The sequence below is a fragment of the Mesorhizobium sp. B2-4-19 genome (genome assembly GCF_006441315.1).
In the GTDB taxonomy this organism is placed as follows: Bacteria; Pseudomonadota; Alphaproteobacteria; order Rhizobiales; family Rhizobiaceae; genus Mesorhizobium.
In genome coordinates this window covers 57672-110878 of record NZ_VFUV01000017.1, presented here as the reverse complement: position 1 = coordinate 110878, position 53207 = coordinate 57672, and the positions used below count along the sequence as shown (strand labels likewise).

The 53207-nt window shown below is 64.5% G+C and carries 61 protein-coding genes (1 of these 61 only partly in view); 33 read left to right on the top strand and 28 right to left on the bottom strand.

Annotated elements, in window-relative coordinates:
• Both ccmB and ccmA read right to left on the bottom strand, forming a co-directional pair.
• Positions 1-481 carry the 5' portion of a heme exporter protein CcmB gene (gene ccmB / locus FJ546_RS24565; protein WP_019862060.1) on the bottom strand. 185 nt of this gene lie to the left of the window's left edge, so 481 of the gene's 666 nt are visible here — the first part of the coding sequence; the start codon lies at positions 479-481; the stop codon falls past the left edge of the window.
• 208 nt (positions 482-689) lie between these two features.
• Entirely contained in the window at positions 690-1298 is a 609-nt protein-coding gene (ccmA, locus tag FJ546_RS24555; RefSeq protein ID WP_140891676.1) for a heme ABC exporter ATP-binding protein CcmA, read from the bottom strand.
• A gap of 285 nt (positions 1299-1583) precedes the next feature.
• Between ccmA and acnA the strand changes: the two genes are divergently transcribed.
• Positions 1584-4274 (top strand): aconitate hydratase AcnA, encoded by a 2691-nt coding sequence (gene acnA, locus FJ546_RS24550; RefSeq protein WP_140891675.1) that lies wholly within the window; start codon positions 1584-1586, stop codon positions 4272-4274.
• Positions 4275-4323: 49 nt separating this feature from the next.
• On the opposite strand, the gene FJ546_RS24545 is transcribed toward acnA, so the two are convergent.
• Complete coding sequence (locus tag FJ546_RS24545; protein ID WP_140891674.1) at positions 4324-4995, bottom strand: ceramidase domain-containing protein; 672 nt, start codon at positions 4993-4995, stop codon at positions 4324-4326.
• A gap of 178 nt (positions 4996-5173) precedes the next feature.
• Here FJ546_RS24545 and FJ546_RS24540 point away from each other — a divergent pair, with 178 nt between their 5' ends.
• Entirely contained in the window at positions 5174-5959 is a 786-nt protein-coding gene (locus FJ546_RS24540) for a thioredoxin family protein (protein ID WP_140891673.1), read from the top strand.
• A 629-nt stretch (positions 5960-6588) separates the two neighbouring features.
• Complete coding sequence (locus FJ546_RS24535; RefSeq protein ID WP_140891672.1) at positions 6589-6975, top strand: DUF2794 domain-containing protein; 387 nt, start codon at positions 6589-6591, stop codon at positions 6973-6975.
• Positions 6976-7073: 98 nt separating this feature from the next.
• Here FJ546_RS24535 and FJ546_RS24530 read toward each other — a convergent pair whose 3' ends face one another.
• From FJ546_RS24530 to FJ546_RS24515, 4 genes are all read right to left on the bottom strand, one after another.
• Complete coding sequence (locus FJ546_RS24530) at positions 7074-7658, bottom strand: GNAT family N-acetyltransferase (protein WP_140891671.1); 585 nt, start codon at positions 7656-7658, stop codon at positions 7074-7076.
• Between the two features lie 119 nt (positions 7659-7777).
• Positions 7778-8551, bottom strand: a complete 774-nt coding sequence (locus FJ546_RS24525) for a Bax inhibitor-1/YccA family protein (RefSeq protein ID WP_095774825.1) — start codon at positions 8549-8551, stop codon at positions 7778-7780.
• Positions 8552-8794: 243 nt separating this feature from the next.
• Positions 8795-11344 (bottom strand): ABC transporter permease, encoded by a 2550-nt coding sequence (locus FJ546_RS24520; RefSeq protein WP_140891670.1) that lies wholly within the window; start codon positions 11342-11344, stop codon positions 8795-8797.
• Positions 11344-12039, bottom strand: coding sequence for an ABC transporter ATP-binding protein (locus FJ546_RS24515; protein ID WP_140891669.1), 696 nt, complete (start codon positions 12037-12039; stop codon positions 11344-11346). Before FJ546_RS24515 ends, FJ546_RS24520 begins: the two co-directional genes overlap by 1 nt.
• 82 nt (positions 12040-12121) lie before the next feature.
• Here FJ546_RS24515 and FJ546_RS24510 point away from each other — a divergent pair, with 82 nt between their 5' ends.
• Together FJ546_RS24510 and thpR are read left to right on the top strand one after the other, a co-directional pair.
• Complete coding sequence (locus FJ546_RS24510) at positions 12122-12766, top strand: arylesterase (protein WP_140891668.1); 645 nt, start codon at positions 12122-12124, stop codon at positions 12764-12766.
• A 128-nt stretch (positions 12767-12894) separates the two neighbouring features.
• On the top strand, positions 12895-13491 hold the full coding sequence (thpR, locus tag FJ546_RS24505; RefSeq protein WP_019862074.1) for an RNA 2',3'-cyclic phosphodiesterase: 597 nt from the start codon (positions 12895-12897) through the stop codon (positions 13489-13491).
• Here thpR and FJ546_RS24500 read toward each other — a convergent pair.
• A complete protein-coding gene (locus tag FJ546_RS24500) occupies positions 13395-13907 on the bottom strand; it encodes a low molecular weight protein-tyrosine-phosphatase (RefSeq protein ID WP_140891667.1) in 513 nt (170 codons plus the stop codon). The genes thpR and FJ546_RS24500 overlap by 97 nt on opposite strands.
• Before the next feature lie 104 nt (positions 13908-14011).
• Here FJ546_RS24500 and FJ546_RS24495 point away from each other — a divergent pair, with 104 nt between their 5' ends.
• The 3 genes from FJ546_RS24495 (at position 14012) to FJ546_RS24485 (ending at position 15577) form a co-directional block, all read left to right on the top strand.
• Positions 14012-14308, top strand: coding sequence for a 4a-hydroxytetrahydrobiopterin dehydratase (locus tag FJ546_RS24495; protein WP_140891666.1), 297 nt, complete (start codon positions 14012-14014; stop codon positions 14306-14308).
• A gap of 128 nt (positions 14309-14436) precedes the next feature.
• The gene (locus FJ546_RS24490; protein WP_140891665.1) at positions 14437-14799 is read left to right on the top strand and encodes a YkvA family protein; all 363 of its coding nucleotides are present in this window, start codon (positions 14437-14439) and stop codon (positions 14797-14799) included.
• Positions 14800-15073: 274 nt separating this feature from the next.
• Positions 15074-15577 (top strand): invasion associated locus B family protein, encoded by a 504-nt coding sequence (locus FJ546_RS24485; RefSeq protein WP_095774831.1) that lies wholly within the window; start codon positions 15074-15076, stop codon positions 15575-15577.
• A 57-nt stretch (positions 15578-15634) separates the two neighbouring features.
• Here FJ546_RS24485 and FJ546_RS24480 read toward each other — a convergent pair whose 3' ends face one another.
• Both FJ546_RS24480 and FJ546_RS24475 read right to left on the bottom strand, forming a co-directional pair.
• Positions 15635-16990, bottom strand: coding sequence for a chloride channel protein (locus FJ546_RS24480; protein ID WP_140891664.1), 1356 nt, complete (start codon positions 16988-16990; stop codon positions 15635-15637).
• Between the two features lie 112 nt (positions 16991-17102).
• Positions 17103-17402: a hypothetical protein gene (locus FJ546_RS24475; RefSeq protein ID WP_095774833.1), complete on the bottom strand. Its 300-nt coding sequence runs from the start codon at positions 17400-17402 to the stop codon at positions 17103-17105.
• 261 nt (positions 17403-17663) lie between these two features.
• Here FJ546_RS24475 and rlmN point away from each other — a divergent pair, with 261 nt between their 5' ends.
• The 3 genes from rlmN to FJ546_RS24460 are packed head-to-tail and all read left to right on the top strand — an operon-like array spanning position 17664 to position 19821.
• Positions 17664-18896, top strand: coding sequence for a 23S rRNA (adenine(2503)-C(2))-methyltransferase RlmN (gene rlmN, locus FJ546_RS24470; protein ID WP_140891663.1), 1233 nt, complete (start codon positions 17664-17666; stop codon positions 18894-18896).
• Entirely contained in the window at positions 18893-19342 is a 450-nt protein-coding gene (locus FJ546_RS24465) for a hypothetical protein (RefSeq protein ID WP_140891662.1), read from the top strand. The genes rlmN and FJ546_RS24465 overlap by 4 nt, the downstream gene beginning before the upstream one ends.
• Positions 19339-19821, top strand: coding sequence for a hypothetical protein (locus FJ546_RS24460; RefSeq protein WP_140891661.1), 483 nt, complete (start codon positions 19339-19341; stop codon positions 19819-19821). Before FJ546_RS24465 ends, FJ546_RS24460 begins: the two co-directional genes overlap by 4 nt.
• Here FJ546_RS24460 and FJ546_RS24455 read toward each other — a convergent pair.
• Positions 19793-20434, bottom strand: a complete 642-nt coding sequence (locus tag FJ546_RS24455; RefSeq protein WP_019862084.1) for a LysE family translocator — start codon at positions 20432-20434, stop codon at positions 19793-19795. The two genes, FJ546_RS24460 and FJ546_RS24455, sit on opposite strands and share 29 nt — an antisense overlap.
• Positions 20435-20824: 390 nt before the next feature.
• On the opposite strand from FJ546_RS24455, the gene FJ546_RS24450 reads away from it, so the two are divergent.
• The 3 genes from FJ546_RS24450 (at position 20825) to FJ546_RS24440 (ending at position 23356) form a co-directional block, all read left to right on the top strand.
• Positions 20825-22048 carry an argininosuccinate synthase gene (locus FJ546_RS24450; protein ID WP_140891660.1) on the top strand — a complete coding sequence of 408 codons (1224 nt, stop codon included), beginning with the start codon at positions 20825-20827 and terminating at the stop codon, positions 22046-22048.
• Between the two features lie 173 nt (positions 22049-22221).
• Positions 22222-22806: a hypothetical protein gene (locus tag FJ546_RS24445; protein WP_140891716.1), complete on the top strand. Its 585-nt coding sequence runs from the start codon at positions 22222-22224 to the stop codon at positions 22804-22806.
• Between the two features lie 61 nt (positions 22807-22867).
• Positions 22868-23356, top strand: a complete 489-nt coding sequence (locus tag FJ546_RS24440; RefSeq protein ID WP_246686945.1) for a hypothetical protein — start codon at positions 22868-22870, stop codon at positions 23354-23356.
• Positions 23357-23501: 145 nt separating this feature from the next.
• Here the strand turns inward: FJ546_RS24440 and FJ546_RS24435 are convergent, their stop codons facing one another.
• Positions 23502-24299, bottom strand: coding sequence for a lytic transglycosylase domain-containing protein (locus tag FJ546_RS24435; protein WP_140891659.1), 798 nt, complete (start codon positions 24297-24299; stop codon positions 23502-23504).
• 381 nt (positions 24300-24680) lie between these two features.
• Between FJ546_RS24435 and FJ546_RS24430 the strand changes: the two genes are divergently transcribed.
• From FJ546_RS24430 to FJ546_RS24405, 6 genes are all read left to right on the top strand, one after another.
• Positions 24681-25778, top strand: a complete 1098-nt coding sequence (locus tag FJ546_RS24430) for a putative zinc-binding metallopeptidase (protein ID WP_140891658.1) — start codon at positions 24681-24683, stop codon at positions 25776-25778.
• A 64-nt stretch (positions 25779-25842) separates the two neighbouring features.
• The gene (locus FJ546_RS24425) at positions 25843-26448 is read left to right on the top strand and encodes a DUF1236 domain-containing protein (protein ID WP_140891657.1); all 606 of its coding nucleotides are present in this window, start codon (positions 25843-25845) and stop codon (positions 26446-26448) included.
• Between the two features lie 427 nt (positions 26449-26875).
• Positions 26876-28468 (top strand): signal recognition particle protein, encoded by a 1593-nt coding sequence (gene ffh, locus FJ546_RS24420; protein ID WP_140891656.1) that lies wholly within the window; start codon positions 26876-26878, stop codon positions 28466-28468.
• An 8-nt stretch (positions 28469-28476) separates the two neighbouring features.
• Positions 28477-28803 carry a chorismate mutase gene (locus FJ546_RS24415; RefSeq protein ID WP_140891655.1) on the top strand — a complete coding sequence of 109 codons (327 nt, stop codon included), beginning with the start codon at positions 28477-28479 and terminating at the stop codon, positions 28801-28803.
• Positions 28804-28916: 113 nt separating this feature from the next.
• Positions 28917-29318 (top strand): 30S ribosomal protein S16, encoded by a 402-nt coding sequence (gene rpsP, locus FJ546_RS24410; protein WP_010912392.1) that lies wholly within the window; start codon positions 28917-28919, stop codon positions 29316-29318.
• A gap of 320 nt (positions 29319-29638) precedes the next feature.
• A complete protein-coding gene (locus FJ546_RS24405) occupies positions 29639-30409 on the top strand; it encodes an acyl-CoA thioester hydrolase/BAAT C-terminal domain-containing protein (RefSeq protein WP_246686944.1) in 771 nt (256 codons plus the stop codon).
• Between the two features lie 95 nt (positions 30410-30504).
• Here FJ546_RS24405 and FJ546_RS24400 read toward each other — a convergent pair whose 3' ends face one another.
• The 4 genes from FJ546_RS24400 to FJ546_RS24385 form a co-directional block, all read right to left on the bottom strand.
• Complete coding sequence (locus FJ546_RS24400) at positions 30505-30768, bottom strand: YMGG-like glycine zipper-containing protein (protein WP_140891714.1); 264 nt, start codon at positions 30766-30768, stop codon at positions 30505-30507.
• A gap of 130 nt (positions 30769-30898) precedes the next feature.
• The gene (locus FJ546_RS24395; RefSeq protein WP_140891653.1) at positions 30899-31450 is read right to left on the bottom strand and encodes an SRPBCC family protein; all 552 of its coding nucleotides are present in this window, start codon (positions 31448-31450) and stop codon (positions 30899-30901) included.
• A gap of 10 nt (positions 31451-31460) precedes the next feature.
• Positions 31461-31877 (bottom strand): DoxX family protein, encoded by a 417-nt coding sequence (locus FJ546_RS24390; RefSeq protein WP_140891652.1) that lies wholly within the window; start codon positions 31875-31877, stop codon positions 31461-31463.
• A gap of 160 nt (positions 31878-32037) precedes the next feature.
• Positions 32038-32943, bottom strand: coding sequence for a bestrophin family protein (locus FJ546_RS24385; protein ID WP_140891651.1), 906 nt, complete (start codon positions 32941-32943; stop codon positions 32038-32040).
• A 175-nt stretch (positions 32944-33118) separates the two neighbouring features.
• On the opposite strand from FJ546_RS24385, the gene FJ546_RS24380 reads away from it, so the two are divergent.
• Entirely contained in the window at positions 33119-33526 is a 408-nt protein-coding gene (locus tag FJ546_RS24380) for an ACT domain-containing protein (protein ID WP_140891650.1), read from the top strand.
• Between the two features lie 2 nt (positions 33527-33528).
• Here FJ546_RS24380 and FJ546_RS24375 read toward each other — a convergent pair whose 3' ends face one another.
• The 3 genes from FJ546_RS24375 to FJ546_RS31335 form a co-directional block, all read right to left on the bottom strand.
• Entirely contained in the window at positions 33529-33981 is a 453-nt protein-coding gene (locus tag FJ546_RS24375; RefSeq protein ID WP_140891649.1) for a GNAT family N-acetyltransferase, read from the bottom strand.
• A 167-nt stretch (positions 33982-34148) separates the two neighbouring features.
• Positions 34149-35183 (bottom strand): aspartate-semialdehyde dehydrogenase, encoded by a 1035-nt coding sequence (locus tag FJ546_RS24370; RefSeq protein ID WP_010912399.1) that lies wholly within the window; start codon positions 35181-35183, stop codon positions 34149-34151.
• A 105-nt stretch (positions 35184-35288) separates the two neighbouring features.
• On the bottom strand, positions 35289-35441 hold the full coding sequence (locus FJ546_RS31335) for a hypothetical protein (RefSeq protein ID WP_181168067.1): 153 nt from the start codon (positions 35439-35441) through the stop codon (positions 35289-35291).
• A gap of 218 nt (positions 35442-35659) precedes the next feature.
• Between FJ546_RS31335 and FJ546_RS24365 the strand changes: the two genes are divergently transcribed.
• The 6 genes from FJ546_RS24365 to FJ546_RS24340 all read left to right on the top strand — a co-directional run bounded on the left by FJ546_RS24365 (position 35660) and on the right by FJ546_RS24340 (position 40536).
• Positions 35660-35872 carry a hypothetical protein gene (locus FJ546_RS24365; RefSeq protein WP_140891648.1) on the top strand — a complete coding sequence of 71 codons (213 nt, stop codon included), beginning with the start codon at positions 35660-35662 and terminating at the stop codon, positions 35870-35872.
• A gap of 144 nt (positions 35873-36016) precedes the next feature.
• Complete coding sequence (locus tag FJ546_RS24360; protein WP_140891647.1) at positions 36017-37900, top strand: DEAD/DEAH box helicase; 1884 nt, start codon at positions 36017-36019, stop codon at positions 37898-37900.
• A gap of 172 nt (positions 37901-38072) precedes the next feature.
• Positions 38073-38777, top strand: coding sequence for a DUF805 domain-containing protein (locus FJ546_RS24355; protein ID WP_140891646.1), 705 nt, complete (start codon positions 38073-38075; stop codon positions 38775-38777).
• A 70-nt stretch (positions 38778-38847) separates the two neighbouring features.
• Positions 38848-39501 carry a DUF805 domain-containing protein gene (locus FJ546_RS24350; RefSeq protein WP_140891645.1) on the top strand — a complete coding sequence of 218 codons (654 nt, stop codon included), beginning with the start codon at positions 38848-38850 and terminating at the stop codon, positions 39499-39501.
• 158 nt (positions 39502-39659) lie between these two features.
• On the top strand, positions 39660-40088 hold the full coding sequence (locus FJ546_RS24345; protein ID WP_140891644.1) for a polyketide cyclase: 429 nt from the start codon (positions 39660-39662) through the stop codon (positions 40086-40088).
• On the top strand, positions 40081-40536 hold the full coding sequence (locus tag FJ546_RS24340) for a MarR family winged helix-turn-helix transcriptional regulator (protein WP_140891643.1): 456 nt from the start codon (positions 40081-40083) through the stop codon (positions 40534-40536). Before FJ546_RS24345 ends, FJ546_RS24340 begins: the two co-directional genes overlap by 8 nt.
• 110 nt (positions 40537-40646) lie before the next feature.
• Here FJ546_RS24340 and leuB read toward each other — a convergent pair whose 3' ends face one another.
• The 5 genes from leuB to leuD form a co-directional block, all read right to left on the bottom strand.
• Positions 40647-41750 (bottom strand): 3-isopropylmalate dehydrogenase, encoded by a 1104-nt coding sequence (gene leuB / locus FJ546_RS24335; protein WP_032932300.1) that lies wholly within the window; start codon positions 41748-41750, stop codon positions 40647-40649.
• An 85-nt stretch (positions 41751-41835) separates the two neighbouring features.
• The gene (locus tag FJ546_RS24330) at positions 41836-42186 is read right to left on the bottom strand and encodes a VOC family protein (RefSeq protein WP_140891642.1); all 351 of its coding nucleotides are present in this window, start codon (positions 42184-42186) and stop codon (positions 41836-41838) included.
• A 4-nt stretch (positions 42187-42190) separates the two neighbouring features.
• A complete protein-coding gene (locus FJ546_RS24325; RefSeq protein WP_140891641.1) occupies positions 42191-42583 on the bottom strand; it encodes a RidA family protein in 393 nt (130 codons plus the stop codon).
• A 195-nt stretch (positions 42584-42778) separates the two neighbouring features.
• Positions 42779-43714 carry a hypothetical protein gene (locus FJ546_RS24320; RefSeq protein ID WP_140891640.1) on the bottom strand — a complete coding sequence of 312 codons (936 nt, stop codon included), beginning with the start codon at positions 43712-43714 and terminating at the stop codon, positions 42779-42781.
• 71 nt (positions 43715-43785) lie between these two features.
• On the bottom strand, positions 43786-44391 hold the full coding sequence (leuD, locus tag FJ546_RS24315) for a 3-isopropylmalate dehydratase small subunit (protein WP_096451815.1): 606 nt from the start codon (positions 44389-44391) through the stop codon (positions 43786-43788).
• A 155-nt stretch (positions 44392-44546) separates the two neighbouring features.
• On the opposite strand from leuD, the gene FJ546_RS24310 reads away from it, so the two are divergent.
• From FJ546_RS24310 to FJ546_RS24295, 4 genes are all read left to right on the top strand, one after another.
• A complete protein-coding gene (locus FJ546_RS24310) occupies positions 44547-44972 on the top strand; it encodes a GNAT family N-acetyltransferase (protein WP_140891639.1) in 426 nt (141 codons plus the stop codon).
• Positions 44973-45063: 91 nt separating this feature from the next.
• Positions 45064-45375, top strand: coding sequence for a metalloregulator ArsR/SmtB family transcription factor (locus FJ546_RS24305; protein WP_210243121.1), 312 nt, complete (start codon positions 45064-45066; stop codon positions 45373-45375).
• A complete protein-coding gene (locus FJ546_RS24300) occupies positions 45375-45821 on the top strand; it encodes an SRPBCC family protein (RefSeq protein ID WP_140891637.1) in 447 nt (148 codons plus the stop codon). Before FJ546_RS24305 ends, FJ546_RS24300 begins: the two co-directional genes overlap by 1 nt.
• 38 nt (positions 45822-45859) lie before the next feature.
• A complete protein-coding gene (locus tag FJ546_RS24295; protein ID WP_140891636.1) occupies positions 45860-46351 on the top strand; it encodes an SRPBCC domain-containing protein in 492 nt (163 codons plus the stop codon).
• A gap of 44 nt (positions 46352-46395) precedes the next feature.
• Here the strand turns inward: FJ546_RS24295 and FJ546_RS24290 are convergent, their stop codons facing one another.
• From FJ546_RS24290 to FJ546_RS24275, 4 genes are all read right to left on the bottom strand, one after another.
• Positions 46396-47562 (bottom strand): FAD-binding oxidoreductase, encoded by a 1167-nt coding sequence (locus FJ546_RS24290; protein WP_140891635.1) that lies wholly within the window; start codon positions 47560-47562, stop codon positions 46396-46398.
• A 97-nt stretch (positions 47563-47659) separates the two neighbouring features.
• Positions 47660-49261 (bottom strand): ATP-binding protein, encoded by a 1602-nt coding sequence (locus tag FJ546_RS24285; RefSeq protein ID WP_140891634.1) that lies wholly within the window; start codon positions 49259-49261, stop codon positions 47660-47662.
• Positions 49252-49944, bottom strand: coding sequence for a response regulator transcription factor (locus FJ546_RS24280; RefSeq protein WP_140891633.1), 693 nt, complete (start codon positions 49942-49944; stop codon positions 49252-49254). The genes FJ546_RS24285 and FJ546_RS24280 overlap by 10 nt, the downstream gene beginning before the upstream one ends.
• Positions 49945-49947: 3 nt before the next feature.
• Complete coding sequence (locus FJ546_RS24275) at positions 49948-51483, bottom strand: DUF4173 domain-containing protein (protein WP_140891632.1); 1536 nt, start codon at positions 51481-51483, stop codon at positions 49948-49950.
• A gap of 523 nt (positions 51484-52006) precedes the next feature.
• Here FJ546_RS24275 and FJ546_RS24270 point away from each other — a divergent pair.
• Both FJ546_RS24270 and FJ546_RS24265 read left to right on the top strand, forming a co-directional pair.
• Entirely contained in the window at positions 52007-52900 is an 894-nt protein-coding gene (locus tag FJ546_RS24270) for a CoA ester lyase (protein ID WP_140891631.1), read from the top strand.
• Between the two features lie 49 nt (positions 52901-52949).
• Positions 52950-53156, top strand: coding sequence for a DUF1737 domain-containing protein (locus FJ546_RS24265; protein WP_027047555.1), 207 nt, complete (start codon positions 52950-52952; stop codon positions 53154-53156).
• The last annotated feature ends 51 nt before the right edge of the window (positions 53157-53207 follow it).

Here is a 53207-nt window from a genome sequence, read left to right as displayed (position 1 = left end):
TCAGGAGTCCGCCGCGCGGCAGCGCCACCGCCACCGCGGCACCAGCGGCGCCAATGAAGGTGATGGCCGGCGTGCCGACCAGCAGCGTCAGCGCCGTCGCGCCGATGCCGAGCGGCTCCATGTTCATGAACAGGCCAAGCAACGGGGCGGCGACGACCAGCGGCAGAACGCTGCCCGCCCAATGCGCCAGGCATTTCACCAGCACGGTCAGCGCCAGCATATGCCGGTCGTTGCCCAGCACCAGCAGATCGAGCGAGCCATCCTCGCGGTCGGCCTGAAACAGCCGGTCGAGCCCGAGCAGGCAGGCGAGCAGCGCGCCGATCCACAGGATCGCCGGGCCGATGCGGGAAAGCAGCTTCAGGTCCGGTCCGACGCCGAACGGGATGGTGGCGATGACGGCAAGGAAGAAGATGACGCCGGTCAACGCGCCGCCGCCGGCACGGATGTTGAGGCGGATGTCGCGAGCGAAGAGGGACCACATTACGATGTGGTCCTTTGTTGAGGTTGGCGTCCTGTCACGCCCCCCTCTGGCCTGCCGGCCATCTCCCCCACTTGGGGGGAGATTGGCAGTTTCGGCGCCTCGCTTGTCTTTGCGGCGGAGATGATTGGCGAAAGCCTGGGCGCCATCCGATCTCCCCCCTCGTGGGGGAGATGTCCGGCAGGACAGAGGGGGGCGCCTCGCACCGCCATCAACCGGCTTCCCCCATCGCCAATTCCTTCGCCCCTTCCAATCCCAGCGGCAAATGCGTCGCCGCGACGATCATCCCGCCCTCCTCGCAATGCTTCATCATCAGCCCCGCGAACCGCGCTTCCGACCCCTTGTCCAATCCCGCCGTCGGCTCGTCGAGCAGCCACAGCGGCCGGTGACTGACCAAGAGCTTGGCGATCGCGGCACGACGCCGCTGCCCGGTCGAGAGATAGCCGAACGGCAGATGGCCGATGCCACCGAGCCCGACCGTCTCCAGCGCCTCGTCGACGCCCGAATCGCCACTGCCATTGAAATCGCGCCAGAAGCGCAGGTTTTCGACGACGCTGAGCGCCGTCTTCATCGCGTTCTCGTGTCCGAGATAATGGCAGGCCGAAGCGATCGACGGAAAGTCTTCGCCGCCGTTCTCGAGCAGCAGCCGGCCTTCGGCCTTCGGCAGCAGCCCGGCGATGATCCGGAGAAGGGTCGATTTGCCCGATCCGTTCGGCCCGGTGACGACCAGCGCCTGACCCTGACCGAGCGCAAAGCCGATGCCGGAAAAAACCGCCTCGCCGCCGCGTTCGCCGCCCAGATTTTCGGCGATAAGCCGCATCCCTCGCCTGCCCCGAAAACAATGTTCCGCGGTCGCTGCCGCATGGCACAAATTTGCTTTTTGACTGTCTAGAACTATTCCAGAAAATTCTCTATATGCGGTGCATCCGTGCCAGCGGTCGGCGCGGGAACAGAATTAGCGCCGAACCAGCGCACGCGCCGCCTTGAACGGCTCGGGTTGCTTGGGAACGGACAGCGGAAATGGCCGTACCCGCACCTTTGCGCGTGATTGCATGCCATCGGCGTCCGTTCCCTTTCAGGCTGAACAGACAAGGACGGATCGCACGTGTCAAAATCCCTCGATAGTTTCAATTGCCGTCGCACGCTGACCGCGGGCGATGCGGAATATGTCTATTTCGACCTCGTCGAGGCCGAGAAGAACGGCCTCACCGGCATCGCCCAGCTGCCCTATTCGATGAAGGTGCTGCTGGAGAACCTTTTGCGCAACGAGGACGGCCGCTCCGTCACCAAGGACTCGATCCAGGCGGTCGCCGGCTGGCTGACCGACAAGGGCACCGCCGGCGTCGAGATCGCCTATCGCCCGGCCCGCGTCTTGATGCAGGACTTCACCGGCGTACCGGCCGTGGTCGACCTTGCCGCCATGCGCGACGCCATGGCCTCGCTCGGCGGCGACCCCCAGAAGATCAACCCGCTGGTCCCGGTCGACCTCGTCATCGACCACTCCGTCATCGTCGACGAGTTCGGCACGCCGCTGGCCTTTGCCCGCAATGTCGAGCTCGAATATGAGCGCAACGAGGAACGCTACAAGTTCCTGAAATGGGGCCAGCAGGCGTTCCGCAACTTCCGCGTCGTGCCGCCCGGCACCGGCATCTGCCACCAGGTCAACCTCGAATATCTCGGCCAGGTCGTGTGGACCAACACCGAGGACGGCGAAACCACGGCCTATCCCGACACCTGCGTCGGCACCGATTCGCACACCACCATGATCAACGGCCTTGGCGTTCTGGGCTGGGGCGTCGGCGGCATCGAGGCCGAGGCGGCCATGCTCGGCCAGCCGGTCTCCATGCTTTTGCCCGAAGTGATCGGTTTCCGCCTGACCGGCAAGCTGAAAGAAGGCGTCACCGCCACCGACCTGGTGCTGACCGTCACCCAGATGCTGCGCAAGAAGGGCGTCGTTGGCAAGTTCGTCGAGTTCTTCGGCCCGGGCCTCTCCAACATGACGCTCGCCGACCGTGCCACCATCGGCAACATGGCGCCCGAATATGGCGCCACCTGCGGCTTCTTCCCGGTCGATTCGGAGACCATCCGCTACCTGACAATGTCCGGCCGCGAGGAAAGCCGCATCGCGCTGGTGGAAGCCTATTCCAAGGCGCAAGGCATGTGGCGTGAGGCCGGCTCCGCCGATCCGGTCTTCACCGACCTGCTCGAGCTGGAGCTGAGCAGCGTGGTGCCGTCGATGGCCGGCCCCAAGCGCCCCGAGGGCCGTGTCCCGCTGGAAGGCATCCCGGCCGGCTTCGCCAAGGCGATGGATACCGAATACAGGAAGGCGACGGAGATTTCCAAGCGCTACGCCGTCGAAGGCACCGATCATGACCTCGGCCATGGCGACGTCGTCATCGCCGCCATCACGTCCTGCACCAACACCTCGAATCCGAGCGTGCTGATCGGCGCCGGCCTTCTGGCCCGCAACGCCAACCGCCTCGGCTTGAAGCAGAAGCCGTGGGTGAAGACCTCGCTCGCCCCCGGCAGCCAGGTGGTCGCCGAATATCTGGAGAAGTCCGGCCTGCAGAAGGAGCTCGACCAGATCGGCTTCAACCTGGTCGGCTTCGGCTGCACCACCTGCATCGGCAATTCCGGCCCGCTGCCGGCGCCGATCTCCAAGACCATCAACGACAAAGGTCTGATTGCTGCCGCGGTCTTGTCCGGCAACCGCAACTTCGAAGGCCGCGTCTCGCCCGACGTGCAGGCCAACTACCTGGCGTCACCGCCGCTGGTCGTGGCGCACGCGCTGGCCGGCACCGTCACCAAGGACCTCACCACCGAACCGCTCAGCGAGGACAAGAACGGCAATCCGGTCTACCTCAAGGACATCTGGCCGAGTTCGGCCGAGATCCAGGAGTTCATCGAGAAGAACGTCACCCGCGAGCTGTTCGCCCGCAAATATGCCGACGTCTTCAAGGGCGACGAGCACTGGCAGAAGGTGCAGGCGCCGGAAGGCCAGACCTATGCCTGGGACGACAACTCGACCTATGTGCAGAACCCGCCCTATTTCGCCGGCATGACATCCGGTTTCGGCAAGATCGGCGACATCAAGGGCGCCCGCGTGCTTGGCCTGTTCGGCGACAAGATCACCACCGACCACATCTCGCCGGCGGGTTCGATCAAGGCCGCCTCGCCGGCGGGCAAGTATCTTACCGACCATGGCGTCGGCGTCGCCGACTTCAACCAGTACGGCACGCGGCGCGGCAATCATGAGGTGATGATGCGCGGCACCTTCGCCAACATCCGCATCCGCAACCACATGCTGGGCGAGAACGGCCGCGAGGGCGGCTACACCATCCACTACCCGTCGAAGGAAGAGGAATCGATCTACGACGCGGCGATGGAGTACAAGAAGGAAGGCGTGCCGCTGGTCATCTTCGCCGGCGTCGAATACGGCAACGGCTCGTCGCGCGACTGGGCGGCCAAGGGCACCAACCTGCTCGGCGTCCGCGCCGTCATCGCCCAGTCCTTCGAGCGCATTCATCGCTCGAACCTGGTCGGCATGGGCGTCATCCCCTTCGTCTTCGAGGAAGGCACGTCCTGGGCCTCGCTCAACCTCAAGGGCGACGAACTGGTCGAGATCGATGGCCTGAGCACCATCAAGCCGCGCCAGACGATGACCGCCAAGATCACCTATGGCGACGGCAGCATGAAGAACGTGCCGATCGTCTGCCGCATCGATACGCTGGACGAACTCGACTACTTCAAGAACGGCGGCATCCTGCAGTACGTGCTGCGCGATCTGGCTGCATAAGGCAGCAAGGAAATGGGGCTTAGGCAGTAGGGAATAAGGCCCCTACTGCCTACTGCCTTCCTTTTGGCGCCCCAAATCGCGCCACCGCCGCCAGCAGCACCCCCAGCATCAGCCCGTTGAGGAGGTGCCACAGGAAATGCGTGCCGAGCGGAAAGCTGGCGCAGACCGTCAGGTCGATCATGCGGCAGATGGCGGACACCACGAAGATCGCCGACCCCGCCAGATTGTACCAGCCGGCCCGGTTGCCGCGTGCCGTCACCCAGATGCCGAAGAAGGCCAGCGCCAGGAACGGCGGCAGGTAGCTCGTCGTGCCGTTCGATGCCTGGCGCAGCCAGTCCGGCACGGCGAAACTTATCGCGCCGGCCACCGCATGGAAAGCGACCAGGAACACGATCGCCTTGCCCCATTCCATGCCGAGGAAGCGGCGCAGATTGAACAGCGTATAGGCGAGCGTGAAGCCGGCAATCGGCAGGATATCGGCCCAGATCGTGCCCCTGGTGGCAAAGGTATGGAAGATCGTCGAGCCGATGCCGATCGCCACCACCCACCAGGCCAGCACCGCGGCGAAAGTGCCGGCCTCGCATCGCCGTACTTCCCGCACACCCCATAATCCTGCGGCAATGAAAGCAAGGTTGGTCAAAGCATTGGCGGGCTCGGCCCAAAGTCCAGGTCCGGTCCGCTCGCAATAGAGATCGACAGGGGTCAGGAGAGTTTGCCACATGATGATGATGCCAGCCCCCAATCGAACCGCGTCGTGAAATGCAGTGCGTCTCCTATTGCGGCCTTAGCTGCGGCTGCAACGGCAAAATTTCACCGCAACGTGACTTCCTGTTGACTTCCGCTTCTGCCACATATTTCAGACAATCAGAACAAAGCCGGCGCCACCGGCGGGAATTGGAATGGTCATGGCCTGGCGAAGATCACTTTGGCTGGCAGCCTTCGCGCTGGCCTTCTCGGCGTTTGCCGGTGCCGGCCATGCCGGCGAGGCCGAAAGGATCCAGGCCGAAAAACCCTCGCCCGACAGGCCGCTCGGCGTGGTCGAACTGTTCACCAGCCAGGGCTGCAGCTCCTGCCCGCCGGCCGATGCCTTCTTCGCCGAACTTGCGACCAGGGAAGACATCGTCGCGCTCTCCTATCACGTCGACTATTGGGACTATCTCGGCTGGAAGGACACGCTGAGCCGCAAGGAAAACACCGAGCGGCAATATGATTATATGCGCGCCTTCGGCAGTCGCTCCGTCTATACGCCGCAGGCGGTCCTCAATGGCCGCGCGCATGTCAACGGCGCCAATCGCGGCGAGGTGGACGGCGCGCTGGCCCGCATGGCGAAATCCGGCGAAGGCATGCGTGTGCCCGTCAAGGTCAGCCGCACCAGCGACCGCGTGATGATCGATGCCGGCGATGCCGGCGCCGGTCCGAGCGACGCCCATGTCGTCATCGTCTATTTCGAGCCGCCGCAGGCGGTCAAGATCGCCCAGGGCGAGAATTCCGGCCGCAAGATGACCTACTGGAACGCCGTCACCAGCATCCAGACTGCCGGCATGTGGCACGGCAAGGCGCAGCGCTATGAATTGCCGATGAGCGAGATCACCAAGAAGGGCGGCTGCGCGGTGCTTTTGCAGTCGGTCGGCAAGGACGGCATGCCAGGGCCCATTCTCGGCGCCGCCTTCATCCACAAGCCGTAACGGGATCGCCGAAAACGGCCCTGCCTTCGTCATCCACGGGCGGAGCAGGAGCGAAGCTCCGTCGCGAAGACCCGAGGATCCATGCCGTGACATTTGCTATATGTAAAAGCGGTCCAGGATCGGGCGCTTTCGACTCGGCCTGACCGACGCCAATTTGCGCGACCGCTTATTCTGAACCGCCGCGTTCTTCGGGCGATGTCGCGGCATGGATCGACGGCGCGGATAGCATCACGATCGATCCGGACCTTCAGGCATGAAAAAACCGACGTCAGCTTGCTTCTGACGCCGGTCATTTAGGTTTTGGGATCGTCGCACCCGATTTTTCCAAGGAAAAACCGAGGTTGGTTCGATCCGACGCAGACCCGTGGGCGGGGGGCTTGGGGTTTACGAGCCGGTGCCGGACCGAACCGTCTCAGGCAACGCCGGTAAATTCGTCGGACATTGGGGCATGAGCGCGGATAAAAGAAGGCAGAAATGTGGCGAAGCATCACCAATTCCAACATGCGGTTTGCAAATGTGACTGGACGTGACCAAAAAAGCGCGGGCCGCGACCGCTTCGCCGGCTCTTGCAATTGCAGCGCGAAGGGGCCAATTTTGGTTGGCAAAGATTCATTTTGAAGGATCGAGGCATGACTGACGACAGCGGCGGGACGGGGGATGGTGACGCATCCGTAATATTGATCCCGCTGCACGAGGCGCGCAGCGCACGCCTCGACCAGCCGGTTCGCTTCGACCGGCGTGAACTGGACCAGATCCTCAGGCTCTACGGACGCATGGTCGCCGCCAATGAATGGCGCGACTACGCCATCGATCATCTGACCGACAGGGCGGTGTTTTCCGTCTTCCGCCGCGCCAGCGAAGTGCCGCTGTTCCAGATCGTCAAGGACCCGAAACTGGCCCGCAAGCAGGGTGCCTTCGCCGTCATCGCCGCCGGCGGCCGCATCCTCAAACGCGGCCAGGAGCTCGGCCGCGTGCTTGGCGTCTTCGACAGCAAGCTGAGAGTGGTCGAGGCCTGAGCTGGGGAAGAGGAATTGAGGAATTGAGGAATTGAGGAATTGAGGAATTGAGGAAAAAGGCACTCAGTGCCTGACGTAAGCGCCATCCTCTTTGTTCTTCAGTTCTTCAACTCTTCTTTGTCCTCCCGAAACTTCCGCTCCGGCAGCGAGACCGGGTCGGGCGGCAGCGACGCACCGCCATTCAGCGACAGCTGCATGAACACCGTGTCCAGCCAGCGCCCATGCTTGTAGCCGGAGCCTTCGAGACGGCCTGAATAGCGAAAGCCGAGCCTTTCGTGCAGCCTGACCGAGGCGCTGTCGGCATGGCCGTCGCCGATCACCGCGATGATCTGGCGAAAACCCGCCGCCTCGGCCGCCGTGATCAGGCTCCGCATCAGCTTGAGACCGATGCCCTGGCCCTTGGCATCAGGTGCGACATACACCGAATCCTCGACGATGAAGCGATAGGCCGGGCGCGGCCGGAAGGCGCCGGCATAGGCGTAGCCGAGCACGGCGCCGTCCTTCTCCGCCACCAGATAGGGAAAGCCGCCGGCCGTGAGCGTGGCGAATCGCGTGCCCATCTCGGCGCGGCTGGGCGGCTCCAGCTCGTAGCTCGCCGTTCCGTGTGTCACCGCGTCGGCGTAGATTTCGGTGATGGTGTCGAGGTCGGTGGCGCTGGCCGCCCTAATCACGATATTGCTCATTCTTTATGCAAGCCTTCTGTCTGCCTTCGATAACAGCAAACGCCGGCGCAAAAGAAAAGGGCGGCCGTTGGGCCGCCCTTTCCAAACCCGATGGTCCAGTCAGACCATGATGCGAAGCCTTAGCGGCGGTCGCCCATGAACTGCAGCAGGAACATGAACAGGTTGATGAAGTCGAGATAGAGCCTCAGCGCGCCCATGATGGCCTTGCGGCCGGCGATATCGGAAGCGTCGCCCTCGAAATACATCTCCTTGATCTTCTGCGTGTCGTAGGCGGTGAGGCCGGCGAAGACCAGCACGCCGATCGCCGAAACAGCGAAGGACAGTGCCGACGACTGCAGGAAGATGTTGATCACCATCGCGATGATGATGCCGAACACGCCCATGATCAGGAACGAGCCCATCGCCGTCAGGTCGCGCTTGGTCGTGTAGCCGAACAGCGACAGCGCACCGAAGGCGGCGGCGGTGGCAAAGAAGGTCTGCGAAATGCTGGCCGTGGTGTAGACCAGGAAGATCGACGACAGCGACAGGCCGACAAGGCCGGCATAGACCCAGAAGGTCGTCTGCGCCGCCGAAACGCTCATCGATTGGACGCGGAACGACAGGAACAGCACGGCGGCCAGCGGCGCCAGCATCACTACCCAGCGCAGCGGCGATCCGAAGATCGCGTAGCCGAACGACGTCAGCATCTCGCCGCTCGGCAGCGTCGCGACGGCCGAGGCCGGATCGGTGGTGGTGGCCAGCATGATCGTGCCGACAGCGGCAAGGCCGGTGATGAGGAGGCCAAGCCCCATCAGATTGTAGACCTTGATCATGTAGGCGCGCAGGCCCTGGTCGATGTCGACGGCTGCGCCGGGCACGGCGCGCGTCTGGAAGTTGCGAATGGGTTCAGCCATTGTAGTCCTCTATTGCTTCTGCCCCGTCCGGTGTCAGATCCTGTTGGGACGTAAATCCACCGAACCCAGGCGCCGCTGGCGGGGCTCCAGCATGCCTGTGGCGAAATATGATGGTTATTCGCGTCAAGAACAAGACCGTAACCGGTTGTAACGGTTCGTGAGAGGCCGAAATGCGGATTCCCGGGCTTTCCAGCCGGCATCCTTACCAAGATTTAATCCGCGATAGTGGCGTCGGCCCCGGAATTACAGCTCGCGCAACACTGGCGCCGCCTTGTGGCCGAGCACTCGCCAGGTGCCGGCGAGGCCGATGCCGACGGTGATCACCAGCGCAAAGACGATGGTCGCCACCGCCACTTCCGGCATGAAATGCGACGGCAGGGTCATGATGCGGGCGACAATGTACCAGGCCGCGACTCCGCCGGCGGCCAGCGCGAAGATGGCGGTGGCCAGTCCGATCAGCATGTATTCGAGGGAGAACGCCGTGATCAGCGTTCGCCTTGTGGCACCCAGCGTCTTCAGCACCACCGCGTCGTGGATGCGCGCCCGGTTGCCGGCGGCGAGCGCGCCGGCCAGCACCAGCACCGAAGCGATCAGCGCCACGCCGGCCGCCGCGCGAATCGCCGTGCCGAGCTGCCCGACCAGCCGGTTGACGACATCGAGCGCGTCCTTGACCCGCACCGTCGTCACCGCGGGAAAGGCGCGGGTGACGGCATTGAGGACGCGCGCGTCGTCGGCCGTGGTGGCGTTCTTTTCGGTCAGCGTCGCCATCCAGCCATGCGGCGCCCCAGCGAATGTGTTGGGCGAGAACACCATGACGAAGTTGATGCCCATCGTTTCCCATTGGACTTGGCGGAAATTGGCGATCTTCGCCGTCACGTTGCGGCCGAGCACATTGACGGTGACGGTGTCGCCAAGCTTCAGCCCGATCTCCTGGCCCTCATGCGCCGAGAAGGAAACCAGCGGCTCGCCGGCATAAGTGTCCGGCCACCATTTGCCCTCGGTCAGCGTCGCATTTTCCGGTTGTTTGGCATCATAGGTCAGGCCGCGATCGCCTTTCAGCACCCAGGCGCCTTCGGCCGGCACCTTGACCTTGTCGACATCGACGCCGTTGAGTGCCATCACCCGGCCGCGCAGCATCGGCACCTTGGCCAGCGTCCCCTTTGGCGCCTCCTTGGCGATCAGCGCGGAGAACGCATCGACATCGCTGCCCTGGATGTCGACGAAGAAGAAGTTCGGCGCCCGCTCCGAAAGACTGCCGGAGATCTGTTGCCGCAGATTGCCGTCGATCAGCGCCAGCGTCACCAGCAGCGTCAGCCCGAGTCCCAGCGACAGCACCACCGATGGCGTCAGGGCGCCCGGCCGGTGGATGTTGCCGACGGCGAGCCTGAGCGCCACGAAGCGCACGCGCGGGCTTTTTCTCGCCGCCCATTGCACCAGCGCGCCGACCAGGCGCAGCACCAGGAAGGCGAAGATGGTGGCGCCGACGAAGATCGAGGCGATGCGCTGGTCGCCCGAGAACAGGATGGCGAGCGCCGCCAGCAGCAGCGCGATGCCGAGCGCCGAAGCGACATAGACGAGGCGCGGCTGGCCGCGGCCTTCAAGCCCCATCTCGCGGAACAGCGCCGTCGCCGGCACGTCGCGGGCGCGCCCGAGCGGCAGCAGCGCGAAGGCCAGCGTCACCAGCAGGCCGAAAAGCGCCGCCATGGCGAGCGCGCCGGGATAGAAGCCGCCCTGCGCCGGCACCGGAATGACGGATTGCAGCGCCGCACTTGCCACGAACGGCATCAGCGCGCCGAGCACCAGGCCGGCGGCGATGCCGAGTGCGGCAATGATCAGGATCTGCACGAGATAGACGGCAAAGACGAAGCCGCCGGAAGCACCGAGGCTCTTGAAGGTGGCGATGACGCCGCGCTTGCCGTCGAGATAGGCGCGCACCGCATTGGCGACGCCGACGCCGCCGACGACCAGCGCCGTCAGCCCGACCAGCGTCAGGAATTGCGAGAAGCGTTCGATGTTGGACGACAGCGCCGGCGCCGCATTGTCGCGCGTGCGGATCGACCAGCCGGCCTCGGGAAAATCTTGTGCCGCCTGATCCTGAATGGCCTTGAGCCGCGCCGCGCCGGCGTCCGCCGGCAGCCGGATCTTGTAGGCGTTTTCGACCAGGCTGCCTGGTTGCACCAGCCCGGTGGCGGCCAGACCTTCGGTCGAGATCATCAGCCTCGGCGCGAAGCCGAAACCGTCGGACACGGCATCCGGCTCGGTGATCAGTCTGGCGCGCAATTCGAAGGTCGCGGTGCCGAGCTTCAGCCGGTCGCCGGGCTTGAGATGCAGCCTTTCGAACAACAGATCGGGGGCGGCCGCGCCGAAGACGCCGAATTCTTCGCCGAACAGTTCCTGCTTCGACAGCTTCGGTTCGGTTTCCAGCGCGCCATAGAGCGGATAGGCATCGTCGACCGCCTTGGCCTCGACCAGTGCCTGATCCGAGCCGTCGGCCAGCCGCGCCATCGAGCGCATGCTGGCGGTGCGCGAAACGCTGCCGAGACCGTCGAGGAAGCCGCGCTCGGCCTGGCTGGCGTCGCACTGGTTGATCTGGAAGCGGAGATCGCCGCCAAGCAGCGTCTGGCCCTGATCGGCGACGCCTGCGCTGATCGAGCGGGCAACCGAATTGACGCCGCCGATCGCCGCGACGCCGAGCGCGATGCAGGCGAGGAAGATCAGGAAGCCGGACAGGCCGCCGCGCATTTCGCGCAGCGAGAAGCGGACCGCGAGTTTCAGCGTCTGCGCCAGCGGCATCAGGCGGTGACCTTCAGGGGCGCCGGTGTTTCAATCCGGCCCGAACGCATCGAAACCTGGCGCGAACAGCGCGCCGCAAGCGCCGGATCGTGAGTGACCAGCACCAGCGTCATGCCGCGCTCGGCTGCCTTGGCGAACAGCAGGTCGGCGACCTGCCGCCCGGTCGCCTGGTCGAGATTGCCGGTCGGCTCGTCGGCGATGAGGATGCGCGGCGACGGCGCCAACGCCCGGGCGATCGCCACGCGCTGCTGCTCGCCGCCGGAGAGTTCGCCGGGATAATGGGTGACGCGGTCGCTCAGGCCCACCGCCGCCAGTTCGCGTGCCGCCACCGAAAACGGATCGGCATGGCCGGCCAGTTCCAGCGGCACCGCGACATTCTCGAGCGCCGTCATATTGGGGATGAGGTGGAAGGACTGGAAGACGATGCCAATGTTTCGGCCACGAAACGAAGCAATCTGGTCCTCGCTTTTGCCGTTGAGCAGCTCGCCGGCGATTCGCACCGTACCGGAATCGACCCGTTCCAGACCTGCCAGAACCATCAGCAGTGTCGACTTGCCGGACCCCGAAGGGCCAACGATGCCGGTCGCCTCGCCGCGCGCCACTTCGAGGCTGACGTCCTTGAGCACATGGACCGACGAAGCGCCCTCGCCGAGCGTCAGCGATACGTCTTTCAGCGCGATGACGGCTTCTGTCAAAATGAAAGTGTCCTATATGGAACGTGAAGGCTCTGTTTGCCGGAAGCCGGGAAGAATCTTTTGGTCATATGGGGCCTGCCGCATGTCTTTCAAACGCCAGATAGCCGCAGGCTTGATCCTTTTCCTCGCCCTTTGCGGCGCCATTTCGTCGGCGCGGGCCGAGCCCTTCAAGATCGTCGGCTTCGGTGACAGCCTGATGGCGGGTTACGGTCTCGGGCCTGGCGAGGGTTTTACCGACAAATTGCAGGCCGCCCTGCGCGCCAAGGGCCGTGACGTGGCCGTCGCCAATGCCGGTGTTTCCGGCGACACCACCAGCGGCGGCCTGGCGCGGCTCGACTGGTCGGTGCCGGACGGAACCCGGCTGGTCATCCTCGAACTCGGCGCCAACGACATGCTGCGCGGCGTCTCGCCCGATATTCCCAGGAACAACCTCGACGAGATGCTGGCCAGGCTCAAACAGCGCAACATCGCCGTGCTTCTGGCCGGCATGCGCGCCGCGCCCAATCTCGGGGCCGACTACCAGACCGCCTTCGACGGCATCTTTCCGGAGCTGGCGAAAAAATACGATGTCCCGCTCTACCCGTTCTTCCTCGACGGCGTCGCCGGGCAGGCCGGCATGCAACTCGAGGATGGCCTGCATCCGAGCGCCAAGGGGGTCGACCTGATGGTCGAGCGCATCCTGCCGACGGTCGAGAAGGCCATCGCGGCGGTGCCCGGAGGCGCGTGAGGCCGGCCGGAACCGCTTTCCGTTAGGGAAATTTTTAGCAAAGCCTGTGACCAATAAACCTCTTGCTCCATCAGGCTATCGATGATTCGCTATAGGTGACAGTTCGATTCGAGGAAGGGAGGCTCTTCATGCCGCGTCTTTTCACCGCCCTCGAAATTCCGCGTGATGCTGCCCTGTCGCTGTCCCTGCTCCGGGGCGGCCTGCCCGGGGCCCGCTGGATCGATGTCGAAAACTACCATTTGACGCTGCGCTTCATCGGCGATGTCGAAGGCCATGTCGCCGACGAGATCGCCAACGCGCTGGACCGCGTCCACCGCCCTTCCTTCTCGCTGACCTTGTCCGGTGTCGGCGCTTTCGGCCAGAAAAAGCCGCACGCCGTATGGGCCGGCGCGTCCGCCTCGCCCGATCTGGCAGCACTTCAGGGCGAGATCGAGCGCATCTGCCAGCGGCTCGGCATTCCCGCCGACCCGCGCAAGTTCATGCCGCACGTCACACTGGCGCGGCTGCGCAATTCGAGCCCGCTGGATGTCGCGCAATATCTGTCGGCACGCGGCAATTTCTCGACTTTGCCGTTCCGCATCGGCCGCTTCGTCCTGATGTCGTCGCGCGATTCGGTCGGCGGCGGCCCCTACATCGTCGAGGAAGCCTGGCCGCTGTCCGGCAACGATGCCCGCGCCGCCAGCCGCGTCGCTAGCGCCTCCGACGCCTCGCGGATCATGCGGTAGACCGAAGCGAACGCATCTTCACCGTCATAATAGGGATCGGGCACGTCATGCGCCTGTCCATGCGCGAACTCTAAAAAGAGGTGCACCCGGTCCCGCGCGGTTGCCAGCGCCTTGAGATCGGCGACATTCGAGCGGTCCATGCCGAGGATCAGGTCGAAACGGGAGAAATCCTGCGGCGTAACCTTGTGTGCTCTCTGTCGGGAAATGTCGATGCCGTGACGCTTCGCCACCGCGATCGAGCGTGGATCGGGGGCCGAGCCGACCTCCCAGCCGCTGGTGGCGGCCGAATCGAGCAGCATGTCGCGGCCCCGGCCACACTCGGCCCAGACGGCGCGAAAAACACCTTCCGCCAGTGGCGAGCGGCAGATGTTGCCGAGGCAGACGAACAGAATGGAATTTATCGGCTTCATGCTCATTCGATATGCGCCGTTTGTGCATTTGGAACCCCAAAACCGCAAAGCACTTCGGGGCGACTTGCACTATGGTGAGGGTCAAATTCGAAATAGCACGGGAAATCATCATGACGAGAGAAAAACTCAGCAAGGACGCCATCACCGCTGCCCTTGCCGAACTCGGCGACTGGTCGCTGGCCCCGGACGGCGCCTCGATCAAGCGCAGCTTCGTCTTCAGGAATTTCTCCGAAGCCTTCGCCTTCATGACCCGCGTGGCGCTGGCGGCCGAGAAGATGGACCATCACCCCGACTGGTCGAATGTCTACAAGACCGTCGACGTGACGCTCAACACCCATGACGCCGGCGGCGTCACGGCGCTCGACATAGCGCTGGCAAAGAAGATGGACCGCTATTTCGGCGGCTGAGTGTACGCCTGGCCGTGAGCGGCGACCCCAAATCGGCGCCGGCATCTTGCAGCCGGGTCCGGCTTTCACCACATTTTCGCTCGCGAGGCATGCGCCAGGAGGCGCATGAGACCCGCAAGGAGTGATTGATGGCGCAACAACCCGGTTTTGATTTCTTCGGCTTTGGCGACAGGCTGGGCGGCGAGGGCGAAGTGCGCGAGAAATTCTGGCGCACGGCCAAGAAGGCCGCGCGGCAGATCCCGTTCATGGAAGAGGTCGTCGCCGCCTATTACTGCGCCATGGACAAGAACACGCCACTGCGCGCCAAGGGCATATTGGTGGCCGCGCTCGGTTATTTCGTCCTGCCGGTGGACCTCATCCCCGACTTCATCGTCGGCCTCGGTTTCACCGACGACATCGCCGTGCTGACCGCCGCGATCACCGCCGTCAGCGCCCACATCACGCCGGCACATCGCCAGGCCGCCAAGGACGCCATTGCCGATAAGGGCTGAGCGTCGTCACGTGGCGCTTGGCCTGTGGACAGAGGCGTTTGGAGGCCCTGCTGAAAAGTCAAACTCTTGCCGCTTTCGTGGCCTCCAAGTCGCCGAAGGGACGTCGCGCCGGCCGCTGACAAGGCGGCGGCGCGGGAATGGCGGCGGTTTCCTGGGGTGAGCGTCCTTTTCTTGAGGGAAATTCACCGTTTGGTAACCCAGATTAAATCAAAATGAAGCGACGGCAGGACGCCATGCGGCCCGCCCCCGCACCATTTGGAATACGGGAAAGACGATGCGCGGATTGATAGCACTAGTTTCGAGTCTGGTCCTGGTGGCCTCGGCGGCGCCCGTTCTGGCGCAGCAGGCGACCAAGATCGGCCAGCACAATGCCTGGGGCACCTACAGCTACCAGGCATCGGGCGGCAAGGTCTGCTACGTGCTCACCGTGCCGACCGACAAGCAGCCGCCGACGCTCGACCATGGCGACATGTTCTTCTTCGTCAGCCAGCGTCCCGGCCAGCAGGTATCCTACGAGCCGCAATTCATCGCCGGCTACAATTTCCAGGAAGGCTCCAAGGCCACCGTCACCATCGACAAGAAGTCCTTCTCGATGTTCACGCGCGGCAAGTCGGCCTGGGTCGAGAACGCCGCCGAAGAACCGGTGCTGATCGCCGCCATGAAGACCGGCACCGACATGAAGGTGACGGCGAAGTCCGGCCGCGGCAACCCCACCTCCTATGTCTTCTCGCTGAAGGGCATTTCGGCGGCGCTGACGTCGATCGCCAAGTGCAAATAGGCAAACCTTCGTTTTGAAGCGAAAGGGCCGGGCCGCAAAGCCCGGCCCTTTGCTTTTTCAGCCCTGACCTGGCTCCGGCACTGTCTCCGCCCTGCGCCGCCGGATCGCCTCGGCGATGAAGACGCGCGACAGCGCATGATAGAGCGGCTCGTGCGAGATCATGCGCGCCGTGCCATAGCCCAGCATCGAGGCCAGCATCAGCGCGATGACATTGTCGTGATTGCCGGTCATTTCCAGGATGATGACGAAGGCGGTCATCGGCGCCTGCACGACGCCGGCGAAATAGCCGGCCATGCCGAGCAGCGCCGCAGCCCCCGCGCTGGCACCAAATAGCAGCCCGAGCGAACTGCCGATGCCGGCGCCGACCGCCAGCGACGGCGCGAAGATGCCGCCGGGAATGCCCGAGACCATAGACAGCAGCCCGGCCAGGAATTTTTCCACGAAGAAGAACCACGGCAGCGGCGTGCCCTCGACAGCGCCGCGCGCCTGAGCGTAGCCGGTGCCGAAGGTCAGCCCGCCGGAGGCGATGCCGATCACCGCCACGCCAAGCCCGCAGACAGCCGCCACCAGCAAGGCGCGGGCCAAGGGCTGCTGCGTATGCCAGCGGCGGATCCGCCGCGTGATCTTCAGCGCCAGCAACGAGAACAGCGCGCCGAAGCCGCCGCCGATGACGCCGCAGCCAAGCACCAGCGGCCAGTCGGCGGCAAACGCGATCATGTCCTTCGAGACGCCGAAATAGGTGTAATTGCCGAGCAGGCCGAGCGAGGCGAGACCGGCCAGGATCACCGCCGTCAGCACCAGCCCGTTGGTGCGCGCCTCATAGGTGCGGCCCATCTCCTCGATGGCGAAGACGATGCCGGCGAGCGGCGTGTTGAAGGCGGCGGCAATGCCGGCGGCCGAGCCGGCCAGGATCAGGCCGCGCGCCTGCGCCATGCCGCCCCAGCGCGCCGCCTGCAGCATCAGCGAGGCGCCGACCTGCACGGTCGGACCCTCGCGGCCGATCGAAGCGCCGCAGAACAGGCCGATGACGGTAAGCGCGATCTTGCCTGCCGCCAGGCGAAGCGAAAGGAGATGACCGCGATCCTCGTCGTCGCGCAGGTGGCGAGCGGCGATCGCTTGCGGAATGCCGCTGCCCTGCGAACCCGGAAAGAAGGCGTGGGCGAGCCAGGCGCACAGGACAAAGCCGAGCGGCGTGATCGCAAGCGGCAGATAGAAGCGCCGGCCGCCACCATCGCCGATCATCATATGGAACAGCGCCTGCGCCTTGTCGGCCAGCACCGCGAACAGCACGCTGATGACGCCGATCGAGATGGCGCCGGCCCAGAAGACGAGCCGCGGCTGCCAGACGCGCCTCGAGGCCCACATAGCCTGTGAGCGCCGCAGCATCGGGTATTTTCGCGATATGCCGGCCATCCGCGCCTCATTATGGTGGCCCGGCCTAGCACACCCACGGAGCCGATCAAGCCTGTAGGGCTGATCTACGCGTCGGATCCCGCCGGCGTACACCGGCGGGATCCGGGCTGGCTCACATGGCCATTTTTTCACATTCGGCCTGAGCCTTCTTGGTCGACGTATCGATCATGTAGGCTTTGCCCTTGGCGTCGGTCATCATCATCATGCAGTGCTTGATCGGCTTTGCCATCTTCATCATCTCGGCGCCCATCTTTGCATCCGGCATCATGGTGCCCATATGCCCGTCCGGCATGATCGCCATCACTTCTCCACCCTTCATCATGGTCATCGTGCCCATCGCGTCTTCGGCAAATGCCTGCGAGGCGGAAAGGCCGACGAGGCCGGCAATGACGGCGAACTTGATAGAGTTCATTCTGCATACTCCCATTTTGTAGAGGCATAGTTGCCCCATTCAGACTTCGCAGGCGCGATGGGAATCGTTACGCGAACACGACCATGTGATCGGCTCCTTTGCGGCGGGAACATCGGCAAGGCTGCGGATCGTCGTAGCGGGCTGTCGGCCAGCGGTTGTGTTTCCCCCGCATGACTCCGCGCTCAACCTGTGCTATGCGCCGCGCTTCAGTTCCGGCACGATGAATGAAATCGGCCGCAAAACGCTTATATCTGTGCAACCATGACCCTTTCCTTCGACCTCACCACTGAAGGTGCCCGTGACGCGTTGCGCGCCCGCGCCGCGCCCGAGAAGCCGTCGCTGATCGGCCTGACGCGCGCCGAGCTCGCAGAGGCGCTCGTCGCGTCCGGCATCGTGCCGGAGCGCCAGGCAAAGATGCGCGCCCAGCAGCTCTGGCACTGGATGTATGTGCGCGGCGTCTCCGACTTCGCCGGCATGTTCAACATCTCCAAGGACCTGCGCGCCGAGCTCGACAAGCATTTCACCGTCGCGCGTCCCGAGATCGTCGAGGAGCAGATCTCTTCCGACGGCACCCGCAAATGGCTGTTCCGCTTTCCGGCGCGCGGCGCCGGCCGGCCGGTCGAGATCGAGACCGTCTATATTCCCGAGGAAGGCCGCGGCACGCTTTGCATCTCCTCGCAGGTCGGCTGCACGCTGACCTGCTCGTTCTGCCACACCGGCACGCAGAAGCTGGTGCGCAATTTGACGGCGGAAGAGATTCTCGCCCAACTGCTCACCGCGCGCGACCGGCTCGGCGACTTCCCCGACCGCGACACGCCGGACGGCGCCATCGTGCCGGCCGAGGGCCGCAAAGTGTCCAACATCGTCATGATGGGCATGGGCGAGCCGCTCTACAATTTCGAGGCTGTGAAGAAGGCGCTGCTGATCGCGTCCGACGGCGACGGGCTTTCCCTGTCGAAGCGCCGCATCACGCTGTCGACCTCCGGCGTCGTGCCGGAAATCTTCCGCACCGGCGAGGAGATCGGCGTCATGCTGGCGATCTCGCTGCATGCCACCAATGACGATCTGCGCGACCTCCTGGTGCCGATCAACAAGAAGTATCCGCTGAAGGAACTGATCGCCGCCTGCCGCGCCTATCCCGGCCTGTCGAACGCCAGGCGCATCACCTTCGAATATGTGATGCTGAAGGACGTCAACGATTCCATCGAGGATGCCAAGGGCCTGATCAAGCTGCTCAAGGGCATTCCGGCCAAGATCAATCTGATCCCGTTCAACCCGTGGCCGGGCACCAACTACCAGTGCTCGGACTGGGAGACGATCGAGAAATTCGCCGACTACATCAACAATGCCGGCTATGCCTCGCCGATCCGCACGCCGCGCGGCCGCGACATCCTCGCCGCCTGCGGCCAGCTGAAATCGGAATCCGAGCGCATGCGAAAAGTGGACCGGCTGGCGCTGGAAGCCATGATGATCGCGGGGCACGGGGAGGCGTGAGCCGTCTCGTCGCCGGGCTCAAACGTATCGCCATCATAGCCGTCGGTTACATCGCCGGCGTGTTGACCTCGATCCTGGTGCCGGTGCTGCTGATCACGCTGCTGGAAGGGATCGAATATGGCAACTGGTCGCTGGTCTTCACCTTCGACTGGCTGGGGTCCTTCCCGCTCGCCGTGCTGACCGTGGCGGTCTGCGCGCTGCTGATCGTCGGTCCCGCGATCCTGGTCGCCGAATGGTTTTCGCTGCGGGGATGGTTCTATTTCGCCGTCACGGGCGCGATCACCTCCATCGCCTTTGGCGTCCTTGTCCCGGGCTGGGCCGGAGGCTTTGTGTTCAATCCGGGCTTTCTCGGCTTCCTGGCCACGGCCGGCACCGCCGCCGGTTCGGTCTACTGGCTGTTGGCCGGGCGCGAGTCCGGCCGTCTCAGGCAGCGAAATCCCGGATGACCCGTCTCGTCGCCTATCTCGTGCGCTTTGCCATGATCCTGCTCGGCTATGCCGTCGCCTCGCTGGCGGCGAGCGCCTTCCTCAACGTCCTGTTCCTGGCCTCGCTCGGCTATACGCCTGACCACACGCACCCGACGGCGACAGCATCGCTGTATTTCTCGATCCCCTTCGTCGCTCTGTTCGTCGCCTATTTCGCTTTCCTGCCGGCGGCGATCGTCATCCTGCTTGCCGAAATCCTCGGCCGGCGCGACTGGCTGTACTATGCGCTGGCGGGCGCGGTGGTGGCGGCCGTCTTCCTCGGCCTGGTCGACCGCGCCCAAGAGTCCACCTTCGCGATAACCGACACCAGCGCCATCATGGCGGTGATCGGCGGCGGCATGGTCGGCGGTATCTTCTACTGGCTGAGCGCCGGGCGCTGGGCCGGAAGCTGGTGGAAAGAGGCGAACGCGCCTACTTTGCCTGGGCCGTCAGGATCTTGAGCGCGAAGGCCGAGAACACGCCGGCGAAGAGATAGTCGACGACCCGCGTGACGCGCGGGCTGGCCTTCATCGCCGCGGAAAACTTCTCCGCCGCCAGCACCATCGGCGCCGTCACCGGGATCGACAGCACGATGAACATCGAGCCCAGGAAGAACAGCTTTCCCGGCGCGTTCGGATCATGCGCGGACACGAACTGCGGCAGGAAGGTCATGAAGAACAGGATGATCTTCGGGTTGAGCAAATTGACGCCGAGGCCCGCCGCCCAGCTGCGCAGCAGCGAGATCTGCGGACCCGTCTTCTTCTCCGGCGAAAAGGCCGAGCCCTTGGCGATGGCCTGCCAGGCCAGGAAGACGAGATAGCCGGCGCCAAAGATCTTCAGCACGAAAAAGGCCATCGGCGAGGCGACGATCAGCGCCGAGACACCGACCACCACCAGCGTGGTGTGGATCAGCGTGCCGCACAGCGCGCCGGCCATCGAGGCAAAGCCGGTGGCGCGCCCCTGGCTCAGCGTGCGCGAGACGAACAGGGTCATGTCAGGCCCGGGCGTGATCGCCAGGATCACGGTGGCGATGGCGAACTGGATCAGCGTGGCGGTGTCGGGAATGAAGGACATGGCGGGCCCCAGGAAACGCATAGGCCTATACAGCATGCGCCGAGCCGGTGCCAGATAATGCGTTGATCCAGCATGGCAATCGCTTTCCGCAATTACAGTTCCCGCTCGCAGCGGCGAGCGTCAGCCGGTGGCTACCCGCATCCTCACAGGCACCTTGCCTAAATCCGGGGCATAAATGCAACCCATGATTGTAGCAGGTTGTTTTCCCAGGGCTTGGTTGCGAACTGAGGACCGCGCTGGCGAAAAGCCTGAGGCGGTCCCATGCCCTCGCCGCGCGCTGGATCAGCAGTCTGGCGCCGCGCCTGCTTGCTCGCTTTGCCGTTCCTGCTAAAAGGCGCTCCGACAATGCGTGACGCCCTTGCCCAGGCGTCCGCCACCGACGGAGCAGAAATGTCCAAGACCAAAGACGTCAAGAAAGTCGTGCTCGCCTATTCCGGCGGCCTCGACACATCCATCATCCTGAAATGGCTGCAGACCGAACTCGGTGCCGAAGTCGTCACCTTCACCGCCGATCTCGGCCAGGGCGGCGAGCTGGAGCCGGCACGCAAGAAGGCCGAGATGATGGGCATCAAGGACATCCGCATCGTCGATGTGCGCGAGGAATTCGTCGCCGATTTCGTCTTCCCGATGTTCCGCGCCAACACCGTCTACGAAGGCACCTATCTGCTCGGCACCTCGATCGCGCGGCCGCTGATCTCCAAGCACCTCGTCGAGATCGCCAGGGAAACCGGCGCCGATGCGATCGCGCATGGCGCCACCGGCAAGGGCAACGACCAGGTGCGTTTCGAGCTGTCGGCCTATGCGCTGAACCCCGACATCAAGGTCATCGCGCCGTGGCGCGACTGGTCGTTCAAGTCGCGCACCGACCTGATCAACTTCGCCGAGCAGCACCAGATCCCGGTGGCCAAGGACAAAAGGGGCGAAGCGCCGTTCTCGGTCGACGCCAACCTGCTGCACTCCTCGTCCGAGGGCAAGGTGCTGGAAGATCCCTGGAGCGAGCCGCCGGAATTCGTCCACCAGCGCACCGTCTCGCCGATGGACGCGCCGGACAAGGTCACCGAGATCGAGATTGAATTCCTGAAGGGCGATCCGATCGCGCTCAACGGCAAGAAGCTGTCGCCGGCGACCATGCTGGCCGCCCTCAACGATCTTGGCCGCGACAACGGCATCGGCCGGCTCGACCTGGTCGAGAACCGCTTCGTCGGCATGAAATCGCGCGGCGTCTACGAGACCCCCGGCGGCGCTATCCTGATCGTGGCCCACCGCGCCATCGAATCGATCACGCTCGACCGCGGTGCCGCGCACCTCAAGGACGAGTTCATGCCGCGATATGCCGAGCTCATCTACAACGGCTTCTGGTTCTCGCCCGAACGCCTGATGCTGCAGGCGATGATCGACAAGAGCCAGCAAGACGTCGAAGGCACGGTGCGGCTGAAGCTCTACAAGGGCAACGTCATGGTCACCGGCCGCAAGTCGAAGAAGACGCTCTATTCGGACGCGCTGGTCACCTTCGAGGATGACCGCGGCGCCTACGACCAGAAGGATGCCGCCGGCTTCATCCGCCTCAATGCGCTGAGGCTGCGCACGCTTGCCGCGCGCAACCGCAACGGCTGAGTCCAGACAGCAGCCTGACGCTTTGCCAATCCACGTCTAGGAAACCCGGCGGAGACGCCGGGTTTTTATTTGCTACCGCTAATATAGGCAAAATGAAGCCGCCTTTAGTCGGTTCCTGTTTGACCTTTTGGCGGCTTCATTTAAGTTCATTTACGGGTTTTGGGGTTCTGACAGTGAAAAATAGCATTTCTCTTCTGCTTGGCGCGGTCGTCGTCTTGTCGGTGTGCCAGTCCTCACTGGCAGGCGCTAAGCGTGACCCGAAGGTGGATATGAACGAATGTATCGCCTCCGCCCGCACATCGGACCTTACGTTCAAGCATGACATGGCTTTGTTCATGGGCGTCTCGCAGGAGCGCATGCCCGCTTTGTTTTGCCAGCGCATTGCCGAGGGGATACGCAGCGGCCGCATCGGCTATTCCGACATAAACAGGCTGCAGCTCGACCAGCCTACCGAGATCTGGATGGTCCTCAAGGGCAAGACAAAGGCGGCTGCGACCACGCAAGCTCAGGCGCCGCGGAACTCCAAGTTCCGTACCTGCAAAAGTTTTGACGGCCCGTTCCAGATTCCCGTTTCCCAGCAATGCCCGCTGAGCGGTTACGCGCAGGGTTCCGGAGTTCCGACGGTCATCGAGGGCAAGCGAAGGACGGTTACCCCAGTACCGCAGAACCCCAGATTCCGCAACTGCAGCGGCATTGACGGCACTTTTCAGGTTCCCGCTTCCCAAAGATGCCCGGCGAGCGGCTACGCGCATTATTGAGGGTGATGTGCCCAGGCGCTCGGCGACTCTTGGAATCGGTTTCCTGTCCGCCTTGGCTGTCCTGGCGAGTTTGGCTGTTGCCAAAGCCGACGATTATGACCCCGCCGCGCTCGACCTCGCCGCGCTGATCGAATGCAGGGCCGATGTATCCGCTTATACTGGCTATGCCCTCTGGCTGGCCGGTGATCCCGGCGCGGCCAGCACGCTCGGCTGGAAAGAGGTGCCGTCAGGCAATGCCTTCCTGCGGCAGTATCAACTGCCCGTCCCGGCCCATGTCTTCGGCCGCGAGACGGGAACGATCGTCTTTACCGCGTCAGGGCCGATGGCGGTGCTTGACGGCACTGCCGCGCCTGACCTCGCCCGGCAGCTCGACGTCCCGGCAATGGTCTCGTCGCCGGATAAATTCCTGGGCGAGAAGGTGGTGGCCGAAAGCATCGACGATACCGGCGGCGTGAGCCTTTCCACGCGCATCACGCTCAACGTCTCGACCGTCGCTTCCCATCCCGGCAAGACGCTGGCCGGCTGCTCCTACGTGCTTGATGTGAAATAGGAACCGGGTTCGGCAGCCGGATATCTCGTTCATCAACACAGAAGCCCGGCGCATGGCCGGGCTTTCGTCGAACAGAGCACCTTCAGGAAAAGTGTGAAGCGGTTTTCCGTCCGGAATTGCCTCAAAACGAAGAGTTGGACTTCAATCAGTCGCCGTCGATCGCCGTGGCGATGCGCACGATCGCCTGCTGGTAAACGTTGGCGTCGTTCCAGCCGGCAATGGCGCCGACATTGTCCGCCGCGCTCGCGCCCCGCCGCCAGCCATGGGCCTTGAGGAAGTTGGCGGTGGAAGCCAGTGCGGTGGCCTTGTCGCGCAGGTTGCCGCTGCCCACGCCATATTTCAGGACATTCCCGGGCAGGAACTGCGTATGGCCGATCTCGCCATGCGCGGCGCCGACCGAAGAGGCGCTCAACGCGCCGCGATCGACCAGCTTCAGCGCCGCAATGGCATGCGGGTGGAAGAATTCCGGGCGGCGGCAATCATAGGCAAGCGTCAAAATGGCCGAGACCGTATTCTGGTTGCCCATGGACGAACCGAAGCCGGTCTCCATGCCCCAGATGGCCAGCAACACACCGGGCGACACGCCGTAATTGCTCTCGATCTGGCTGAACAGCGCCGCGTTCGACTTTTTCAGCGAACGGCCCTTGGAAATGATCGCCTCGCCGCCACGGCGCTTCATGAAGGCATCCACCGAGCCGCTGAACGCCTTGTGGATACCGCGGTCGACGGAAATTGTCTTTGTCGCGTAAGTGGCGCCAGCCAAAGCGGCCAGACCCTTGGCGCCCACGCCTTCGGCCTTGGCCTGTGCGGCGAAGTCCGGCTTCCAGGCGTCGAAGCCCGCACCGGTGCTGCCACAGCTGGCCGCCGCATGTGCGCCCGTCGCCAGCCCAAGCACAGCCACCACCGCGGCCGCTAAAATCCTACCCTTGGCAAGAAATGCCATGTTGTTCTCCTGGTTGCCTGATTCACGTCCCATCTGCGAATTTGCCAGCGAAACGTGCATTTGTCACCGTCCGCGGCACGATGCTGGCGAATGCCGGGGAATTTGCCTACGATCAAGTGATTATTGTGGCGGGGTCGAAATAACCATGGAAGACGTTGATGTCGCATCGGCGGCCGTGCCTGTGCCAGCGCCCGGCATTTCGGTGTGCCTTTCGGCATAGGCGGCGTGATCATCGGCGACGGCGCGGCGGGGCTTGCCACGGCCAGGACCCTGCGTGCCATGGGCCGCATGCGGCGAAATAGCATCGACACAGGAGGAACGCCGGCCGGCGCTAGGCGTTGGGCACCTGCCGCCCGCTGGCTCTGAGGTTTTGAGGCCGACATGAAACTCTTCGACTGCCCGCATTGCGGCCACCGTCTCTATTTCGAGAACGCGCAATGCCTGAACTGCTCCAGCCTCGTGCTCTACGATCCCGAGCATGCCCGCTTCGCCCTGTCGGGCGCCGACGGCATCTTCCAGTGCACCAATGCCGATGAATGCGCCTGCAACTGGATGGCCGAACCGGGACATGGGTTTTGCCGCGCCTGCGGGCTGAACCAGCTGATCCCCGATCTCTCCGTCGACGGCAACCGCCGACGCTGGATCCGGGTCGAGGCGGCCAAGAAGCGCGCCATCTATTCGCTGCTCGCCTTCGGCCTGCCGGTGGCGCCAAAACAGGCGCCTGCGGACGAGGTGGGTCTCGCCTTCGACTTCCTCGCCGATCCGATCGGCGGCGGGCCGGGCGGCGAACGCATCCTGACCGGCCATGACAATGGCTTGGTCACGCTCAACGTCGCCGAGGCCGATTCAGCCGAGCGCGAGAAGCGTCGCGTCGAGATGGGTGAGAATTACCGGACGCTGCTCGGCCATTTCCGCCACGAGCTCGGCCACTATTACTGGGACCGCCTGATCCGCGACGATCCGCAAAGGCTGGACGCTTTCCGCGCTTTGTTCGGCGACGATCGCGCCGACTACGAACAGGCGCTGAAGACCTACTACGCCAGCGGTGCCGCGCCCGACTGGCAGCAAAACCACATCTCGGCCTACGCCACCTCGCATCCCTGGGAGGACTGGGCCGAGACCTGGGCCCACCATCTGCACATCACCGACACGCTGGAGATGGTCCACGCGCTGAACTTCCCGCTCGGCCGGCTGGAGACGGTGGAAGCCAATGATTTGCCGCGAGGCGACACCGGCGGCGAACCGCAGGCGGCCCCTTCGGAACCTGCCAACGCCCCCGAGCCGTTCGAAAAGATCCTTGCCCGCTGGCTGGTGCTGTCGGAAGCCTCCAATTCGATCAACCGCTGCATGGGCCTGCCCGACCTCTATCCCTTCGTCATTTCGGACGTGACGGCGCGAAAACTGGCCTTCGTTCACGAGCTTTTGACCGGCCTGCCGAAAGACGCGGGAACAAATCGTGAGTTGGCGCGGGCGTTTTAGTCCGGAACGCATGCGCCGCTGCCCCGTTTTCACCGCCGAGGGACCATGAAAACGGAGTGAAACCATGAAATCCGTCTTGTTGCCCGCAATCGCCGGGATGATGACCGTGATGCCGGGCGCCGCCTTCGCCGACACCGCCGTCTCGGCCGTCACCGATCTCAACGTGCGCGCCGGCCCCGGGCCGCAATATCCGGTCATCGGCGTGCTCGCCGCCGGCCAGTCGGCGACGCTCAATGGCTGCATCGAAAACAGCAAATGGTGCACCATCGCCGAAGCCGGCGGCCAGGGCTGGGTCTATTCCGACTATGTGACAGCCGATTTCGGCGGCAGCCGAGTGATCCTGACGCAGCGCCCGCACGGCTCCAGCGTGGCAATCGTCTCGCCGCCGGAAGACATCGGCAATTATTCGACCGACTATACCGGGGCGATTGTCGCCGGCGAGCCGGCCGAGGACGCCTTTCCCCCGCCTCCGGCCGAGGTCCGCACCTATGTCGCCACGCATCGGCTCGACCCCGTCTATCTCGACGGCGAGGTGGTGACCGGCGCGACCCTGCCCGACACGGTCGCGCTGCGCGAGATTCCCGACTACAACTACCGCTATGTCTATGTGAACGGTCAGCCGGCGCTGATCGATCCGCAGACGCGGCGCATCATGTACGTGGTGCGTTGACGGCAGTCGCGGTCGCGGCAACAGGTTGCCTGTATTGGGAAGCGCCCCCCTTTGCGAAGGCGTCCTTCTTTCCGTCACTATAGGGGCGAAGATGCCGGCGGGCAGATGAGGGGGCGGCGCCGAGGTTCCGCCAAGAGCGCCGCTTGATTGCGACGCTAGCAACAGCGCGACCCGACCCTTGTCTTGACTCCGCCGCCGATTTCCTGTCTACACGCCTCGAATTCCGCGACGAGTATCCCTCCGAGCAAGCCGACCAGGACGCCGAAGCCTCTTTGAGGTTGGTGCTGTAAAGAGATCCTGGAGGCCAACACCCGGCAGCGCAATGCGCCCCCGGGTGCTTTTTGGTTTTGGGCTTTGCTTTTGCTTGGACAGTTGGCGCGAACGCATTACCTCTCGGTTCGAATGAACCGAGATCGAAGGACGCAAGATGTTTGAATCGCTGCAGGAGCGTCTTGGCTCCATCCTGAACGGCCTGACCGGCCGCGGCGCGCTTTCCGAGGCTGATGTCTCGGCGGCGCTGCGCGAGGTGCGCCGTGCGCTGCTCGAGGCCGACGTGGCGCTCGAAGTGGTGCGCTCCTTCACCGACAAGGTGCGCGAGAAGGCTGTCGGCGCCGCAGTGCTGAAGTCGATCAAGCCCGGCCAGATGGTCGTCAAGATCGTCCATGACGAGCTGGTTGACATGCTGGGCGCCGAGGGCGTCGCCATCGACCTCAATGCGCCGGCCCCCGTCGTCATCATGATGGTCGGCCTGCAGGGCTCCGGCAAGACGACCACTTCGGCCAAGATCGCCAAGCGGCTGACCGAGCGCCAGAACAAGAAGGTTCTGATGGCCTCGCTCGACACGCGGCGGCCCGCCGCGCAGGAGCAGCTGCGCCAGCTCGGCGAGCAGACCAAGGTCGCGACGCTGCCGATCATTGCTGGCCAGAACCCCGTCGACATCGCCAGGCGCGCCGTGCAGGCGGCCAGGCTCGGTGGCCATGACGTGGTCATCCTCGACACCGCCGGCCGCACCCATATCGACGAGCCGCTGATGATCGAGATGGCCGACATCAAGAAGGTGTCGAGCCCGCACGAGATCCTGCTGGTCGCCGATTCGCTGACCGGCCAGGACGCCGTCAACCTGGCGAAAAGCTTCGACGAGCGCGTCGGCATCACCGGCCTTGTGCTGACCCGCATGGACGGCGATGGCCGCGGCGGTGCCGCGCTTTCGATGCGCGCCGTCACCGGCAAGCCGATCAAGCTGATCGGCACCGGCGAAAAGATGGACGGGCTGGAGGAGTTCCACCCCAAGCGCATCGCCGACCGCATCCTCGGCATGGGCGACATCGTCAGCCTGGTCGAAAAGGCCGCCGAGAATATCGACGCCGAGCAGGCGGCGGCGATGGCCAAGAAGATGCAGTCGGGCAAGTTCGACCTGAACGACCTCGCCCAGCAGCTTCAGCAGATGTCGAAGATGGGCGGCATGGGCGGCATCATGGGCATGATGCCCGGCATGGGCAAGATGAAGGATCAGATGGCCGCCGCCGGCCTCGACGACAGGATGTTCGGCCGCCAGCTCGCCATTATCTCCTCGATGACCAAGGCCGAGCGCGCCAATCCCGATATTCTCAAGCATTCGCGCAAGAAGCGCATCGCCGTCGGCTCCGGCACCGACGCCGCCGAGATCAACAAGCTGTTGAAGATGCATCGCGGCATGGCCGACATGATGAAGGCGATGGGCGGCAAGGGCAAAGGCGGCGGCCTGATGCGCGGCATGATGGGCGGCCTTGCCTCCAAGATGGGGCTTGGTGGTTTGGGGGGCGGCATGATGCCCGGCGGCATGCCCGATCTCTCCAAGATGGACCCCAAGCAGCTCGAAGCCTTGCAGAAGCAGGCGCAGGCCGCCGGCCTCGGCGGCATGAAGGGCCTGCCCGGCGGACTTCCCGGCGGCGGCCTGCCAGGCCTGCCCGGCGGCATGAAACTTCCGGGGCTTCCCGGCCTCGGCGGCGGCGGACTGCCGGGCCTTGGCAAGAAGAAGTGAGAATACGGATGAACGAAGAAAAGGACATGGCCGACGCCCGCACCATCCTGGCCGGCTATCGCGCATCGATCGACAACATCGACGCCGCCCTCATCCACATGCTGGCCGAGCGCTTCCGCTGCACCAAGGCGGTCGGCGTGCTGAAGGCCAAACATGGCCTGCCGCCGGCCGACCCGGCGCGCGAGCAGCAGCAGATCGCGCGTCTGCGCCAGCTGGCCGATGACGCGCATCTCGACCCCGATTTCGCGGAGAAATTCCTCAACTTCGTCGTCCGCGAAGTGATCCGCCACCACGAACAGATCGCCGCTGCCAACGGCGTGACGAAAACCGGCTGACCGGTACATGCCGCCCAAAAGTGCTCAGCGGTTTTGGGGTAACGACATGCACGAACAAAAAGACCCAGCCTCAACGCAATCAAACGAAATCAGAGCTTTTAGGAGATAAAGAAATGGCACTGAAAATCAGACTGGCCCGCGCGGGCTCGAAGAAGCGTCCTTACTACCACGTCGTCGTCGCCGACGCCCGTTCGCCGCGCGACGGCCGGTTCATCGAGTCGCTCGGCTCGTGGAACCCGCTGCTGCCGAAGGACGGCGAGCGCGTCAAGGTCGACGCCGACCGCGTCAAGCACTGGCTGTCGCACGGCGCCCAGCCGACCGACCGCGTGCTGCGCTTCCTCGACGAGGCCGGCCTTGCCAAGCGCGACGCCCGCTCCAACCCGAAGAAGGCCGAGCCGGGCAAGAAGGCGCAGGAACGCGCCGCTTTGCTGAAGAAGGCGCAGGAAGACGCTGCCGCCGCCGTTGCGGCCGCTGCCGCGGCACCCGCCGAGGCGGAAGCCGCCACCGCCGAATAAAGATCGCTTCATCGCATCGACAAAACGGCGGGCCGTGCCCGCCGTCAGATTGATTACAAACCCCTCGGTTTTTGACAGCAATCAAAATCGAGGGGTTTTGATTCCGGTTTGTTCGCGATCTGAATCTGAGACGTTCCGTGAATCTTGGGTGATTTCGAGACGTGCGGAGGTTTGTCAGCAGTCTGACGGCGGGCCGTGCCCGCCGTTTTGCTATTGTGCAGCAATACATCGGGCGGATGGAACGGATGGGCGAACGGCCTGTCACGGAAGAAATCCTGTCCGGCCGCGTTGCCGGAACGCTGCTGCGATGCGCCGACGCCATGACGGGCGTCGTGGTGCTGAGCGGATCCAGCGGCCGTGTCGACGTCGCCCGCGCACGGCTTTTTGCCGGCGAGGGCGCGTCCGCCCTGGCGCTCCAGTGGTTCGGCGGCGAAGACCAGGTTCCCGGCATATGCGAAATCCCCCTGGAGATTTTTTTCGCCGCGACAGGCCATCTTGTCGGGCTGGGCTACCGGCGCATCGTCTATGTCGGCACGTCCAAAGGCGCCGAGGCGGCCTTGCTTGCGGCGGCGCACGACCCGCGTATCGACGCCGTGGCCGCGATCAGCCCGACATCGGTGGTGTGGGGCAATATCGGGCCGGGCCGCGACGGCATCAGCTGGCCCGAGCGATCGTCATGGACGCTGAAAGGGCGCGCTTGCCCGTTTGTTCCAGCCGACCCCAACTGGAGCGCAAGCTACGTCGACGGCCTCGTGTCCTACAGGGGCCTTTTCGAGCACTGCCTGAGAACGTTCAGGGATGAAGCGAGCAGGGCCGCCATCCCCGTCGAGGCGGCTTCGGCCGACATCGTGCTGGTCGCGGGTGGCGATGACGCGCTGTGGCCTTCCCTGGATTTCGCAGAGGCGATCGTTCGGCGTCGAAAGGATGCCGGCAATGTCACACGCCTCGTTTCGGCGCCCGACGCCGGCCACCGAATTCTGCTGCCTGGTGAAAACACCCCACGATCGACATCGCATGCTCATGGAGGCAATGACCGCGCCGATGCGGAGCTCGGCCGGGAAGCCTGGGGCCATATCCGGGACCTGCTGTAGCGCGGCCCGCGGCAAGGCCTGTTTCGGGCAAATCGCCACATGAGCACGGCGGGCTTATGCCCGCCGTACTGCGCCTTGCTCCTTGGATTTCACCATCAATAGCCGCTCGGGCAGCGATCGACATAGACGTGGCCGTTGCTGTCGCGGTAGCGGCAGCGGCCCGGTTCGCTGGCCCGGCCGATCAGGGCGCCCGCCACGGCGCCGACGGCGCCGCCGACCACGGCACCCTGGACAGGATTGCTCGCCACCGCGGCACCGACAGCCGCGCCGCCCAATCCGCCCACGGCCGCGCCCTTTTCCGTTTGCGAGCACGCGCCCAGCGCCATCGCCAACATCAGAATGGTAATCGCCTTCGTCATCATGAAATCCTCTCTCTCACGCGGATCGCCGTCCTCGCCGCTATTTGGTTAACTCGCGGGCGGCTGATTTGATCCCTGGGAGAGTGAAGATTGGCCGGCTTAGCGTCGACGACGGTTTCGGCACTTGCGATCAAGGTTTTGAAATTGTTAGCCTTTGTTGCTCCGTTGCCTGCTTCAGATTGGCCAGGCCGGCCTCGAAATCCTTGCCGATCAGCTTGTCGAAGTCCATGAATAGGCCCATCAGCTTGGCGATGAACGGTCTTGCGCCGCGCATCGCCCAGGTGACGGTTGTGGCGTCGCCCGATGGCCTAAGCGAAAAATCGACGCTGTTGTTGGCCCGGAACGGCCTCTCGAAATCGAGCTTCAGCGCGACCAGCGAGGACGGCACCGAATTGACGATCTCCATGCGGCCGGCGCCGGCCTTGGAATTGCCTTCCCAGGCATAGACCGCACCCTTGCCGCTTTCGGCGCCGGAAAGCGTGCGCTTCATCCGCGGGTCGAGCTTTTCGAAGGGCGACCACTCCGGCCAATGCTTGAAATCATTGATCAGCGGGAAGATCGCTTCGGCCGGCGCCTTGATGCTGGTCGAGCGGCTGACGACGAAGTCGTTCGGCCGCGTGGCCGCATAGATAAGCACCGCGAGGATAATGACGAGGACGATGATGATGATAATGGCAAGCATCTTGGTCTCCTCAGGTTTGCTTGTTGAACGGGATCAGTGCGCGCACCCTGGGGTCGCGCAGGTACAGGCCGCCCCACAGGATGAGGCCGAGATAGACGCCGAACAGCGTGTGCGAGAACAGCGGATTGCCGATCCGCGCATTGGTGGCGATGGCGCCGCCCATATAGGCGGTGAGCAGGATGGCGCCGAGCACCGAGGTGCGCGGCAGCGCGTAGAGCGCGGTCGCGATCAGGCCGATGACGCCGAGCAGGCGCGCGACATTGGCGTCGGCCGGCCAGCCGAGCGGCACCATCGCCTGGGCGACGATGTCAAGCGGCGGCAATTTGATGACGCCGTCGAAGATCATGAACAGCACAATGACGCCGCTGAGTGCGCGGCCGGTCCACAGGGCGCCCGGCGAAACGGGCGCGGCTTCGGAAATGCTCATGGTGTTTCCTCCTGAGTTTCGAGCCCTTTTTTGCCAGGGTCGAACCAAGGACGCGGCATGAGGCGGCGATCCGACACGGTCGGATTCTTTTTGGCGCCGGTACAACGAAGGCCTTCCGTGGCGATCCTCTGTCCCGTCAACCGATCGCGGTTCTGTACTGCTACGAAAAATAGAACTTTTCCGCCGGCAGCATCTTGGGCGGCGTCTCGCCCAGCGCCTCGAACACCGAGATTTCGCAGACGCGGCACAGGCCGTCCAGCGCGAGGTCGTTGGCTTCGGTGCCGAACGGGTCCTCGAGCTCCTCCGAAAGCGCATCGAGGCCGAAGAAGGTGTAGGCGATCAGCGCCGTGAACAGCGGCGTCGCCCAGCCGGTGGTCGAGATCAGCCCGATCGGCAAAAGCAGGCAGACGATATAGGCCGTGCGATGCACCAGCAGCGTATAGGCGAAGGGCAAGGGCGTGCCGGCGATCCGCTCGCAGCCGGCCTGGATGGCGGTGATCGACGCCAGCCTTTCATCGAGAATGCGGAAGCCGATCGGATCGACGTCGCCCGCCCGGCGCTGCGCATTGGCGCGCCGGCCCATGCGCCGGACCATCTCGTCGGCCGGATTGGCGAAATTCGCGACCGCCTCCGCCTCGGCGTCGATGAAGGCGCGGGCGTCGTTGATGCTGTCGGTCTTGCGCAACTGGCCGCGCAGGAAATGGCAGAAGGCCAGCGCCTCCATCAGCAAGGCGCGCTGTTCGGCCGGATCGGGAATGAGGCTGGTCGTGGCGCGCGCCAGATTGCGGATCTCGAAGACCAGCGTGCCCCACAGCTTGCGCGCTTCCCACCAGCGATCATAGGCGGCGTTGTTGCGGAACGACAGATAGATGGACAGCGTCACGCCCACCAGCCCGAAGGGCGTGATGTTGAAGACGCCGAGATCGAGTTCGAACCATCGCGCCAGGGCCAGGATGACCGCCGAATAGACGGCGAAGCCGAAGATCTGCGGCAGGATGCGCGGCACCACGGAGCCGCGCATGATGAAGAACAGCTGCAGGAAGTTGGGGCGCGGGCGAACGATCATGGACGGCCTTTCACGGACCGGCATCGGCCCTGAGCTCCTCTATTGTGCGATGCGAGGGATCCGCAAGCCCGGCCGCCAGCGACATCGCGATGTCGTGCGCGGTGCGCGGACTATCGGCATGTGCCGGTTGCGGATATTGAGAAGTCTGTTGCCCGTTCCCGTTCAGGCGAGAGAAATGACCGGCGAGACCGATCTGAAGACATTGTTGGCGTCGATGACGCCCGAATTGCTCGACGGCATCCATGTCTTCGCCACGCTGGCGCCGGGCATTTCCCAACCCGATGGCCTCGACCCGGTGATGGTGTTTCGCGAGCGCGAGGGCACGACGCTGATCGTGACCGAGGACGCGGCGAAGGCAGCCGGGCTGAGCGCCTCGTTCCGCTGCCGGATGATCACGCTGAACATCCACTCATCGCTGGAAGCCGTCGGCTTCCTCGCCGCCATCACCACGCGGCTCGCCGCCGCCGGCATGGGCATCAATCCGGTCTCGGCGTTCTACCATGATCACCTGTTCGTGCCGGCGGAGCGGGCGGAGGAGGCGCTCGGGCTGCTTCATCGGCTGGCCAAGGACAGCGCCGGCTGAAATCAACGCCTGCGGACGTACAGAATATCCGGCAGGCCTTCCTCGTTGGTGGTGCCGTCGCCGAACGCTTCCGCGCGGAACCCATGGCGCTCATGGAAGCGCCGGGCGCCGGTGTTGGCCTGGAAGCAATGGAGTTTCACGACCGGCAAAGCAGCGGTCGCGTCGATCAGCAGCCGGCTGCCTATGCCTTGCCCCGTCCAGGCCGGGTCGAGGTAGAGCTGCTCCACCCAATCGCCACTGACGGCAATGAAGCCGACAATCTCGCTGCCGGCTTCGGCGACCGTCACCTGCTGCCGTGGCAGCACGAGGTCGTGGAGGAAGGCGAGGTCCTCGGCCGGCGTATGGATGACCGGCATCCAGTCGAAGGCGTTGAGCGCCGCCCGCATGAGCCCGGCGATGGCAGCGGCATCTGAGCCGGCGGCCGGACGCAGAGTGACAGGCCGAGCACCGTCCATAAAGTAAGCTCAATCTGAGGGGCAGGTGCGCGCTTTCCCTTCTCACCTTGTGGAGAAGGAAAGGGTGCCATAAGCCCGCGACAGCGGGCCGCCGGTCGTCCGGCGCGCCCGCGCAGCGCCAGCCGCGCAAGCGGCGGTGCGGCCCGTGAGCGAAAAAAGAACCGCCGTCAGGCCGCCTTCTTCTTCGGCTGGATCAGGCCGCGCTCGACCAGGAGCTCGGCAATCTGCACCGCATTGAGTGCGGCGCCCTTGCGCAGATTGTCGGAGACAACCCACATCGACAGGCCGTTGTCGACGGTCGAATCCTCGCGGATGCGCGAGATGAAGGTGGCGTCCTCGCCGGCCGATTCCAGCGGCGTGATGTAGCCGCCGTCCTCGCGCTTGTCCAAGACCTGGCAGCCCGGCGCGTCGCGCAGGATGTCGCGCGCCTCGTCGGCGGTGATCGGCTTCTCGAACTCGATGTTGACCGCTTCCGAATGGCCGATGAACACCGGCACGCGCACGCAGGTCGCCGTCAGCTTGATCTTGGGGTCGAGCATCTTCTTGGTCTCGGCGACCATCTTCCACTCTTCCTTGGTGAAGCCGTCGTCGAGGAAGACGTCGATATGCGGAATGACGTTGAAGGCGATGCGCTTGGTGAACTTCTTGACGTCGACCTGGTCGGCGACGAACACCGCACGGGTCTGGGTGAAAAGCTCGTCCATGCCTTCCTTGCCGGCGCCCGATACCGACTGGTAGGTGGCAACGACGACGCGCTTGATGGTGGCGAAATCGTGCAACGGCTTCAGCGCCACGACCAGCTGCGCGGTCGAGCAGTTCGGGTTGGCGATGATGTTCTTGCGCGTGAACAGCGAGATCGCGTCCGGATTCACTTCCGGCACGATCAGCGGCACGTCCTGGTCATAGCGGAAGGCCGACGAATTATCGATGACGACGCAACCCTGCTTGCCGATCTTCGGCGACCATTCCTTGGAGACATTGCCGCCGGCCGACATGACGCAGATGTCGGTGTCGGAAAAATCATACTGGTCGAGCGCCTTGACCTTCAGCGTGCGGTCCCCGAACGACACTTCCGTGCCCTGGCTGCGCCGCGACGCCAGCGCCACCACTTCGCTTACCGGAAAGCCGCGCTCTTCCAGTATGTTGAGCATTTCCCGGCCCACATTGCCCGTGGCACCGACGACTGCAACCTTGAAACTCATAAAGATCTCCTGTCCCTCTCCGCTTGGTTTTGGAGAAAACCCGCCGGCCAATGCGGGTTCCGTCCCCCGGGCCGAACCCGGGAGAGGGTGGTTAGGCCAAGGGAATCACACCGTTTTGGTGGTGGTTTTTTTGCCGGTTTTTTTGGCCAAGAATGGGGTTTTGCTGGAACGAGGGGACGCGCCGACGCGCCCGGCCCAATGGTTCGCATTGAGGCTGGGGGCATCGAATGCAAGAAGAGCCATCAGAAGGCCGCGCATCGAAACTGTCCTGTTCGGAGCCGGCTTTTACGCGGTTTGCGTCAAGAGTCAATCGCGATGCGCCCTGTGTGGCAGTCTGATGGCGGCCGGCTTACAAGCGAGATAGGGAATCGGGGACATGGCAACGCCGTTCGAAGCGAGCGAATTGAGAAGACCTGACGCACTGCCTTACAAAACTGATATAGAAGAATACGGTCACACCGGAGCCTTGGGGCACCATGAATTGGCCCAATCGTGGGGATATTGCCGGCATCTTCATTATCGCGGCTCTTTTGGGCAGCATTTTCTATGTTTGGGTATTCCATCCTGGGCTATCGCAAAAGCCGAACTATGGCTTTGGTCCGGAGTGGGAGTGCCTTCCTATGCAAAAAGGTGATCCGATCTGCTTCAAGCGCCCGGCCACAAAAACCGAAAGCCAGATTTCAAACTAACCCATTGCCGGGCGCGCCCTGTACATTGGAAGCGACGCGAAGTACGAACGACACGATCGTTCGGCTCGTGGCGCTGCCAGGTAGCGCTCGCCGACAGATGACCCGTTACTGGGCATAAAAGAATCCGAATTCCGAAAGAGCGAGATGTCCAACTTTGAAGGTATTGTCCCGGCGCTGGCACAGGCGCTGGAAAAACGCGGCTATTCCGAACTGACGCCGGTGCAGAAGGCGGTGCTGGAACTCGGCCAGGCCGATGCGCTGGTGTCGGCGCAGACCGGCTCCGGCAAGACCGTGGCCTTCGGCCTTGCCATGGCGCCGACGCTCCTCGACGGCGCCGAGCGTTTTAGCCCGGCCACGGCGCCGCTGGCATTGGCGGTGGCGCCGACGCGCGAGCTGGCGCTGCAGGTGACGCGGGAACTCGAATGGCTTTACGAGCCGACCGGCGCCACGGTGGCGTCCTGCGTCGGCGGCATGGACATGCGCACCGAGCGGCGCGCGCTGGAGCGCGGCGCCCACATCGTCGTCGGCACGCCCGGCCGCCTGCGCGACCACATCACCCGCAACTCGCTCGACATGTCGGGTCTGAAGGCGGTGGTGCTCGACGAGGCCGACGAGATGCTCGATCTCGGTTTTCGCGAGGACCTCGAATTCATCCTCGATGCAGCGCCGGCCGAGCGCCGCACGCTGATGTTCTCGGCCACCGTGCCACGCTCCATCGCCACGCTGGCGCAAGGCTATCAGCGCGATGCCGTGCGCATCTCCGCCGCCGGCGAGGAAAAGCAGCATCTCGACATCGAATACCGGGCGCTCAATGTCGCCCAGGCCGACCGCGAGAACGCCATCATCAACGTGCTGCGTTTCTATGAGGCGAAGAACGCACTGGTGTTCTGCAACACGCGCGCCGCCGTCAATCATCTGACCGCACGCTTCAACAACCGCAATTTTTCGGTCGTGGCGCTTTCGGGCGAGCTCAGCCAGAACGAGCGCAGCCATGCGCTGCAGGCGATGCGCGACGGCCGCGCAAAAGTCTGCATCGCCACCGACGTCGCGGCGCGCGGCATCGACCTGCCCAACCTCGAACTGGTCATCCACGCCGACCTGCCGACCAATCCCGAAACGCTGCTGCACCGCAGCGGCCGCACCGGCCGCGCCGGGCGCAAGGGCGTCAGCGCACTGATCGTGCCGGGCAGCGCCCGCAGGCGCACCGAGCGGCTGCTGCAGAACGCCGGCCTCAAGGCAACCTGGGCGAGCCCGCCCTCCGCCGACGATGTCATCCGCCGCGACGACGAGCGCATCCTCGCCGACGCCGCCTTCGACGAGCCGGTGAAGGACGACGAGCGCGCTTTCATCGACGCGCTTCTCGCCAAGCATGGCGCCGAACAAGTGGCGGCCGCTTTCGTGCGCCAGTGCCGCGCCAGCCGCTCGGCGCCCGAGGATCTCATGGACGTCGCGCCGTTCACGCCTTCGCGTGAAAGACTGGCGCGCGAAAGACCGGCCGGCGAAAATTTCGCGCAGCGCGACGAGGCGCCGAGCCGCCGTGACGATTTCGGCGCCAGCGTCTGGTTCTCGCTGTCGGTCGGACGCAGGCAGAATGCCGAGCCGCGCTGGCTGATCCCGATGCTGTGCCGCACCGGCAGCATCTCGAAGCGCGAGATCGGCGCCATCAAGATGCAGCCGGAAGAAACCTTCGTGCAGATCGCCGCGGACTGGGCCGACCGTTTTCTCGCCGCCATCGGGCCCGACCGCAAACTGCAGGGCAACATCGTGGTCAAGCGGCTCGACGGCACGCCGGACCTGTCGCGGGCCGGCTATCAGCCGCCCAGCCCCGACAAGAAGCCGCATCGCGGCAAGGCGCCATTCGACCCGAACGCGCCGAAGCGCAAATTCGAGAAGCGCGGACCGGCCTCGGTCGACCAGCGCCCGGCAGCCGCGCATGAGGCAAAGCCGTGGGCGAAAAAGCCGGGCAAGCCGAAATTCGACAATGCCGGCCCGCCGAAGCACAAGAAGCCGAAGAAGCGGCCTTCGTGACCCCTGCGAACGCCGGGACGCGCTTTCTTTGGTCTGCCTTGGCGAAGACGGCTGCACGTCAAGCCTTATGCTCGATCTGCCGCTAATATGGTAGCCATGCCGCACGGTCTTGCCCGAGGGATCGGCCCTGTGCCACATCTTGGCGGGGACGCGGCGACAAGGGGGGTGGGTGATGCGTGGCGAAGTGCTTCACTATGACGAGGACCAGGGTTTCGGCTTCATTACCGGAGCCGACGGCAACCGCTACACATTCACCCGCGAGAACCTTCGCCGGCAAACCGCGATGCCCAAGGGCACGGCGGTCGAGTTCCAGCCGGGCGGCGGCCAGGCGCGTGACGTTTTCTCGATCGCCACCCAGGCCGCAAGCCCGGCCGCCGGCATAAACCCCGCACCGGCTCAGGCCAGTCCCTTACCCGCGGCCGCCGCAGCGCCGGCACAGCATTTCGGCCGGACGGCCGAGCCTTCAGAGCCCACCGATCTCTGGTCCTATTTCTGGGGCGGTGTGACCCGGAACTACTTCAATTTCGCCGGCCGCGCCCGGCGCAAGGAATATTGGGGCTATTGCCTGTTCTGGACGATCGCGTTCCTGGTGATCGTCGGCATAGGCGTTTTCACCGATGCCGAGATAGGCAATTTCGACAACGCCGAGGTGCCGGCGATGACGGTGGGGCTTTTCGGCATGTTCCTGCTGGCCACCTTCCTGCCCAGCCTCGGCATGATCGTGCGCCGCCTGCACGACCTCGGCCTGACCGGCTGGCTCTGCCTGCTCATCCTGATCCCGACCTTCGGCAGCCTGATCATCCTGGTCTTTGCATTGATCCCGACACAGGGGCGCGAAAACCAGTGGGGGCCAGTGCCGGCGGGGGTCAGAGTTTAGCATGGCGTGCATATTGCACTTATGAACAACCCTGGGTAGCATGCTGGCGAGGCGATGCAGGGGGAAAGCAATGCGCGGTACGGTGTTTCACTACGACGCGGATCAAGACTACGGTTACATCGACGGCGCTGACGGCAAGCGCTATTTTTTCACACGGACGGATCTGAGCCGGGAGACAGCCCTCGTCCGAGGCCGTCTTGTCGAATTCCAGCCGGACGACGGAACAGCGCGCAACATCGTCGCCGCGAGTTCGCCCGCACCCTCGGCGACCCCTGGCCAGCCTGACCTTGACACTGAAACCCGGCCCACTCGTTCCACAGGACTGTGGGCATACTTCCTGTGCACGGTCAGTGTGGATTTTTTCAATTTCAACGGACGCGCCCGCCGCAAGGAATACTGGGCCTTCTGGCTGTGCTCGACCATCCTGGTGTTTGCCATGCTGGGTTTCGGGATACTCGTGGATCTTGCCGTCAACGGTTTCCGCGACGTTCCGAGCAGGAATGCGATCGGATTCCTGCCCTTCTTTATTTTCGCGTTGGCACTCAACCTGCCCTGGATCGCGCTTGCCGTGCGACGTCTTCACGACTTCGGCAAGAGCGGCTGGTTTGTCTTGCTCTGCTTCATCCCAGGCATCGGTGGCATAGCCGTGCTGGTCTTCGGGCTTGTGCCATCCCAGGCGGGCAAGAACGCCTGGGGGCCGGTGCCCGCGGGGGTCAGAGTTTAATCGCCAGTTTCCCGACAAAAGGGGAATTCACTCCCCAAAAGCGGTCGTTCGGCCGAACTTCGTCACGGCTGAAGATTCCTCTTGCAATTTAATCCGTGCACAGATAGTCTGTGCACAGATTGAATGATCGATCAGGCAAGACGAATGGAGCCAGGACAATGTGGAGCAATGAATACACCGCGATTTCCTCCCTTCCCGCAGCAGCCATCTGGAACGCGCTGAAGGCGTTGCACGAGGGCCGCCTCACCTATGAAGGGTCCGACACTTTCGTGCTGCACGGCCCGTTCGCCAAGGGCACCCGCGTCTCGGTGACGCCGGTCGGGCAGGACACGTTCGAATCGACCATCGTCGATCTCGTCGATAACGTCACCTATGCCGACGAGACCACGTTCGGTGACACGAAATTGCTGTTCCGGCACACGCTGGTGCCGGTCGAGGGCGGCACGCAGGTGACGCACCGGCTGGAAATTTCCGGCCCCTCGGCGGCCGAGGTCGGACCCGAACTCGGCCCGCAGATCAGCGGCGATTTCGACGTGTCGATGGCCAAATTGTTCGAGCAGGCAAAGGAGTTGGCGAACGGTGGCTGATGGACAGGATTTGAAGACGCGCTTCAGCGGACCTTCGGAGAGCCCCGGCTTGTTGTTGTGGCGAACCACCATGCGCTGGCAGCGCGTCATGACGGCGGCACTGGCGCCGCTCGACCTGACACATGTCCAGTTCGTGCTCTTGGCCTCCGCCATGTGGCTCGGCCGCAATGGCGAGCCGCCCAACCAGGTGCAGCTCGCCGCCCAGGCAGGCACCGAGGTGAAGATGACCTCGGACGTCGTTGCCCGGCTCGAGGCCAAGGGTTTGATCGCGCGGGAAGCCGACCCCGGGGATTCGCGTGCCAAGGTGATCCGCGTCACCCCGGCCGGGGCCGCCGCCGCGCAGCGCGCCATCGTTGCCGTGGAAACCGCCGACGCGGCCTTTTTCGAACCGGTGGACGAAGCACAGCTCGTCGGCCTGCTGCAGCAGCTGGCCGGCGAAATACGCTAGAGCAATTCCAGGAAAAGTGTGAGCGGTTTTCCGTCCGGAATTGCGTCAAAACAAAGAGTTAGAGCGGTTCGCCGTTTCCATGAAACGGTGAAACGCTCTGAGTGAGCGGGTTAACCCAGGAACTTGGCGATGATCGCGTCGCCCATCTCGACCGTGCCGACCTCGGTCATGCCCGGCGAGAAAATGTCCTTCGTGCGCAGGCCCTGATCGAGCACGGCGGCGATCGCGCCTTCCAGCCTGTCGGCCTCATCGACCATGCCGAAGGAATAGCGCAGGCACATGGCGAAGGAAGCGATCATGGCGATCGGGTTGGCGATGCCCTTGCCGGCGATGTCGGGCGCCGAGCCGTGCACGGGCTCGTAGAGCGCCTTGCGCTTCTTGGTCTTGACGTCTGGCGCGCCGAGCGAGGCGGACGGCAGCATGCCGATCGAGCCGGTCAGCATGGCGGCGATGTCGGACAGCATATCGCCGAACAGATTGTCGGTGACGATGACGTCGAACTGTTTTGGCCAGCGCACCAGCTGCATGCCGCCGGCATCGGCCAGCATGTGATCGAGCTTGACGTCGGAGTAGCGCGCCTTGTGCGTCTGGGTGACCACCTCGTTCCACAGCACGCCCGACTTCATGACGTTGCGCTTTTCCATCGAGGTCACGTGGTTCTTGCGGGTGCGCGCCAGTTCGAAGGCGACGCCCGAAATGCGCTCGATCTCGAACGTGTCGTAGACCTGCGTGTCGATGCCGCGCTTCTGGCCGTTGCCGAGATCGATGATCTGCTTGGGCTCGCCGAAATAGACGCCGCCGGTCAGTTCGCGCACGATGAGGATGTCGAGGCCTTCGACCACCTCCTGCTTGAGTGATGAGGACGCGGCGAGTGCCGGATAGCAGATGGCCGGGCGCAGATTGGCAAACAGCTCCATGTCCTTGCGTAGCCGCAGCAGGCCGGCCTCGGGGCGCACCTCGTAAGGCACGGCATCCCATTTCGGTCCGCCGACCGCGCCGAACAGCACCGCGTCCGCCGCCATCGCCTTGGCCATGTCGGCATCGGAGATCGCCGCGCCATGCGCGTCGTAGGCGCAGCCGCCGACTAGGCCCTCATCGGTGGCGAAGCCGCTGCCGAGCTTTTCGTTCATGGCCGATATCAGCTTCTTGACCTCGGCCATGGCCTCGGGGCCGATGCCGTCGCCGGGGAGCAGGAAAAGATGCTTCGTTGCCATGGAAAAACCGTCCCAGAAAGATTTGAACCGCGGCCTTGCTAAACGCCAAGCGCTTGCGGCGCAAGCCTGCGGTTCAGAACCGCGATCACCGATGTGAGAGAATGTTCACCAGCCGACCCAGGGGATCGCGCACATAGAAGCGCCGCACGCCCCACGGCTCGTCGGCCGGGCCGTATTCGATGGCGAAGCCGGCGGCCTTCATGCCTTCGAGTGCTGCCTCGACATCGTCGACCTCGATCGACAGGTCCGGCACCGGCGTGCCGGAGCCGCCTTGCGCCATGAAGGAGACCTGCACCTGCATCTTTTCCTCGGAGCCGTAAGTGGCGATCCAGCCCTGGTCCATCAGCACGTCGAGGCCAAGCACATCATGGTAGAAGCGCTTCGCCGCCGCCGCATCCTGCGTCTCGATATTGGCCACGATGCGCCGGACCTTCATGGTCTCAGCGCCCCGGAGCCGAGCGTCGCAGCGCCGTGACTTCGATCTCGATCTTCATCTCCGGCTTGTTGAGCTGGCACACGATCATCGTCGCCGCCGGCCTGATGTCGCCGAATGTCTCGCCCAGGATCGGGAAGACCACGTCCACAAAGGCCTGGGCGGTGATGTAGTAATGCGCCCGCACCACGTCTGACATCTCGAAGCCGCCATCGGCCAGCGCCTTGCCGATCGTCGCCAGGCAGTTGCGCGTCTGCGCCTCGACCGTCTCCGGCATCGTCATCGTCGCGTAATCATAGCCGGTCGTCCCGGAGACGAAGCACCAGTCGCCCTGCACCACCGCGCGCGAATAGCCGGCGGTCTTCTCGAAGGGCGAACCGGTGGAGATCAGTTTGCGCATTGGGGGCCTCCTTGGATTGTGGGCCTGCATCTAGCAGGCGGCTCGGCGCGGGTCGTGGGCCAAGCAGGGCGGACCATTGTCACGACGCCGCCGCGGAGATTAGCCGGAGGCTCCCTTCCGTCGTCATCCTATGGCGAAGCAAGGAGCGTAGCGACGCAGCGCAGACCCCTGGATGACGAAAGCGCGGGGCCGCCCCTAATTCGCCGACGACAGCGCCTTATCCAGCGCTTCCTTGACGTCGGCCGGCCATGTCGCCACCGCCGGCCAGGCGTTCGGCTGGCCATTGTCGCCGCGGCGGGCGAAGTAGAGCTTGTGCTTGGTCGGATCGACCGCCATGAAGCCGTCATTGCCGCCGCAATCATGCGGCACGCAGCCACTGGCATAGAAGGCGCCCGACGCGGTCTTTTCCGTACCGCCGCCGACCAGCAGGCTGGTCGCCATGTCGGGCATGTCCTTGCCGAGCAGCTTTTCGGCTTCCTTGTAGACCGCCTCATTGTGGAAGGCGTCGATGATGTTGTCGTATGTCGAAGGGTCGATGTCTTTCCAGTCGGTCCCGGGTTCCGGCATGTAGGTCAGATTGCCGGAGGTGGTCAGACCCGATGTCGGCGACCACTGCAGGGTCGGCTTCTCGTCGCCGGGCAGCAGGTAAGGCACGAAATAGATGGCGCTGTCGGAGATCGCCGCCGGCGGCGCGCCGCATTCGTCCTGCTCGACCGTCGTGGTCTTGATCTCGCCGTCCTTCGGCTTCCAGACGATGACCTTGGCCGGGCCGCATTGATTGCCGCCGTCGCCGACATCGACCAGCGCCACGTTGACGTCGCCGATCTTCACGATCCTGTCGAAGAAGACATCGTAGTTGCTGGCCAGCTGCTTGCCGTCATAGGCGAGCACCTTCTCGCCGTCCTGCTCCGGCTGCGTGATGGTCAGCTGGCCGCCCTCGAACGGTATCGGCGCCTGCTTGTCGTCGTCGGCGGGCGCCGCGTCGCTGGTGCTCGACGATCCCTGGTCGGTCGCCGGTTGTTCGGCCGGCTTCTGGGCTGCCGCTGGCGTCTGCGTCTGCGCAAAGGCGCTCACGCTGGGCACCAGCAACAAAACCAAGCCGCAAACGCCGGCAAGAAGCGAACGTGCCATGACTGTCCCTCCCCTCAGTCGCCACCAAACCCGGCTTGAAAGCGGCCGGGCCTATCGTCGGACGGTGCCGCTCAGGCCCAGGGGCGCTGTTCGGCGTTACGCTTCTCGAACGAGGCGATGGCGCCGGCCTTCTCCATGGTCAGGCCGATATCGTCGAGCCCGTTGAGCATGCAGTGCCGCTTGAAGTCGTCGAGGTCGAACTTGACGACGCCGCCATCGGGGCCGCGGATTTCCTTGGCTTCGAGATCGATCGACAAAGTGGCGTTCGAGCCGCGCGAGGCGTCGTCCATCAGCTTTTCGAGATCCTCGGGGCTGACGGTGATCGGCAGCACGCCATTCTTGAAGCAGTTGTTGTAGAAGATGTCGGCGAACGAGGTCGAGATGACGCAGCGGATGCCGAAGTCGAGCAGCGCCCACGGCGCGTGCTCGCGGCTCGAGCCGCAGCCGAAATTGTCGCCGGCGACCAGGATCTGCGCCTTGCGGTAGGCTGGCTTGTTGAGCACGAAATCCGGATTTTCCGAACCGTCGTCATTGTAGCGCATCTCGGCGAACAGGCCGGTGCCGAGGCCGGTGCGCTTGATCGTCTTGAGATAATCCTTCGGGATGATCATGTCGGTGTCGACATTGACGATCGGCATCGGAGCGGCGACGCCGGTGAGCTTGGTGAATTTTTCCATGGCTTTTGCCCGTGTTTTCGTTGCGGGGGATTTGCTGATGCCCCGTTTACACAAAGCCGAGGGCAAATAAAAGGCAACTGTTCGTGCGCGCTGGCACAAGGGGCATACCACAAAACGACTTCGAATTCGCGAAGCGATGGTGCAGTCTGGTCGGCATGGCTGAAAACCCCCATGTCCTCTACGCAAGCGAGCCCGCGCTCGACGTCGCCGAATTCCGCCGCGTGCTGGTGGAATCCGGCCTCGGCGAGACACGGCCCATCGATGATCCCGCCAGGCTGCGGGCCATGCTGTCCGGCGCCAATCTTGTGCTGACCGCGCGCCTCGACACCGAAGGCAAGCCGCTGGTCGGCGTGGCGCGCGCGGTCACCGACTTCTCCTGGGTCTGCTACATCTCGGAGCTCGCCGTCTCCCGATCGGCGCAGGGTCTCGGCGTCGGCAAGGGCCTGATGGACGAGGCGCGGCGGCAGCTTGGGCCGTCGGTCGCCATCAGCCTGATTTCCATGCCGGCCGCCGTCGGCTTTTACGAACGCATCGGCATGAAACGCATGGCCGACGCCTTCTGGTTCTCCCGCAAGGGCTGACTTTTTCTCCCGTGGCCGCGCCCAACCGCTCATGGCGTGCGATCTTGCCGCTTGACATGCAACCAAATGGTTGCATATTAAAGCCATGAGCATGGATGCAGTCTTTCGCGCCCTGGCCGACCCGACGCGCCGGCAATTGCTGGACAACCTCCATGCCCGGAACGGGCAGACGCTGAACGCACTGTGCGCGGAGATGGACATGACACGCCAGGCGGTGGCCAAGCATTTGGCCATCCTGGAGGAAGCCAACCTCGTCACCACGCTGCGCAAGGGACGCGAGAAGCAGCACTACCTCAACCCGGTTCCGATCAACGAGATCGCCGAACGCTGGATCGGCAAGTTCGAGCGCCATCGGCTGGATGCATTGAGTGATCTGAAGAAACGCCTCGAAAGGGAAGACTGATGAGCAACAGCTTCGTTTACGTGACCTACATCCGCACGACGCCCGAAAAACTCTGGGAGGCGCTGACCGACCCGGAGTTCAACCGGCAGTTCTTCCTCTGCTCCTATCAGGAGAGCGAGTGGAAGGTCGGCTCCAGCTGGAAACTGATCTTCCCCGACGGCCGCGTCGCCGATTCGGGCGAGATCCTCGAGATCGACCCGCCCAGGCGCCTGGTCATCAAATGGCGCAACGAATGGCTGCCGGAGGTCAAGGAAGACGGCTACACGCGCTGCACCTTCGCCATCGAACAGGACGGCGAGCTGATGAAGCTTGCCGTCACCCACGAGGCCGACGGCCCGCACCGGCTGATCCCGAATGTCTCCAAGGGCTGGCCGCTGGTGCTGGCCAGTCTCAAGAGCCTGCTTGAGACCGGCAAGGGTTTCGAGCGCCCGCCATCGAAAGGGTGAAAGGCTCGTTTCGATACCGAAACAAAATGGAGGCACCGATGATGCACATCCTCGGGATACAGAGCATGACCAATGGCGAGACGATCATGGCGTCGGCCGAGATCGAAGCGCCCGCGGAACGCATTTTTCGCGCGCTGGTCACGAGAGAAATCGAGCACTGGTGGGGGTCAGCCGACACCTACCGCATGGCCGACTGGTCGGCCGACCTTCGCGTCGGCGGCCGCTGGTCGGTTGTCGTCCGCACGGCCGACGGCAGGGAGCTGCCGGCCGGCGGCGAATTCCTCGAGATCGAAGCGCCGCGCCGGATCGTGCAGACGCGGGCCTATGGCTGGGACCATCCGACGCTTGGCCGGCGGCAGACCACGGTCGCCTGGCTGCTTGAGCCGAGCGCCAGGGGCACGCGCCTCACCATATGCCATGGCGGTTTTGCCGGGCGCAGCGATGCGGCGGCCGAGCATGCCGAGGGCTGGGGCCGGGTGCTGGCCTGGCTGCAGGCTTATGTCGAGGCCGGAAGACTGGCTGCGGCTTAGGCGCCTCTTCCTTCTCCCCCTTGTGGGAGAACCGGCCGCTTCGCTCAAATCACGTTCAATTCGCGGAACGCGCGTCCCTCGGCCACCCGCTCATAGCCGAACGCCGAGCAGTCGATCGTCCGGTACCCGCCATGCACCAGGAACTCGGCCAGCGCCTTGCCCACCGCCGGCGCCTGCTGCAGGCCGTGGCCGGAAAAGCCGTTGGCGAAGATGAAATTGCCGACCTCTGGATGCGGCCCGATCACCGCGTTCTGGTCGAGCGTGTTGTAGTCATAGTGCCCGGCCCAGGCGTGGGTCGCCTTGATTGCCTCGAAGGCGGGAATACGGGTCGCCAGCACCGGCCAGATCACCTCTTCGAACAGCGGCCAGTCGACTTCGAAATCGCTGGGGTCGGCCGGGCCGTCGCCTTCTTCAGGCTCGGCGCCGCCGGTGAGATAGACCGAGCCTTCCGGCCGCACATAGATGCCGGAGGGATCGACCAGCAGCGGCATGTCGGCATATTTCTCGCGCGCTTCGAAGACGAAGACGTTGCGCTTGCGCGGCTCGACCGGCAGCGCCAGCCCGGCAAGAGCCGCGACCTTGCCGGCATTCGGCCCGGCGGCGTTGACGACGATGCCGGCCTCCAAGGTCTGGCCATTGTCGAGCGAGACGCCGGTGACGCGGTTGCCGTCGCGCGCAATGCCGGTGACCGACGCGGCGATGAAGTCGATCTTCTTGTCGCGCAGCGCCTTGCGGAACAGCGTCAGCATGGCATGCGCGTCGAACCAGCCTTCGCCGGTCCGGCCATAGGCGCCGGCGGAGATGCCTTCGGTCGACAGCCAGGCAAAGCGCCGCGTCAGCTGCTCGGCGTCCTCGAGCACGATGTCGGCGCCCTCGGCGACCTGCGCATCATGGTTTGCCTTGAGCACCGGCAGGCCGTTCTCTCCGGCCAGGATGAGATAGCCGCCCTCGCGGAAACCGATATCGGCATCGGTGCCGAACGTCTCCTTCAGCCGCCGGAACAGTTTCAGCGTGAATTGCGACAGGCGGATGTTTTCGGGAATCGAGAATTGCTGGCGAATCGAGGCCATGGACAGCGTCGTCGCCGCATGGGCGAATTGCGGATCGCGCTCGATGAGCGCGATGGAGCCGCAAAACCCTTCCTCGCGCAGATAATAGGCAATGGAGGACCCGACGATGGCCCCGCCGATGATGACGATGTCGTAGCGCACGCTTAATGCCTCTCCAAGCCTGGAGCATGATCCCGAAAAGTGGCCGCCGGTTCTCTCGGACAAACGGTTTCCGTTTGTCCAGAGATCATGCTTCCTCTCATACCACCGGCAGTGTGATCTCGAAGCGCGTGCCGCGCTCGCTGTCAACCAGCCGGATCATACCATCATGCACTTTCAGGAGGGCCAGCACGATGCCGAGGCCCATGCCGGTACCGCCGGTGGAGCGCCGCGTGGTGAAGAAAGGCTCGAAGACGCGCGCCCGGTTGCTCGGTGAAATGCCGGCGCCGTCATCGCCGACCAGAACTGTCGCCTTGCCGCCGGCGCCTGTCGCGGTGATCGAAACCAGCGTCGCGCCGTGCCTGGCGGAGTTGTCGATGAGATTGGCAAGCACGATTGCCGCGTTCTCGGCCGAGATGCGCAAGGCGAGATCGCCGCCCGCCTCGACGCGGACCGCCAGCCTGGTGTCGGCGGGCAGCAGCGCCAGCGCGGCACCGATCGAGGTGCTTTCGCCGCTCGGTGCAAGATTTTCGGCTTTCGTCAGATCGAGCAGCCGCCGCACCAGCAGGTTGAGCCGCCCGGCATCGGTGACGATGTTGTTGGAGAAGCGCCGCCGCTCCTCGTCATCCATCGTGCTGCCGGAATCGCGCAGCAATTCGGCCGCGCCCTGGATCGCCGTCAGCGGCGATTTGAGCTCGTGCGAGACATGGGTGGCGAAGGTCTGGATCGAGTCCGAACGCGCCTGCAGCCTTTCGGCCATGTCGAGGAAGGCGGCGGACAGCTCGGCCATTTCGTAGGTGCCATGATGGTCGAGCGGCCGGATCGCGTCGCGCTCGCCGGCGGCGATGCGCTGCGTGCGGTCGATCAGCGCATAGATCGGCCGGCTGACCGTGCGCAGGAACACCAGGCCGATCAGCAGGGTGCCGCCAAGGATGGCGATCGCCGCCAGGGTCACCTTGCCGCGTTCGCCATAGAGATGCTTGATGATGTTGTTGGGTGTCCGCGAGACATAGACCACGCCGGCGACCTTGCCGTCGACGGCCACCGGCAGGGCGACGAAGACCCGCACCTTGGTGCCGCGGCTGACCGAATAGAGCGGTGGCGTCGGCTGGTCGAGAATGCGCAGCCTGAGCGCGCTGGCATAGTGGCCGCCAAGGGCGGTTCGCACCTCATCGACCTCGCCAAGCGACTGCCCGACCTCGCCGCGCCCGGCAATGACGACCCCCCGGGGATCGAGCAGCCGGAAGCCGGCCAGCGTGGTTTTCTGCGTGGCGTCGAGAATGCCGGACAGGCGCGTGCCGATTGCGGCGAAGGCCGGATCGGCGGTGGCGGACATGGCGGCCGGCCGGGTCGGAAGCACGGCGTCGGAGGCGAGATCGAGGCGCGGCTCGATCGGCCGGTACGGGCCGTCGGGATTGGCGGCTCGGCTGGCGCCGCCATCGGCCTGCGGCATCGGCGCGCCGAGTTTGTCCGGGGGAATGCCGGCGCCGCGCACCTCCTGCGCATAGATGGCGGCGATGGCCGCCCCTTGCGCGATCAGCTCCGCCTCGGTCTGGCGGATCAGCTGGTTCTCGTAGAGGCGGAAGAAGAACAGGCCGACCAAAGGCAGCGCCATCACCATGATCAGGATGGCGACGACGACCGTGGCAAGCCTTGGCCGCCATTTGCGGCCGATCCATTTGCTGGACGTCGTCAGCCGCATCGGCCGAGCCGGAAGCCGACGCCATGCACGGTCTCGATGGCGTCCAGGCAGCCCATCGCCGCCAGCTTGGCGCGGATGTTGCGGATATGGCTGTCGACGGTGCGGTCGGCGACATGGATCTTGCCGGCATAGGCGTTTGCCATCACCGCGTCACGGTCGAGCACATGCGCCGGCCGCGCCAAAAACCCTTTCAGGATCGAGAACTCGATCCCCGTCAGGGCAAGCGGCTTGCCGTCGAAGGCGGCGGCGTGGCTGGCCGGCGCCAGAGTGAGCTTGCCATGCGAAAACTGCCGGTCGTCGGCCGCTTCGGCCGACGCCGGGCGGGCGCGGCGCAGGATGACGTTGACGCGGGCGACCAGCTCGCGCGGGCTGAACGGCTTCGTCACATAGTCGTCGCCGCCCATTTCGAGCCCGAGGATGCGGTCGATCTCCTCGTCGCGCGCGGACAGGAACAGCACCGGCACGTCCGATGTGTGGCGCAGCCGCCGGCAGACCTCCAGCCCGTCCATCTCCGGCATGCCGATGTCGAGCACGACGAGGTCGGGCGCCCGGCGCCCGATCTCCTGCAAGGCGGCGGCGCCGTCGGACACCCCAAGCGTCTTCATGCCGGCCTTCTCCAGCGCGAAGCAGATCACTTCGCGGATATGCGGGTCATCGTCGGCGACGAGGATGTGATGCGGCATCGGTCAGCGGCCCGGCGAGGAAGGTTGCGAAGGCTGAGGAAGCACGAGCGACCCCTTGCTGTCGAGATAGGCAAGCAGGCGCCGGTCGCGAAAGCTCCAGGCCCGCCAGTTTGCCTGGACGGCTCGGTACCAACCCTCGTCAATGCCACGCAGTCTCACAAGTTCGCGTGTGGCGCCGGCCTGAGCGGTCTTTCCCTGATGATCGAAGAAACGGTCGAGCGCTGGAAACGCGCCCGGGCCGAGCGAGCGCACGTACCAAGCGTCGAGGGGGATGCCCTGGCCGGTCATTTCGAAGGAATGGTCGACATTGTAATTGGCGATCGTCGCGGCGAAATTGATGAAACAGCAAGCATAAAGCGTCAGGGATAACGTCAGAAGATTGGCGGAGGAGAGCCATTCATTGGATTTTCCGAGCGCGATGCGGGCGATGATCAGCGCCAGCCCTGCCGCCACCAGCCCCATCCAGACGAAAGCCGCGATGCGCCAGTAGGTCAGCGCATAGATGCCGACATAGAGGTCGAGCCGCAGGATCGACGAGATGACCAGCATGATGTTCTGCGCCACCCAGGCATAGACCAGCCGGCGGATGACGGGGTCACCTGAGGTCTCGCTGCCCGGCCTGAGCGCCGCCAGCACGAAACCGGCGGCAAGCAGTGCGGTGACAACAAGGGGATAGGCGCCGCGATGCGCGTAAGCCGCGTAGCTCAGACCGTCGGGAAGGGCTGCCCCGCCCCACAGATAGGTGGCATCGAGCCCGGTCTGCAGCGCAAACAGCACGTTGAAGACGATCAGCGCGCGCAGGATGGCGGCCTTGCCGAACACGATGTCCTCGATGACGTGGCTTTGCGGATTGATCGCCGCCGCGGCAAGGGCATGGGTCGGCCGGGGCCTGCGCCGCGAAAAGCGCGGCAGGCGTGGCCGCAAAAAGGCCCAGACGCCGGCGAGCGCGAACAGCCAGAAGGCGATGCGCGCCAGCTGGATGAGGTCGAGCAGCTTCATCAGGTCGATCAGCGACAGCCAGTGGTCGATGACCGGATTGGCGGCGCCGAACAGTGCCAGGAACACGGCGCCCAGTGTCAGCGGCATCACCCAGACGGCGATCGTCGCCAGCCGCACACGTCGCCCGCCAAACCGGCGCGCCGTCTTGCGCCAGCGGATGAAATCGCGGACGAAGCGGAACGGCGCCGCAAGCCCGAACAACGCGATCTGGCCGGCAATGCGCGCCATGCCGTGCCGCAGCCGGCCGCTGAGCGAAAGCGAGAACACCACCAGCGCCGCAAGCGCGATCGAGACGGACAGGAGGCTGACATTTTCGGCGAGCGGCAGCAGCGCGACAAGCAAGGCGGCGGGCTTGAGCCAGACCCTGATGTCGCTGAAGGCCGTGGGATGCACGGCCACGACCGCGGCGGCGATCAGGATGGCGAACAGGAAGGCGGCGATGCCGGCGGGCTGGCCGTAGAACAGGAAATCCGCCAGCACGACCAGCAGCACGGCAACACCGAAGCGGCTGCAATAGCTTGGCGCGAAAAATGACGTCATGAACTGACCCTCGCGATGGCGTCCAGCCGGACGGCCGGCGGACGCTTGCGGGCGAAAGGGATGAGGATCGCCGCGGGATCGGCGGGCGGCGGATCGACCAGCCACCAGCCGTCGCTGCGCAGGCGCTGTGGCACGGACCAACGGGGTTTTGCTCGCTTGTGCATGCCGCCTGTTTCGCAGGCCGGCAGGGAGGGGGCAGGGCGGATCCGAGGAGCTTTTCCGCAGGCCTGTGCAGTTTTCGTGCAGGGCTGACCCATCATTCGGACGTCGGAGCCACCTCTTGCCGGCCGTCGTTCGAAGGCCAAGCGGCTTTTCGTCCGCTCTGTAGACTGCTCCTTAACGCCCCGGGGCGAAGGGCACCGAGCTTCTACCTCCCCTTTGTGGGGAGGTCGGACCGCAGGTCGGGTGGGGGCCGGCGCCGCGCCCCACCCCGCTGCTTCGCAGCGACCCTCCCCACAAGGGTGAGGATGGGCGCACAGCCCCAACGCTTGCCTCGACCGACCCCAGGCGGCATAGATCGGATATGACCGAATCCTACCGCCCGCGCCGCTCGGTGCTCTATATGCCGGCCTCCAACGACAAGGCGCTGGCCAAGATCGCGCTTCTGTCCTGCGACGCAATCATCATCGACCTCGAGGACGCCGTCGCGCCGGCCGACAAGATTGCCGCCCGCGAAAAGCTGCCCGCAATCTTCGCCAGCCGCCCGGCCGCCAACCATCTTGGCCATCGCTGCGAGATGGTGGTGCGCGTCAATGCACTGGCCAGCGAATGGGGCGGCGACGACCTCCTGGCCGTGGCGAAAGTCGAGCCCGACGGCATCCTGCTGTCCAAGGTCGCCACGCCGCGCGACATCCTCGAAGTCGGTGACGTGCTCGACGACAATTTTGCCCCCGATAGCGTGAAACTCTGGGCGATGATCGAGACGCCGAAGGCCCTGCTCAACATCGGCGCCATTGCCGAACTGGGCCGCGACCCGGCCTCACGGCTCACTTGTTTCGTTGCCGGAACGAATGATCTGGCCAAGGACACCGGTGCGCTCGTGACGCCGGACCGGCGCTACCTCGTGCCATGGCTGATGCAGATGGTGCTGGCCGCGCGCGCCGGAGGCCTCGACATGCTCGACGGCGTTGCCAACGATTTTCGCGACCTCGACGCGTTTGCCCGTGAGTGCGCGGAGGGGGCCGCCATGGGCTTCGACGGCAAGACGCTGATCCATCCGGCCCAGATCGACGCCGCGAACCGCGCCTTCGCGCCCTCGCCGGAGGCGATCGCCGAGGCACGCGCGGTGAAAGATGCCTTTGCCCTCACGGAAAACACGGACAAAGGCGTGATCGCGCTGAACGGCAAGATGGTCGAGCGGCTGCATCTGGCACAGGCCGAAAAACTGCTGGCGAAGGCGGCCGCCATCGGCGCATGATATAAACCCATGCTCGCGGGCTATGCGCACTTACGACAGGACTTGGGACATGAAACTCTACCGCTTTCTCACCGGCCCGGACGACGCCAGCTTCTGCCACAAGGTGACGGCGGCGCTGAACAAGGGCTGGCACCTGTTCGGCTCGCCGACCTACGCCTATGACAAGAAGGCCAAGACCATGCGCTGCGGCCAGGCGGTGGTGAAGGATGTCGACGGCCAGGAATATGGGCCGGATACCAAGCTCAGCGACTGGTAGGGACCAGCAGCCTTCCTCTCTTCGTCATCCTAGGGCGGAGCAAGGAGCGAA

Bases quoted from the DNA above. Each gene is read 5' to 3' on its own strand.
- leuD (WP_096451815.1), bottom strand. From the start codon at position 44,391: ATGGAAAAATTCACCAAGCTCACCGGCGTCGCCGCTCCGATGCCGATC.
- FJ546_RS24495 (WP_140891666.1), top strand. From the start codon at position 14,012: ATGACGAGAGAAAAACTCAGCAAGGACGCCATCACCGCTGCCCTTGCC.
- thpR (WP_019862074.1), top strand. From the start codon at position 12,895: ATGCCGCGTCTTTTCACCGCCCTCGAAATTCCGCGTGATGCTGCCCTG.
- FJ546_RS24540 (WP_140891673.1), top strand. From the start codon at position 5,174: ATGGTCATGGCCTGGCGAAGATCACTTTGGCTGGCAGCCTTCGCGCTG.
- FJ546_RS24305 (WP_210243121.1), top strand. From the start codon at position 45,064: ATGGATGCAGTCTTTCGCGCCCTGGCCGACCCGACGCGCCGGCAATTG.
- FJ546_RS24405 (WP_246686944.1), top strand. From the start codon at position 29,639: ATGACGGGCGTCGTGGTGCTGAGCGGATCCAGCGGCCGTGTCGACGTC.
- FJ546_RS24355 (WP_140891646.1), top strand. From the start codon at position 38,073: ATGCGTGGCGAAGTGCTTCACTATGACGAGGACCAGGGTTTCGGCTTC.
- FJ546_RS24485 (WP_095774831.1), top strand. From the start codon at position 15,074: ATGCGCGGATTGATAGCACTAGTTTCGAGTCTGGTCCTGGTGGCCTCG.
- FJ546_RS24525 (WP_095774825.1), bottom strand. From the start codon at position 8,551: ATGGCTGAACCCATTCGCAACTTCCAGACGCGCGCCGTGCCCGGCGCA.
- FJ546_RS24350 (WP_140891645.1), top strand. From the start codon at position 38,848: ATGCGCGGTACGGTGTTTCACTACGACGCGGATCAAGACTACGGTTAC.
- ccmA (WP_140891676.1), bottom strand. From the start codon at position 1,298: ATGCGGCTTATCGCCGAAAATCTGGGCGGCGAACGCGGCGGCGAGGCG.
- FJ546_RS24460 (WP_140891661.1), top strand. From the start codon at position 19,339: ATGACCCGTCTCGTCGCCTATCTCGTGCGCTTTGCCATGATCCTGCTC.
- FJ546_RS24415 (WP_140891655.1), top strand. From the start codon at position 28,477: ATGAACGAAGAAAAGGACATGGCCGACGCCCGCACCATCCTGGCCGGC.
- FJ546_RS24320 (WP_140891640.1), bottom strand. From the start codon at position 43,714: ATGGCACGTTCGCTTCTTGCCGGCGTTTGCGGCTTGGTTTTGTTGCTG.
- FJ546_RS24490 (WP_140891665.1), top strand. From the start codon at position 14,437: ATGGCGCAACAACCCGGTTTTGATTTCTTCGGCTTTGGCGACAGGCTG.
- FJ546_RS24425 (WP_140891657.1), top strand. From the start codon at position 25,843: ATGAAATCCGTCTTGTTGCCCGCAATCGCCGGGATGATGACCGTGATG.
- FJ546_RS24330 (WP_140891642.1), bottom strand. From the start codon at position 42,186: ATGAAGGTCCGGCGCATCGTGGCCAATATCGAGACGCAGGATGCGGCG.
- FJ546_RS24265 (WP_027047555.1), top strand. From the start codon at position 52,950: ATGAAACTCTACCGCTTTCTCACCGGCCCGGACGACGCCAGCTTCTGC.
- FJ546_RS24360 (WP_140891647.1), top strand. From the start codon at position 36,017: ATGTCCAACTTTGAAGGTATTGTCCCGGCGCTGGCACAGGCGCTGGAA.
- FJ546_RS24395 (WP_140891653.1), bottom strand. From the start codon at position 31,450: ATGCTTGCCATTATCATCATCATCGTCCTCGTCATTATCCTCGCGGTG.
- FJ546_RS24545 (WP_140891674.1), bottom strand. From the start codon at position 4,995: ATGTGGCAAACTCTCCTGACCCCTGTCGATCTCTATTGCGAGCGGACC.
- FJ546_RS24270 (WP_140891631.1), top strand. From the start codon at position 52,007: ATGACCGAATCCTACCGCCCGCGCCGCTCGGTGCTCTATATGCCGGCC.
- FJ546_RS24385 (WP_140891651.1), bottom strand. From the start codon at position 32,943: ATGATCGTTCGCCCGCGCCCCAACTTCCTGCAGCTGTTCTTCATCATG.
- rlmN (WP_140891663.1), top strand. From the start codon at position 17,664: ATGACCCTTTCCTTCGACCTCACCACTGAAGGTGCCCGTGACGCGTTG.
- FJ546_RS24365 (WP_140891648.1), top strand. From the start codon at position 35,660: ATGAATTGGCCCAATCGTGGGGATATTGCCGGCATCTTCATTATCGCG.
- FJ546_RS24510 (WP_140891668.1), top strand. From the start codon at position 12,122: ATGTCTTTCAAACGCCAGATAGCCGCAGGCTTGATCCTTTTCCTCGCC.
- FJ546_RS24375 (WP_140891649.1), bottom strand. From the start codon at position 33,981: ATGGACGGTGCTCGGCCTGTCACTCTGCGTCCGGCCGCCGGCTCAGAT.
- FJ546_RS24280 (WP_140891633.1), bottom strand. From the start codon at position 49,944: ATGCCGCATCACATCCTCGTCGCCGACGATGACCCGCATATCCGCGAA.
- FJ546_RS24400 (WP_140891714.1), bottom strand. From the start codon at position 30,768: ATGACGAAGGCGATTACCATTCTGATGTTGGCGATGGCGCTGGGCGCG.
- FJ546_RS24480 (WP_140891664.1), bottom strand. From the start codon at position 16,990: ATGGCCGGCATATCGCGAAAATACCCGATGCTGCGGCGCTCACAGGCT.
- FJ546_RS24535 (WP_140891672.1), top strand. From the start codon at position 6,589: ATGACTGACGACAGCGGCGGGACGGGGGATGGTGACGCATCCGTAATA.
- FJ546_RS24275 (WP_140891632.1), bottom strand. From the start codon at position 51,483: ATGACGTCATTTTTCGCGCCAAGCTATTGCAGCCGCTTCGGTGTTGCC.
- FJ546_RS24430 (WP_140891658.1), top strand. From the start codon at position 24,681: ATGAAACTCTTCGACTGCCCGCATTGCGGCCACCGTCTCTATTTCGAG.
- FJ546_RS24345 (WP_140891644.1), top strand. From the start codon at position 39,660: ATGTGGAGCAATGAATACACCGCGATTTCCTCCCTTCCCGCAGCAGCC.
- FJ546_RS24380 (WP_140891650.1), top strand. From the start codon at position 33,119: ATGACCGGCGAGACCGATCTGAAGACATTGTTGGCGTCGATGACGCCC.
- FJ546_RS24455 (WP_019862084.1), bottom strand. From the start codon at position 20,434: ATGTCCTTCATTCCCGACACCGCCACGCTGATCCAGTTCGCCATCGCC.
- FJ546_RS24450 (WP_140891660.1), top strand. From the start codon at position 20,825: ATGTCCAAGACCAAAGACGTCAAGAAAGTCGTGCTCGCCTATTCCGGC.
- rpsP (WP_010912392.1), top strand. From the start codon at position 28,917: ATGGCACTGAAAATCAGACTGGCCCGCGCGGGCTCGAAGAAGCGTCCT.
- FJ546_RS24500 (WP_140891667.1), bottom strand. From the start codon at position 13,907: ATGAGCATGAAGCCGATAAATTCCATTCTGTTCGTCTGCCTCGGCAAC.
- FJ546_RS24475 (WP_095774833.1), bottom strand. From the start codon at position 17,402: ATGAACTCTATCAAGTTCGCCGTCATTGCCGGCCTCGTCGGCCTTTCC.
- ffh (WP_140891656.1), top strand. From the start codon at position 26,876: ATGTTTGAATCGCTGCAGGAGCGTCTTGGCTCCATCCTGAACGGCCTG.
- FJ546_RS24300 (WP_140891637.1), top strand. From the start codon at position 45,375: ATGAGCAACAGCTTCGTTTACGTGACCTACATCCGCACGACGCCCGAA.
- FJ546_RS24435 (WP_140891659.1), bottom strand. From the start codon at position 24,299: ATGGCATTTCTTGCCAAGGGTAGGATTTTAGCGGCCGCGGTGGTGGCT.
- FJ546_RS24370 (WP_010912399.1), bottom strand. From the start codon at position 35,183: ATGAGTTTCAAGGTTGCAGTCGTCGGTGCCACGGGCAATGTGGGCCGG.
- FJ546_RS24310 (WP_140891639.1), top strand. From the start codon at position 44,547: ATGGCTGAAAACCCCCATGTCCTCTACGCAAGCGAGCCCGCGCTCGAC.
- FJ546_RS31335 (WP_181168067.1), bottom strand. From the start codon at position 35,441: ATGCGCGGCCTTCTGATGGCTCTTCTTGCATTCGATGCCCCCAGCCTC.
- FJ546_RS24325 (WP_140891641.1), bottom strand. From the start codon at position 42,583: ATGCGCAAACTGATCTCCACCGGTTCGCCCTTCGAGAAGACCGCCGGC.
- FJ546_RS24520 (WP_140891670.1), bottom strand. From the start codon at position 11,344: ATGCCGCTGGCGCAGACGCTGAAACTCGCGGTCCGCTTCTCGCTGCGC.
- FJ546_RS24390 (WP_140891652.1), bottom strand. From the start codon at position 31,877: ATGAGCATTTCCGAAGCCGCGCCCGTTTCGCCGGGCGCCCTGTGGACC.
- FJ546_RS24530 (WP_140891671.1), bottom strand. From the start codon at position 7,658: ATGAGCAATATCGTGATTAGGGCGGCCAGCGCCACCGACCTCGACACC.
- leuB (WP_032932300.1), bottom strand. From the start codon at position 41,750: ATGGCAACGAAGCATCTTTTCCTGCTCCCCGGCGACGGCATCGGCCCC.
- FJ546_RS24285 (WP_140891634.1), bottom strand. From the start codon at position 49,261: ATGCGGCTGACGACGTCCAGCAAATGGATCGGCCGCAAATGGCGGCCA.
- FJ546_RS24295 (WP_140891636.1), top strand. From the start codon at position 45,860: ATGATGCACATCCTCGGGATACAGAGCATGACCAATGGCGAGACGATC.